At 42.8% G+C, this 57671-nt stretch carries 58 protein-coding genes and 1 riboswitch (1 of these 59 only partly in view); of the genes, 26 read left to right on the forward strand and 32 right to left on the reverse strand.

All coding sequences use genetic code 11. From position 1 onward, the window contains the following. The 5 genes from AB4180_RS06095 to manA form a co-directional block, all read right to left on the reverse strand. The coding region (locus AB4180_RS06095; RefSeq protein ID WP_133151861.1) for an ABC transporter ATP-binding protein at positions 1–747 on the reverse strand (747 nt) is incomplete at its 3' end. Further along, positions 747–1541 carry an ABC transporter permease gene (locus tag AB4180_RS06100; RefSeq protein ID WP_017097365.1) on the reverse strand — a complete coding sequence of 265 codons (795 nt, stop codon included), beginning with the start codon at positions 1539–1541 and terminating at the stop codon, positions 747–749. The genes AB4180_RS06100 and AB4180_RS06095, both read right to left, overlap by 1 nt. Continuing rightward, complete coding sequence (cpsG, locus tag AB4180_RS06105) at positions 1541–2926, reverse strand: phosphomannomutase CpsG (protein WP_017097366.1); 1386 nt, start codon at positions 2924–2926, stop codon at positions 1541–1543. Before cpsG ends, AB4180_RS06100 begins: the two co-directional genes overlap by 1 nt. Further along, positions 2926–4326, reverse strand: a complete 1401-nt coding sequence (locus AB4180_RS06110; protein WP_017097367.1) for a mannose-1-phosphate guanylyltransferase/mannose-6-phosphate isomerase — start codon at positions 4324–4326, stop codon at positions 2926–2928. The genes cpsG and AB4180_RS06110 overlap by 1 nt, the downstream gene beginning before the upstream one ends. Before the next feature lie 123 nt (positions 4327–4449). Further along, positions 4450–5652, reverse strand: a complete 1203-nt coding sequence (gene manA / locus AB4180_RS06115; protein ID WP_102248981.1) for a mannose-6-phosphate isomerase, class I — start codon at positions 5650–5652, stop codon at positions 4450–4452. Positions 5653–5958: 306 nt separating this feature from the next. On the opposite strand from manA, the gene AB4180_RS06120 reads away from it, so the two are divergent. The 5 genes from AB4180_RS06120 to AB4180_RS06140 all read left to right on the forward strand — a co-directional run bounded on the left by AB4180_RS06120 (position 5959) and on the right by AB4180_RS06140 (position 10485). After that, the gene (locus AB4180_RS06120; RefSeq protein ID WP_102248982.1) at positions 5959–6393 is read left to right on the forward strand and encodes a rhodanese-like domain-containing protein; all 435 of its coding nucleotides are present in this window, start codon (positions 5959–5961) and stop codon (positions 6391–6393) included. 99 nt (positions 6394–6492) lie between these two features. Continuing rightward, entirely contained in the window at positions 6493–6960 is a 468-nt protein-coding gene (secB, locus tag AB4180_RS06125) for a protein-export chaperone SecB (RefSeq protein WP_009847959.1), read from the forward strand. Positions 6961–7138: 178 nt separating this feature from the next. Then, a complete protein-coding gene (gene gpsA, locus AB4180_RS06130) occupies positions 7139–8176 on the forward strand; it encodes an NAD(P)H-dependent glycerol-3-phosphate dehydrogenase (protein WP_102248983.1) in 1038 nt (345 codons plus the stop codon). A gap of 262 nt (positions 8177–8438) precedes the next feature. Further along, complete coding sequence (cysE, locus tag AB4180_RS06135) at positions 8439–9260, forward strand: serine O-acetyltransferase (RefSeq protein ID WP_102248984.1); 822 nt, start codon at positions 8439–8441, stop codon at positions 9258–9260. Positions 9261–9333: 73 nt separating this feature from the next. After that, the gene (locus tag AB4180_RS06140; protein WP_277869260.1) at positions 9334–10485 is read left to right on the forward strand and encodes a murein hydrolase activator EnvC; all 1152 of its coding nucleotides are present in this window, start codon (positions 9334–9336) and stop codon (positions 10483–10485) included. Positions 10486–10787: 302 nt separating this feature from the next. On the opposite strand, the gene AB4180_RS06145 is transcribed toward AB4180_RS06140, so the two are convergent. The 5 genes from AB4180_RS06145 to rfbB all read right to left on the reverse strand — a co-directional run bounded on the left by AB4180_RS06145 (position 10788) and on the right by rfbB (position 15162). Beyond that, entirely contained in the window at positions 10788–11426 is a 639-nt protein-coding gene (locus tag AB4180_RS06145) for a TetR/AcrR family transcriptional regulator (protein WP_102249043.1), read from the reverse strand. Between the two features lie 311 nt (positions 11427–11737). Then, positions 11738–12295 (reverse strand): dTDP-4-dehydrorhamnose 3,5-epimerase, encoded by a 558-nt coding sequence (gene rfbC / locus AB4180_RS06150; RefSeq protein WP_102248986.1) that lies wholly within the window; start codon positions 12293–12295, stop codon positions 11738–11740. 4 nt (positions 12296–12299) lie between these two features. Continuing rightward, entirely contained in the window at positions 12300–13181 is an 882-nt protein-coding gene (gene rfbD / locus AB4180_RS06155) for a dTDP-4-dehydrorhamnose reductase (protein WP_102248987.1), read from the reverse strand. Further along, on the reverse strand, positions 13181–14068 hold the full coding sequence (gene rfbA / locus AB4180_RS06160; protein WP_102248988.1) for a glucose-1-phosphate thymidylyltransferase RfbA: 888 nt from the start codon (positions 14066–14068) through the stop codon (positions 13181–13183). Before rfbA ends, rfbD begins: the two co-directional genes overlap by 1 nt. Then, a complete protein-coding gene (gene rfbB / locus AB4180_RS06165) occupies positions 14068–15162 on the reverse strand; it encodes a dTDP-glucose 4,6-dehydratase (RefSeq protein WP_102248989.1) in 1095 nt (364 codons plus the stop codon). Before rfbB ends, rfbA begins: the two co-directional genes overlap by 1 nt. Positions 15163–15505: 343 nt before the next feature. On the opposite strand from rfbB, the gene rfaD reads away from it, so the two are divergent. Continuing rightward, the gene (gene rfaD / locus AB4180_RS06170; protein WP_041472718.1) at positions 15506–16447 is read left to right on the forward strand and encodes an ADP-glyceromanno-heptose 6-epimerase; all 942 of its coding nucleotides are present in this window, start codon (positions 15506–15508) and stop codon (positions 16445–16447) included. A gap of 75 nt (positions 16448–16522) precedes the next feature. Further along, complete coding sequence (lpxM, locus tag AB4180_RS06175) at positions 16523–17476, forward strand: lauroyl-Kdo(2)-lipid IV(A) myristoyltransferase (RefSeq protein WP_012603053.1); 954 nt, start codon at positions 16523–16525, stop codon at positions 17474–17476. 61 nt (positions 17477–17537) lie between these two features. Here the strand turns inward: lpxM and AB4180_RS06180 are convergent, their stop codons facing one another. From AB4180_RS06180 to AB4180_RS06205, 6 genes are read right to left on the reverse strand one after another with little or no spacing between them, the layout of a single operon-like run. Then, on the reverse strand, positions 17538–18212 hold the full coding sequence (locus AB4180_RS06180; protein WP_102248990.1) for a CatB-related O-acetyltransferase: 675 nt from the start codon (positions 18210–18212) through the stop codon (positions 17538–17540). A gap of 7 nt (positions 18213–18219) precedes the next feature. Further along, the gene (locus AB4180_RS06185; RefSeq protein WP_012603051.1) at positions 18220–19107 is read right to left on the reverse strand and encodes a hypothetical protein; all 888 of its coding nucleotides are present in this window, start codon (positions 19105–19107) and stop codon (positions 18220–18222) included. Then, a complete protein-coding gene (locus AB4180_RS06190; RefSeq protein WP_009847968.1) occupies positions 19097–20053 on the reverse strand; it encodes a glycosyltransferase in 957 nt (318 codons plus the stop codon). The genes AB4180_RS06185 and AB4180_RS06190 overlap by 11 nt, the downstream gene beginning before the upstream one ends. 18 nt (positions 20054–20071) lie before the next feature. Further along, complete coding sequence (coaD, locus tag AB4180_RS06195; RefSeq protein ID WP_102248991.1) at positions 20072–20560, reverse strand: pantetheine-phosphate adenylyltransferase; 489 nt, start codon at positions 20558–20560, stop codon at positions 20072–20074. Between the two features lie 9 nt (positions 20561–20569). Next, a complete protein-coding gene (locus AB4180_RS06200; RefSeq protein WP_102248992.1) occupies positions 20570–21634 on the reverse strand; it encodes a glycosyltransferase family 9 protein in 1065 nt (354 codons plus the stop codon). Continuing rightward, positions 21627–22727, reverse strand: a complete 1101-nt coding sequence (locus tag AB4180_RS06205) for a glycosyltransferase family 9 protein (protein ID WP_102248993.1) — start codon at positions 22725–22727, stop codon at positions 21627–21629. Before AB4180_RS06205 ends, AB4180_RS06200 begins: the two co-directional genes overlap by 8 nt. Before the next feature lie 71 nt (positions 22728–22798). On the opposite strand from AB4180_RS06205, the gene AB4180_RS06210 reads away from it, so the two are divergent. Then, positions 22799–23521 carry a 3-deoxy-D-manno-octulosonic acid kinase gene (locus tag AB4180_RS06210; RefSeq protein ID WP_102248994.1) on the forward strand — a complete coding sequence of 241 codons (723 nt, stop codon included), beginning with the start codon at positions 22799–22801 and terminating at the stop codon, positions 23519–23521. A gap of 1 nt (position 23522) precedes the next feature. On the opposite strand, the gene AB4180_RS06215 is transcribed toward AB4180_RS06210, so the two are convergent. The 10 genes from AB4180_RS06215 to radC all read right to left on the reverse strand — a co-directional run bounded on the left by AB4180_RS06215 (position 23523) and on the right by radC (position 31685). Beyond that, complete coding sequence (locus AB4180_RS06215; protein WP_102248995.1) at positions 23523–24416, reverse strand: hypothetical protein; 894 nt, start codon at positions 24414–24416, stop codon at positions 23523–23525. A 3-nt stretch (positions 24417–24419) separates the two neighbouring features. Then, on the reverse strand, positions 24420–25160 hold the full coding sequence (locus AB4180_RS06220; protein ID WP_065678238.1) for a glycosyltransferase family 25 protein: 741 nt from the start codon (positions 25158–25160) through the stop codon (positions 24420–24422). Further along, complete coding sequence (gene waaA, locus AB4180_RS06225; RefSeq protein ID WP_102248996.1) at positions 25157–26476, reverse strand: lipid IV(A) 3-deoxy-D-manno-octulosonic acid transferase; 1320 nt, start codon at positions 26474–26476, stop codon at positions 25157–25159. The genes AB4180_RS06220 and waaA overlap by 4 nt, the downstream gene beginning before the upstream one ends. Positions 26477–26489: 13 nt before the next feature. Further along, on the reverse strand, positions 26490–27545 hold the full coding sequence (gene waaF, locus AB4180_RS06230) for a lipopolysaccharide heptosyltransferase II (protein ID WP_102248997.1): 1056 nt from the start codon (positions 27543–27545) through the stop codon (positions 26490–26492). After that, entirely contained in the window at positions 27542–28492 is a 951-nt protein-coding gene (locus tag AB4180_RS06235; protein ID WP_102248998.1) for a glycosyl transferase family 90, read from the reverse strand. The genes waaF and AB4180_RS06235 overlap by 4 nt, the downstream gene beginning before the upstream one ends. Before the next feature lie 208 nt (positions 28493–28700). After that, on the reverse strand, positions 28701–29510 hold the full coding sequence (mutM, locus tag AB4180_RS06240; protein WP_102248999.1) for a bifunctional DNA-formamidopyrimidine glycosylase/DNA-(apurinic or apyrimidinic site) lyase: 810 nt from the start codon (positions 29508–29510) through the stop codon (positions 28701–28703). Between the two features lie 2 nt (positions 29511–29512). Continuing rightward, complete coding sequence (locus AB4180_RS06245; protein ID WP_102249000.1) at positions 29513–30061, reverse strand: hypothetical protein; 549 nt, start codon at positions 30059–30061, stop codon at positions 29513–29515. A gap of 239 nt (positions 30062–30300) precedes the next feature. Beyond that, positions 30301–30468, reverse strand: coding sequence for a 50S ribosomal protein L33 (rpmG, locus tag AB4180_RS06250; protein ID WP_002535344.1), 168 nt, complete (start codon positions 30466–30468; stop codon positions 30301–30303). 13 nt (positions 30469–30481) lie between these two features. Continuing rightward, a complete protein-coding gene (gene rpmB, locus AB4180_RS06255; RefSeq protein ID WP_004728407.1) occupies positions 30482–30718 on the reverse strand; it encodes a 50S ribosomal protein L28 in 237 nt (78 codons plus the stop codon). Positions 30719–31010: 292 nt separating this feature from the next. Beyond that, on the reverse strand, positions 31011–31685 hold the full coding sequence (radC, locus tag AB4180_RS06260; protein WP_012603038.1) for a DNA repair protein RadC: 675 nt from the start codon (positions 31683–31685) through the stop codon (positions 31011–31013). Between the two features lie 223 nt (positions 31686–31908). Here radC and coaBC point away from each other — a divergent pair, with 223 nt between their 5' ends. The 3 genes from coaBC (at position 31909) to AB4180_RS06275 (ending at position 34884) form a co-directional block, all read left to right on the forward strand. Further along, a complete protein-coding gene (gene coaBC / locus AB4180_RS06265) occupies positions 31909–33150 on the forward strand; it encodes a bifunctional phosphopantothenoylcysteine decarboxylase/phosphopantothenate--cysteine ligase CoaBC (RefSeq protein WP_102249001.1) in 1242 nt (413 codons plus the stop codon). 139 nt (positions 33151–33289) lie between these two features. After that, the gene (slmA, locus tag AB4180_RS06270; protein ID WP_004741428.1) at positions 33290–33880 is read left to right on the forward strand and encodes a nucleoid occlusion factor SlmA; all 591 of its coding nucleotides are present in this window, start codon (positions 33290–33292) and stop codon (positions 33878–33880) included. Positions 33881–33903: 23 nt separating this feature from the next. Further along, positions 33904–34884, forward strand: a complete 981-nt coding sequence (locus tag AB4180_RS06275) for a Kdo(2)-lipid IV(A) acyltransferase (RefSeq protein WP_029223859.1) — start codon at positions 33904–33906, stop codon at positions 34882–34884. A 135-nt stretch (positions 34885–35019) separates the two neighbouring features. Here AB4180_RS06275 and pyrE read toward each other — a convergent pair whose 3' ends face one another. Beyond that, positions 35020–35661: an orotate phosphoribosyltransferase gene (pyrE, locus tag AB4180_RS06280; protein ID WP_004735727.1), complete on the reverse strand. Its 642-nt coding sequence runs from the start codon at positions 35659–35661 to the stop codon at positions 35020–35022. Positions 35662–35765: 104 nt separating this feature from the next. Next, positions 35766–36482, reverse strand: a complete 717-nt coding sequence (gene rph, locus AB4180_RS06285) for a ribonuclease PH (protein WP_017097394.1) — start codon at positions 36480–36482, stop codon at positions 35766–35768. Positions 36483–36764: 282 nt separating this feature from the next. Here rph and AB4180_RS06290 point away from each other — a divergent pair, with 282 nt between their 5' ends. Beyond that, complete coding sequence (locus AB4180_RS06290) at positions 36765–37631, forward strand: YicC/YloC family endoribonuclease (protein ID WP_009847984.1); 867 nt, start codon at positions 36765–36767, stop codon at positions 37629–37631. Positions 37632–37957: 326 nt separating this feature from the next. Here AB4180_RS06290 and AB4180_RS06295 read toward each other — a convergent pair whose 3' ends face one another. Both AB4180_RS06295 and ulaR read right to left on the reverse strand, forming a co-directional pair. Continuing rightward, positions 37958–38170, reverse strand: a complete 213-nt coding sequence (locus tag AB4180_RS06295; protein WP_004735656.1) for a cold-shock protein — start codon at positions 38168–38170, stop codon at positions 37958–37960. A gap of 424 nt (positions 38171–38594) precedes the next feature. After that, complete coding sequence (gene ulaR / locus AB4180_RS06300; protein ID WP_102249002.1) at positions 38595–39371, reverse strand: HTH-type transcriptional regulator UlaR; 777 nt, start codon at positions 39369–39371, stop codon at positions 38595–38597. A 211-nt stretch (positions 39372–39582) separates the two neighbouring features. Here ulaR and AB4180_RS06305 point away from each other — a divergent pair, with 211 nt between their 5' ends. From AB4180_RS06305 to AB4180_RS06350, 10 genes are all read left to right on the forward strand, one after another. Next, a complete protein-coding gene (locus AB4180_RS06305) occupies positions 39583–40425 on the forward strand; it encodes a Cof-type HAD-IIB family hydrolase (protein WP_009847986.1) in 843 nt (280 codons plus the stop codon). Positions 40426–40434: 9 nt separating this feature from the next. After that, positions 40435–41166 (forward strand): ribulose-phosphate 3-epimerase, encoded by a 732-nt coding sequence (locus tag AB4180_RS06310; RefSeq protein ID WP_012603032.1) that lies wholly within the window; start codon positions 40435–40437, stop codon positions 41164–41166. A 115-nt stretch (positions 41167–41281) separates the two neighbouring features. Next, a complete protein-coding gene (locus AB4180_RS06315) occupies positions 41282–42442 on the forward strand; it encodes an iron-containing alcohol dehydrogenase (RefSeq protein WP_102249003.1) in 1161 nt (386 codons plus the stop codon). A 53-nt stretch (positions 42443–42495) separates the two neighbouring features. After that, complete coding sequence (locus AB4180_RS06320; RefSeq protein ID WP_102249004.1) at positions 42496–43239, forward strand: HAD family phosphatase; 744 nt, start codon at positions 42496–42498, stop codon at positions 43237–43239. Then, on the forward strand, positions 43236–44189 hold the full coding sequence (gene tal, locus AB4180_RS06325; RefSeq protein ID WP_017099278.1) for a transaldolase: 954 nt from the start codon (positions 43236–43238) through the stop codon (positions 44187–44189). Before AB4180_RS06320 ends, tal begins: the two co-directional genes overlap by 4 nt. A 10-nt stretch (positions 44190–44199) precedes the next feature. Next, positions 44200–46194: a transketolase gene (tkt, locus tag AB4180_RS06330; RefSeq protein ID WP_102249005.1), complete on the forward strand. Its 1995-nt coding sequence runs from the start codon at positions 44200–44202 to the stop codon at positions 46192–46194. A gap of 1 nt (position 46195) precedes the next feature. After that, the gene (gene rpiA, locus AB4180_RS06335) at positions 46196–46909 is read left to right on the forward strand and encodes a ribose-5-phosphate isomerase RpiA (protein WP_032555301.1); all 714 of its coding nucleotides are present in this window, start codon (positions 46196–46198) and stop codon (positions 46907–46909) included. A gap of 80 nt (positions 46910–46989) precedes the next feature. Next, positions 46990–48420 carry a Sapep family Mn(2+)-dependent dipeptidase gene (locus AB4180_RS06340; RefSeq protein ID WP_102249006.1) on the forward strand — a complete coding sequence of 477 codons (1431 nt, stop codon included), beginning with the start codon at positions 46990–46992 and terminating at the stop codon, positions 48418–48420. Between the two features lie 9 nt (positions 48421–48429). Further along, positions 48430–50013, forward strand: coding sequence for a PTS transporter subunit EIIC (locus tag AB4180_RS06345; RefSeq protein WP_017099274.1), 1584 nt, complete (start codon positions 48430–48432; stop codon positions 50011–50013). 121 nt (positions 50014–50134) lie between these two features. Next, positions 50135–51553: an alginate export family protein gene (locus tag AB4180_RS06350; protein ID WP_102249007.1), complete on the forward strand. Its 1419-nt coding sequence runs from the start codon at positions 50135–50137 to the stop codon at positions 51551–51553. A gap of 89 nt (positions 51554–51642) precedes the next feature. On the opposite strand, the gene AB4180_RS06355 is transcribed toward AB4180_RS06350, so the two are convergent. Both AB4180_RS06355 and AB4180_RS06360 read right to left on the reverse strand, forming a co-directional pair. Continuing rightward, positions 51643–52068: a phosphate-starvation-inducible protein PsiE gene (locus AB4180_RS06355; RefSeq protein WP_009848000.1), complete on the reverse strand. Its 426-nt coding sequence runs from the start codon at positions 52066–52068 to the stop codon at positions 51643–51645. 141 nt (positions 52069–52209) lie between these two features. Beyond that, positions 52210–53580 (reverse strand): NCS2 family permease, encoded by a 1371-nt coding sequence (locus tag AB4180_RS06360; RefSeq protein WP_009848001.1) that lies wholly within the window; start codon positions 53578–53580, stop codon positions 52210–52212. A gap of 58 nt (positions 53581–53638) precedes the next feature. After that, positions 53639–53738, reverse strand: a riboswitch (purine riboswitch). A 324-nt stretch (positions 53739–54062) separates the two neighbouring features. Here AB4180_RS06360 and gmk point away from each other — a divergent pair. From gmk to recG, 4 genes are all read left to right on the forward strand, one after another. After that, entirely contained in the window at positions 54063–54686 is a 624-nt protein-coding gene (gmk, locus tag AB4180_RS06365) for a guanylate kinase (protein ID WP_009848002.1), read from the forward strand. A 119-nt stretch (positions 54687–54805) separates the two neighbouring features. Continuing rightward, the gene (rpoZ, locus tag AB4180_RS06370) at positions 54806–55078 is read left to right on the forward strand and encodes a DNA-directed RNA polymerase subunit omega (RefSeq protein WP_009848003.1); all 273 of its coding nucleotides are present in this window, start codon (positions 54806–54808) and stop codon (positions 55076–55078) included. A gap of 45 nt (positions 55079–55123) precedes the next feature. After that, positions 55124–57250: a bifunctional GTP diphosphokinase/guanosine-3',5'-bis pyrophosphate 3'-pyrophosphohydrolase gene (gene spoT / locus AB4180_RS06375; protein ID WP_102249008.1), complete on the forward strand. Its 2127-nt coding sequence runs from the start codon at positions 55124–55126 to the stop codon at positions 57248–57250. Positions 57251–57422: 172 nt separating this feature from the next. Continuing rightward, positions 57423–57671 carry the 5' end (the start) of an ATP-dependent DNA helicase RecG gene (gene recG / locus AB4180_RS06380; RefSeq protein ID WP_102249009.1) on the forward strand. Its footprint extends 1830 nt past the window's final position, so the window shows 249 of its 2079 coding nt (coding positions 1–249); the start codon lies at positions 57423–57425; the stop codon falls past the right edge of the window.

Below are 57671 nucleotides of genomic sequence, written 5' to 3' on the forward strand. Positions count from 1 at the left end.
ATCTAAACTGTCTATTTCATTATCGGAGTTAAATAGTTCTTTTTCATACTGATCAGCAACACTTTTTGCATCTCCAAAGGCTGCCAATTTCCCGTTGTTTAATAAAAGGCCTTTATCACAAATCCGTTTCATACTTTCAATGTCGTGAGTCACAAAAAGTAAGGTGGTACCTTTATCTTGAAATTCCTCGATTCTACGAAAGCATTTGCGCTGGAAAGAAGCGTCTCCAACGGATAGTGCTTCATCAACAATGAGTATGTCTGGTCTAATTGCAGTTGCAACAGCAAATGCTAATCGAACTTGCATCCCACTTGAATACACCCTAACTGGTTGATCGATATAATCACCAATATCAGCAAAGCTTTCAATATCAGAGAAGCATGAATCAATCTCTTCACTGGTAAGCCCTTGAAGCTGCCCAGCCATATATACATTTTGTCGCCCAGAGAAATCAGGGTGAAAGCCCATGCCAAGTTCAAGTAACGCAGCAATGCGCCCCTCAACCATGATATCTCCGTCAGTAGGTTGAGTTGTTCCCGTTATCATTTTTAGTAGTGTACTTTTACCCGCACCATTAATACCAACTACACCAACGGCTTCTCCGGGTTCAATAGAAAAATTGATATCACTTAAAATCCATTTCAATTTGTGTTTAGTAAATGGCGATATCCATTCAATAAACCGAGCAAACCTTGAGTTGTATAATTTATATGCTTTTCCAACATTGTTAACTGTGATTTTACCCATTACAATTCATCTACCATATCTGAAGAATGTTTACGAAACAAAGTTAGACCGACTAAACAGCAAAATATCGCAAAAATTAATACAGGAAATAAAAGTTGCCAATCTGGCGACTGCTTGTGTACAAATATTTCTTGATAAGATGATACTAGTCTAGCCATTGGGTTTAGCATTATGGCTGAATGTAATTCATCAGATATTATATCAATAGCATAAACAATAGGCGTAGACCAAAATAAGAACTGAAGACACACATCAACAAATTGTCCTACATCTCGAAAGAAAACATTCAAAATACCAACAATAATCCCAATCCCAGAAGCTAGTATAATTTGCAGGGTCAATACAATTAAGAAATCGAAAATAAGACTACCTGGGAATTGACCAATTGATAGCAAGAAAATAATAAATAAGGAGAAAATAATAAAAAAATTAATTGTTGATGAGATAACAACTATTACAGGCAAGCATATTTTCGGAAAAGACATTTTTTTCAGTAGATTAGCATTATCGATAAAAACGCCTTTACTCCTGCCTATTATTTCTGCAAACAGCCCCCACGTTAAAACACCAGCACAAAGGTAAATACTATAAGCATATGGGCCAGTTTCGCCAGGAAGCCTAGCTTTCATTACTTGAGAAAAGACTAATGTATATACAAGTATCATTGCTAAAGGTTGTAATATCAACCAAGCAGCGCCTAACATACTCGTTTGATAGCGAGACTGAAAGTCTCGCTTAACACTAGCAACAATAAAGCCTCTGTAATTATAAATTGCTAATAATAACCCTTTCATTAATGACTGGCCTTTAACAAATCTAGTATTTTTTTAGTTTTTTCTTCCATTAACTCGATATCTGATCGAGATTCAACATTTAACCTCACAACAGGCTCAGTATTTGAAGAACGTAAATTAAAGCGCCAATCAGCGAACTCTAAACTAATTCCATCCGTCTCATCAAAAACTAAGGCATCATACTTGTATGACTCTAAAACCTTAGCAATTGATTCTTGTGGATTATCTAGCTTAGAGTTAATTTCGCCAGATGAAGGGTATGCGCTGATACGCTCTGAAACCGTTTCTGAAAGCTTCATGCTTTTAACTGACAACAGCTCGGTTACTAGCAACCAAGGAATCATACCTGAATCGCAATACGCGAAATCACGGAAATAGTGATGCGCACTCATCTCTCCACCGTAAATGGCGTCCTCTTTACGCATTCGCTCTTTGATAAAGGCATGACCGGTTTTCGACATTACAGGAACACCGCCCGCTTTAGAGACAACGTCAATAGTGTTCCAAGATAAGCGAGGATCATGAATAATTTTCGCGCCTTTCTCTTTTTGTAAGAACGCTTCTGCGAGTAAACCTACAATATAGTACCCTTCGATAAAGTCGCCATTTTCATCAAATAAGAAACAACGGTCAAAATCACCATCAAAGGCGATCCCCATATCAGCCTTATGTTCTTTTACGGCATTTGCTGTATCTGCACGGCATTCTGGCAATAATGGGTTTGGGATACCGTTAGGGAAGTTACCGTTTTCCTCATGGTGAACTTTGATAAGTTCCAGCGGAATATTCAGTGCTTGAAAACGCTCTTCAAGAGCATCAATCACGTGCCCTGCAGCGCCATTACCAGAGTTGATCACCAGTTTCATCGGTTTGATATTAGCTGGCGTAATATATCCCATCAAATGATCGGTGTACTCTTTCAAAACATTAATTTGCTTGTAGGTTCCTTTAACAGCAACGTCAATGAAGTCATTGTTTTCCGCTAACGTTTGAATATCTCGTAACCCGGTATCACCACTAATTGGTCTTGCTCCTTCACGAACAAGCTTCATACCATTGTAATCCATAGGGTTGTGACTAGCTGTAACCTCTACACCACCATCAACACCTAGATGAAAGGTTGCAAAGTAGATTTCTTCCGTACCTGATAAGCCAATATCTAGAACGTGAACACCCGCCTCCATCAAACCGTTAGCTAAAGAGAGTTTCAGTTCTTCACTCGTAAGACGAACATCACCTCCAACAACAATGGTTTTTTCATCTGCACTTTCACTTTTTAAAAACTGACCGTAAGCTCGGCCGATTCGGTACGCGATGTCATTATCGAGTTCTGAGCCTAGCTGACCGCGAATATCATAAGCTTTGAAGCATGTTAACTTTGTCATTATTTACTTTCCTCTAAACGTACTACGTCGTCTTCGTTTAGGTATGAACCTGATTGTATTTCAATAAGCTCGAGTGGTATTTTACCTGGGTTTTCAACCATATGACTTACGCCAACTGGAATGTAGAGTGACTGATTTTCAGAGATAATTTGTTCTTCGCCATTGCTACTTACTTTGGCAGTACCAGAAACAACGACCCAGTGTTCTGCCCGATGATAATGCATCTGGAGTGATTGTTTTTTACCTGGTTGTACGGTAATACGATTCACCTTGTATCGGTCACCACCATCAATTGCATCAGACTTACCCCAAGGGCGGTAAACTTCTCTATGCTCTCTGAATTCAGCTCGGTTTTCGGCCTTCAGATGCTCAACAATTTTCTTCACTTGTTGAACATTGTCTTTGTGAGCGACCAAAACTGCATCTTTGGTCTCCACGACAACGATGTCTTTTACTCCAACAGAAGCTACCAGTTTATTCGGAGCGTAAATGTAACACCCTTCAGTATCCTCTGTTATCGCATCTCCATGAATCACATTTCCAGAGCTATCTTTCTCTGAAACTTCCCATAACGCGGACCATGAACCAACGTCACTCCAGCCGGCATCCATTGGAACGACTACAGCCTTGTCGGTGCGCTCCATTACAGCATAATCAACCGAATCATCCGGGCATTTTAAGAATTCACTCTTATCTACACGAATAAAGTCCATATCTTCTGTCGTGCCATTTGTTGCTTTTAAACAGCACTCATGAATTTCTGGTGAATATTTCTTAAGCTCTTCAAGAAAGATACTTGCTTTGAACATAAAGCATCCGCTATTCCAGTAGTACTCTCCACTTGCAACGTATTGTTCAGCAACTTCTAGTTGAGGTTTTTCAACAAACTTGTCTACAACATAAGCTGCATCACCTTCTTTAGATCCTCGCTTAATATAGCCATACCCCGTTTCAGGTGCAGTTGGTACTATACCGAAGGTTGCTAACTTACCAGCATCTGCAACAACCTGAGCTTTACGAATTGAATCTTGAAACGCTTCCGTATCTTGTACTATGTGGTCAGCGGCTAGAACAAGCATCACAGGATCATCACCATGCGCCATAGCTTGCATTGCAGCCAATGCAATAGCCGGTGCTGTATTTCGCCCTGCAGGTTCCAAGATAATACGAGCTTCCTGCCCAAAAGTACGAAGTTGCTCCGCAACCACAAAACGATGGTCCTCATTAGAAATAATGATCGCTTCAGAAGCCGACATACCACTAATTCGATCTAAGGTGGACTGCAACATCGTTAATGAATTGTGATTATCTAGCGCTAAAAATTGCTTTGGAAACGCTGAACGCGACAGAGGCCATAAACGAGATCCAGAACCCCCAGCCATAATGACAGGTATAAACATAATTTTTCTTCTTTAATTTGTAATCAATACTTTGGCCCCTGCTTCGTTGTCAGAGCAAGGGATAACAATAAATAGCTTAAAAACAGCGCCAAACTACTCAACAGTTGGTTGTCATACGCTGGATTAACAATGAGCTTTAGCTACATTTCCTTTCGAAGATATACGATATTCATCAACATATGCTGGTATGAAAACTGACTTTCCTTTTTTCAACGTCACAACCTCACCAGAGTCATGAGTTAACGTCAGTTCAGCATCCAACGGCAATAAAATCTCGGCACTTTCTGGACAAACAAGCTCATTATTCGGGTTTTCATAAACAGAGAATCTGAAATCAGGAACCGGAACGGGATAAGTGAGAACACCATTCTCAATTATCGGCGCTAACTTTAGCGCATCAAACGGCTTTTCCTCAAAAAGAGTACAACTAGCGAGTTCTTGAACATCAATGTGTTTAGGGGTTAAACCTGCTCTAAGAACATTATCAGAATTAGCCATAACTTCTAATGCCGTCCCTTTTAAATAGGCATGGGGCGTTCTGGCATCTAAATACATCGCCTCTCCAGGTTCCAAAGTAATGACATTGAGCATTAATGGGGTGAACAAGCCGACATCACCAGGATACTGATCTGACAATGTTAAGATTAGTGAAGACAACTCTTGGGTTACATTATCCTCAACTTGGGAAACTAATGAGTCGACGGCTTCGACTTTGTTATCCCCTTCCAGTGAGAGGATACCTACAAAAAACTCACGAAGTCCTTCTGAAGAAGGGTTTGCATTAAAATGTTCAAGCAACTCACTTAACTGTGGAACCCCAACACCTGAAAATAGTGAAATAATCTCAGGGATTGCTCGGAAACCATTCATAGCTTGATAAGAAGTTAAAGCATAAACCAGTTCAGGTTTGTGATTCGAATCCCTATAATTCCTGTGATGAGCTGAAAGAGGAACCTGAGCTTGCTCTTCTTTGTGGAAACCAAGCTCAGCTTCCTCTTTACTCGGATGCACTTGAACAGACAGTGCACTTTCAGCGGCTAGAATTTTAAATAGATACGGTAACTCTCCAAATTTCTCACTTATCTGCTTTGATAGAAACTCATCTTTGTGAACATCAATCAATTGAGACAATAATACTTTTAAGTCGCTACTTTGAACCTTTGAGCACCCATTTGGATGAGCCCCCATCCACATTTCAGCTTGTGGTTCATCGCCAATGTTATCTATATCAAATAACTGATTAAACGAAGACTTACTACCCCAAGCAAAATTTTGAATGACATTATCCATCTCAAAAAATTTTTTTTCTTTTTCAGCTTCAAACATTTATGTAATTCCTGACACCTTAAATTTTAGCCACCTCAAAAAATAGGCATGCTACCGCCCTTTGATAATCAGGCGAAATCACACTACGCATATACAGGAATGGCTTAATACTTATGTTATTATCTCCAATGTCTCAGTAGGAAGCAAAAAAAATTCTATTTCTCCTCTTACCAATCACAGTAATGGCTTTGAGGTCTAAATGGTAAGAACCTAACTATGACTTCGGCTCTATATACACCAAACCCAAAACCTCGCTATACTCCTACCCTATAATTTTTCGCCCAATAACGAATAAGAGTTCAAGATATGCAAGAGTTAGTTCCATTTGTTCAAGAGAATATGATTTTAGCCATCGTATGGATCGGCTTGGTTGTTGCCATCATTGCGAACGTTATCAAGACATCAAACGCAGCTTACAAAGAGATCACGCCAGCGCAAACCACACACATGATTAACCGTGAAAACGGCGTTGTGGTTGATATTCGTACTAAAGATGAGTTCAAAAAGGGCCATATTACTGACGCAGTTCACATTTTGCCGTCAGATATCAAAGCAAATAGCTTTGGTAGCCTTGAAAGCCACAAAGCCGACCCAATCATCGTAGTATGTAAGACAGGTCAAACAGCTCAAGAAAGCGCTAACCTACTGGTTAAAGCTGGTTTCGAAAACGTAAGCGTGCTGAAAAGCGGCTTAGTGGCTTGGAGCGAAGCTAACCTACCTTTGGTGAAAGGTAAAAAGTAGTTAAAGGTAAGCTGACCTAACTAAACGAATATGACTTTAAGGTTTTGTTCAACAGAGATGGCGAACGAAACCTAATTATAAATTTTTAAGGACAAGAAAATGGCTGAAGCAGCACAACAAGACGCACAACAAAACTTCGCAATCCAACGTATCTTCCTAAAAGACGTATCTTTCGAAGCGCCAAACTCTCCAGACATGTTTCAAAAAGAGTGGAACCCAGATGTAAAACTGGACCTAGACACTCAAAGCCGTGAACTTGGCGAAGGCGTGTACGAAGTAATCCTACGTCTAACGGTTACGGTTAAAAACGCAGAAGACACTGCATTCCTTTGTGAAGTTCAACAAGGCGGCATCTTCTCTGCAAGCGAAATGGAAGCTGGCCAACTAGCTCATTGCCTAGGTGCATTCTGCCCGAATATCCTGTTCCCATACGCTCGTGAAACGATTTCTAGCCTAGTGGTTAAAGGTACGTTCCCACAACTGAATCTAGCACCAGTTAACTTTGATGCTTTGTTCATGAACTACCTACAAAACCAAGCTCAACAAGCTGAAGGCGAACAAGCTTAAGTCTCAAATTAGAGCTTAACTCTAACGATTCAAGCGCTAGTTAGCTTTTAAATGCACATCGCAACTTCTGCGATGTGCATTTTTTCTTTACACTGTACTAAAATTGAAAGCTCCTCTGATTTTAGTGGATAGCTTTTCCAAGACTCTTCGATTTCCCTCATTATTTTTAGGTGGAAGCATGACAGAAACAACTCACTCGACAAACGCTTACGGCAAAGAGATCGCCATGGCAGTAATTGGCGCAGGTTCTTACGGAACATCTCTAGCTATCTCTCTAGCGCGTAACGGTGCAAACGTTGTTCTGTGGGGGCATGATCCTGTTCACATGGCTCGTCTCGAATCCGAGCGCGCAAATAATGAATTTCTACCAAATATCGACTTCCCAGAAAGCCTAATCATCGAGTCAGACCTTGGGAAGGCAGTAACAGCAAGTCGTGATCTTCTTGTTGTCGTCCCTAGCCACGTGTTTGGTATCGTTTTAAATAGCCTTAAGCCTCACTTAACAGATTGTTCTCGTATCTGCTGGGCAACTAAAGGTTTAGAGCCGGAAACTGGTCGCCTGCTAAAAGATGTCGCTCACGATGTGCTTGGCGATGGGTACTCGTTAGCAGTTCTATCAGGACCTACCTTCGCCAAAGAGCTAGCGATGGGTATGCCAACGGCAATCTCTGTGGCTTCCCCTGATGCAGAATTCCTTGAGCAACTTCAAGAAAAAATTCACTGTGGCAAAACGTTCCGTGTGTACGCAAATTCAGATTTTATTGGCATGCAACTTGGTGGTGCAGTGAAAAATGTCATCGCCATTGGTGCTGGCATGTCGGATGGTATTGGTTTTGGTGCCAATGCACGTACTGCACTTATCACTCGCGGTCTAGCTGAGATGAGTCGACTAGGCGCAGCTCTTGGTGCGCAACCAGAAACCTTCATGGGCATGGCTGGACTGGGTGACCTAGTGCTAACCTGTACTGATAACCAATCACGTAACCGTCGCTTTGGTTTGGCACTTGGCGCAGGTAAAGATGTAGATACAGCACAAGACGAAATTGGCCAAGTAGTGGAAGGTTATCGCAACACCAAAGAAGTTTGGTTACTATCAGAACGTATGGGCGTTGAAATGCCTATTGTTGAACAGATTTATCAAGTGTTGTATCAAGGGAAAGATGCACACCTAGCAGCGCAAGATCTGCTTGCTAGAGACAAAAAGTCAGAAAGATAGTAAGAGCAGGTACGAAATTAGAGTAAGCGAGATACGAAGAGAGTTAGAGGTACGGGTAATCAAGATGCGAATAGCATAAAGTAAATGACCCGAACAAAGCTCTCCAACTCGCTCGTTCCTCACTCTTGAAGATGACGTTAATATAATGCTCGTCATTGAAGAATGAAGTATCTGGAATCTCATTTACGCTAATTGGCTTTTCTAAGCTCTTCGTATCTCTCATGTCGCTACGCGTATCTGATTTAAAAGAATGGATGGAAAAATGAAACACTGTGAACAGCAAAAAGTTTGGCAATGCATAGTGAAGGAAGCTCGACAGCAGTCAGAGCAAGAACCTATGCTTGCGAGTTTTTATCATGCCACGATCATCAACCATGAAAGTTTAGGTGCAGCCCTTAGCTACATCCTAGCAAACAAATTAAAGACAGCTTCAATGCCAGCAATGGCAGTCCGTGAAGTAGTTGAGCAAGCATTTAAGCAGGATCAATCGATTATTGATGCTGCTGCTTGTGATATTTGCGCAACGGTAAATCGGGATCCTGCGGTCGAGATGTACTCGATGCCTCTGCTGTACCTTAAAGGCTACCATGCACTTCAAGGTTATCGAGTAGCGAATTGGCTATGGAAACAAGGCCGTATTGCGCTTGCCACTTACCTACAAAACCAAATTTCAGTTGCTTGCCAAGTTGATATTCACCCAGCGGCTCGTATCGGTAAAGCTATCATGCTCGACCACGCCACTGGTATCGTGATTGGTGAAACTGCTATCGTCGAAAATGATGTATCGATCCTTCAAGACGTGACCCTTGGTGGTACCGGTAAAGAAGGCGGCGATCGTCACCCTAAGATTCGCGAAGGTGTGATGATTGGGGCTGGTGCTAAAATCCTGGGCAATATTGAAGTTGGTGAAGGCGCGAAGATTGGGTCTTGCTCTGTTGTACTACAAGCCGTACCACCTCATACAACAGTCGCAGGCGTTCCTGCAAAAGTTGTCGGAAAACCGAAAACAGATAAGCCCTCTTTAGATATGGACCAAGGCTTCAATGGCCGCTCGCAAAACTTCATCCATGGTGATGGGATTTAAGAGCTGATTGTAGGTTCGATGAACCGAGATACGAAAAACTTAAGAGCAGATGCTAAGAACTAATAAGAGCAACATGACGATAATGATGAAACCAGTCCAAATAATTAGCACTGTTCTTTTGATATCTGCCAGCCTTTGCGCTGTTTTTTTCTCTGCATCGCCACTTGCCGCATCGAAAGGGGAACTGAAAGGTGTATCGAGTGAGATATCTCGCCAACAAAAAACACTATCCTCACAACAGAAGAAGCTCGACAATTTACAAGCAAACCTCAAGCAGCAAGAGCTCTCTATCTCCTTGCTTGAAAAAGCCATTAAAACAAGTAAAAAACAACTCAATACCGCCAATACTAATGTTGCTAGCTTAGATAATAAGATTAAAGCGCTTACAGCACAGAAAAAAGCCCATACCGATAAGTTAGAGCAGCTGATTCAGACTTACTACATGACCAGCAGAGCTAAAGCCTCTTCTCACATCTTAAATACTGGCGTTGAAGAAGACCGCATTAGTCACTATTACCAACACCTCGCCAAAGCGCGTTCTGCAACAATCAAAACGATCGAACAAACTCAACTTGAATTAGAAGAGAGCCATAAGCAACGCCAGCTTGAGCAAGAACAAATAGCAACGCTGTTAAATCAACAGGTAGCAAAGCGCAACAAACTATCGCAGACCCAAACACAGCGTAAAAAGACCGTCGGCAGTATTAAGAAAAACATCTCTGGCGACAAAAATTACTTAGCCGAACTTCAACGTAATGAAACTCGCCTAAAAGCCGAAATAGCGAAAGCAGAAAAAGCCGCACGAGAGAGACGCAATGCTGTCCCTATGGATGGCTTAGCCAAACGTAAAGGTAAACTGCCTTGGCCAATCAAAGATAAAGTTCTGCATAACTACGGCTCACGCCAAACTGGCCAAGTAAATTGGAAAGGCATGGTGATCAAAGCGAAATACGGTCAGCAGGTAAAATCTGTTTACTCAGGAACCGTCGTATTCGCCGAATATTTGCGTGGTTATGGTTTAGTGGTACTGCTGGACCACGGTAAAGGCGACATGACACTTTATGGCTTTAACCAAGCCCTACTAAAAAAGGAAGGCGATAAAGTTAAAGCTGGTGAGGCTATTGCGCTTGCAGGTGACACTGGTGGTCAAACCCGCCCATCGCTGTACTTCGAAATTCGTAGAAACAGCCAAGCTCAAAACCCGAAAAGATGGTTGGTGAGATAAGAACGGATTCAGTATTCGTGTAACCTAGATGTATGAGGTGAAGAGTGGGCTCTAAGAAAAGAAACATATACCCCCTCAGCCCGGGAACCATCACTTATAAAACTTCGTCATTCCAGAATTGAGGGACTAAATATTTGGAATCTCGCTTGAGATTGCTCCCCTCGAGGATAAAGAGAGATTCCCTATCACGCTCGTTCCTCGCTGTAGGGAATGACGTCACGATTTATATCCCACCACTCGAATCTGCGCTTTCCCGCTCTCGTTACCCGAATCCCGCTTACCGCTTACCCACATCTTCGCTTTTATTTGCTATTCAGCGCTTTTACACCATCTTCTAGCAATGTCAGTTGCTCAAAGCCTTGAGGAGTTGCAATCGGTTTAACCGTGGCGATCATCTGCAGCATTCCTTGGTGCACAACTTGCTCCGTAATTTGAGATTTTGGAGACATCGCCGACTGATACGCCAACCAACCCGATGCAATCAAGTGAAGAGATGTGACCATCGACTTCATTTCTGTATCTGTTGCTTTTAGCAAGTTCAACTCAACAAAGGCTCTCATAATATCCACAAGATTCGTTTGCAGCTTTTCTTGAACGGCCATGTAATCAAGATGCAGTTTTTCATCACGAGACAATATTTCAGGCAGGTTCGCATAGAAGAATCGGTACTTCCACATCAATGTGAAGATTGAATCTAAGTAGCTTTTTAGTAGCGTCAGACTTTCTTGCTGCCCTTGAATCGGAGTAAATCTTTCAAGTAACTCTGTCGAGTAGAGAGTAAAGATATCACGTACAATTTCTTGTTTATTGCGGAAGTGGTAGTAGAGGTTTCCGGGGCTGATTTCGATGTGTTCAGCAATATGATTGGTCGTAATACTACGCTCGCCGTGCTCATTAAAAAGCTCTAGAGCTGCGTAAACAATCTTGTCACGTGTTTTCATTAGCATTAGTATCCCTATCCGTTTAGTGGTTCAGTATATCGCCACTAAACAGATAGATCGACCTGTTCACATCTGGTCGAATTAGCTTTGACGAAAACAGGCTAAGTTCAGCACTTAGCAGACAACCATCTTGAGTGCATCGAATCGGTAACGCCTTCGAACGTTAATAAAACACTACCCTTTCTATAACTAAGGCCTTACAGATTTCTGGTGTATGGGTCTTCTATTACCTGTCGTAAACCCGAACCTCTGTTGATTTAGTTTGTATCCATATATATTTTTCGCTTACCGCAGCAACTATGCGATATAAACTACAGCATCCAATTTAAAGCCTTTTCAAAAGATAATGCATAACGATCTTTCTCTGCTAATTCAACAGGGACATCTTGATTTAAAGGCCATTTTATATCCAACCCCGGATCATTCCACGCGATTGACATTTCCGCACCTGGGTTATAAAAATCCGTACACTTATAAACAAACTCAGCCATTTCACTCGTCACATAAAAACCATGAGCAAAACCTTCGGGCACCCACATTTGACGCTTATTTTCTTCGGAAAGAAGCTCTCCAACCCATTGACCAAAGGTCGCAGAGTCTTTTCGAATGTCAACAGCAACATCAAACACTTCACCCGATACAACTCGGACCAGCTTACCTTGGGTATTTTTAGTTTGATAATGCAAACCGCGCAAGGTTCCCTGCTTAGACTTAGAGTGGTTATCTTGTACAAATTGTGTTGGCTTACCTGTGACTAACTTTTCAAATTGTTTTTGGCTCCAAGTTTCCATAAAAAATCCGCGCTCATCGCCAAACACTTTGGGTTCTATAATTTTCACATCAGGTATGCGGGTATCAATTACTTTCATGCTCTTATCCTGCGTACGCTTTAATATTGCTTAGTGCCGCCTTCCAGTCACTAGGCCCGACCGAGAAAAGGGTCGTGATTTTTTCTGTACTCAATTGAGAGTTGCTTGGACGCGTTGCTGGCGTGGGATATTGGTCGGTAGGAATGCTCGTTAGGTTCGGTTTATTTGCAATAACGCCTTGCTCGACTGCAACATTGAAAATAGCATCAGCAAATTCAAACCAACTCACATGCGGCAGACCCGAATAGTGATAAACACCATATTCCACCACATCACCTTGATTAATGAGGTTAGCGATTTTGATCAAGGTACTTGCGATATCACCTGCATACGTAGGTCCACCAAACTGGTCACCTACGATACTCAATGTGTCTCGATTTTCACCTAAACGAAGCATGGTCTTAACGAAATTATTGCCATTTTCACCAAACACCCAAGCAGTACGAAGGATGATATGTTTATCACACGCTTCGGTAACAGCTATTTCACCGGCTAACTTACTTTCACCGTAAACACCTTGTGGGTTTGTGATATCACTCTCTAGATACTCCCCTACTTTATTGCCTTCAAAGACATAGTCCGTCGAAATATGTAGAATCGCAGCCCCTAGATTTTGCGCAGCTTGTGCTAAGAACTTGGGACCATCACGATTAATCGCATAAGAAAGTTCAACTTCTTCTTCAGCTTTATCAACCGCAGTATGCGCCGCTGCATTGATAATAATCGTGGGTTGAAATTCGGTAACAACTGCATTAACTGACTCTTGGCTCGCAATATCAAGATGCTCTCTATCAAGCGCTAACACCAATGTATTCTCATTATTAGTCAGTTGCTTAGCTAGACAAGAGCCAACTTGACCATTACAGCCAGTAATTAGTACGCGCATTAAGCCTTTGCCTTATGTTGAAGGCCAGTGACTAAACGAGTCAAATACTGACCGTATTCATTTTTCATCATTGGTTTAGCGAGTGTTAACATGTGCTCATCAGTTAACCAACCATTGCGCCAAGCAATCTCTTCTAAACAAGCAACCTTAAGCCCTTGTACATTTTCAATAGTTTGAACAAAAGATGAAGCCTCATGAAGACTTTCATGTGTACCAGTGTCTAACCAGGCAAAACCACGGCCTAATAGTTCCACATTCAAAGAGCCATCATTTAGATACATTTCATTGAGAGTGGTAATTTCCAACTCTCCACGATGAGATGGCTTCACTTGCTTCGCCATTTCAACAACTCGGTTATCATAGAAATATAATCCGGTCACCGCATAGTTAGATTTGGGTATTTCTGGCTTTTCTTCAATCGAAACGGCTTTCATTTTTTCGTCAAATTCAACCACGCCAAAACGCTCGGGATCTTTGACTTGATAACCAAATACGGTAGCACCAGACTCTCTTGAAGCGGCATTTTTTAGAGTTTTAGAAAAAGCCTGACCATAGAAAATATTATCCCCTAACACCAAACAAACACTATCATCACCAATAAACTCTTCACCAATGATAAAAGCTTGCGCTAAACCGTCTGGACTTGGTTGAATTGCGTATTCAAGGTTAACTCCAAAATCAGAGCCATCACCTAGCAAGCGTTGAAAACCAGCATTGTCTTCAGGTGTCGTGATAATCAAGATATCTTTAATACCAGCCAACATTAACGTCGAAATGGGGTAAAACACCATTGGTTTATCATAAATAGGCAATAGCTGCTTAGAAACACCACGAGTCAGAGGATACAAACGTGTACCTGATCCCCCCGCGAGGACAATACCTTTCATTATTTGATTACCTTTTCATTTTCCTGCATTCCAGAAAACGCACCTAAACGTTCGCCGGCATATGAGCCATCTAATACTCGTGACCACCATTGCTTGTTATCTAAGTACCACTCAACCGTCTTACGAATACCTGATTCGAACGTTTCTTCAGGCTTCCAACCCAATTCACGTTCAATCTTTGACGCATCGATTGCATAACGTACATCATGCCCAGGTCTATCAGTGACATAAGTAACTAAGTCAAGGTACTTACCCACACCTTCTGCCTTATTTGGAACCAACTCTTCAAGTAATAAACAGATCGTTTTTACAACATCAATGTTTGCTTTTTCATTATGACCACCAATATTGTAGGTTTCCCCCACTTCGCCTTCAGTTACCACTTTGTACAACGCTCTCGCGTGATCTTCGACAAACAGCCAGTCACGAATTTGCATACCATTGCCATACACAGGCAGAGGCTTCCCGTCTAGAGCATTCAAAATCATTAATGGAATGAGCTTTTCTGGGAAATGATAAGGCCCATAGTTATTTGAGCAATTAGTTACAACGGTTGGTAAACCATAAGTACGTAGCCAAGCTCGGACGAGATGATCAGAAGATGCTTTTGAAGCTGAGTATGGGCTTGATGGCTCATACGATGTTGTCTCGGTAAACAAGTCATCCGTACCTTCTAAGTCGCCATAGACTTCGTCAGTAGAGATATGGTGGAAACGAAAAGCAGCTTTATCACTTTCAGAAAACTCATTCCAATAGGCTCTAGTTGCTTCAAGTAATGTATATGTACCAACAATATTAGTTTCGATAAATGCAGCAGGGCCGTCAATCGAACGGTCAACATGAGATTCAGCCGCCAAGTGCATCACCGCATCGGGTTTATGCTGTTCAAATATACGGTCTAGTTCAGTACGATTACAAATGTCGACCGCTTCAAATGCATAGCGCTCATGGTCTTCAAGCTCAACAAGAGACTCTAAGTTACCTGCATAAGTTAATTTATCGACATTAATAACACTATCAGATGTATCGTTAATAATGTGACGAATGACCGCAGAACCGATAAAACCAGCACCGCCTGTGACTAATATCTTCATAAAAACCCTAAAATATAAAGTGACAAAACTCTTTTCATTGTGTAACTCAGTCGCTCGCTATTCAAGTAGAGTTTGAGCTATTAGCACCAACTCTAAGTTTCATTAACTCAAATAGCTCCGAGTCAATTACTACCGCAATAAATCTCATGCGATGACCTTCGCACAAACTCGTAAAGTAGAGAACTATCATACTAGCCTCCATAAACTCGAGTTTGAGATAAGTAATAATGACTAGATTAACACAATCATATCACACTAGAATTAAAGAATTATTCCGCTAGCTCGCTTCGTTTGTTCCTTGCTATACTCGCGTGAGTTTGTATTCAAAAAAGTAGGAAGAAATATGATTATCGTAACTGGTGGTGCAGGCATGATTGGCAGCAATATTGTTAAGGCACTCAATGAAGCAGGCCACAACGATATTCTAGTTGTCGACAACTTAAAAGATGGCAAAAAATTTAAGAACCTGGTTGACCTAGATATCACCGATTACATGGATCGTGATGACTTTCTAACTCAAGTTATGGCTGGTGATGATTTCGGTCATATTGAAGCAATTTTCCATGAAGGTGCATGTTCTGCGACCACCGAGTGGGATGGCAAATACATGATGCTCAACAACTATGAATACTCGAAAGAGTTGCTGCATTACTGTATCGAGCGCGAGATTCCGTTCTTGTATGCTTCTTCTGCTGCCACTTATGGTGAAACCGATACCTTTATTGAAGAGCCGCAGTACGAAGGCGCGCTAAACGTATACGGCTATTCAAAACAGCAATTTGATAACTATGTGCGTCGCTTAACTGCAGATGCAACCGCACACAACGAAACGCTTTCTCAAATCACTGGGTTTCGATACTTCAATGTCTACGGTCCACGTGAACAGCACAAAGGCAGCATGGCTTCTGTCGCTTTCCACCTAAACAATCAAATGAACGCTGGTGAAAACCCGAAATTATTCGCAGGAAGCGAAACCTTCAAGCGTGATTTTGTGTATGTTGGTGATGTTGCGGCCGTAAACCTGTGGTTCTTAAAAAATGGCGTATCAGGTATCTTCAACCTAGGTACAGGTAATGCCGAATCATTTGAAGAAGTCGCAAAAGCGGTGATTAAACATCACGGTAAGGGAGAGATTGAAACTATCCCATTCCCTGAGCATTTGAAAGGTGCTTACCAAGAGTTTACTCAAGCTGATTTAACTAAGTTGCGTAATGCCGGTTGCGATGTTCAATTTAAATCGGTTGCTGAAGGCGTCAGCGAGTACATGCAGTCAGTTAATCGCTAGATTACACTCTCCCGAAAACAAGCTAACGGTATACTGTTAGCTTGTTCAATATATATCGCCAGTTAAAGGTTTACAGTGACAACTCAACGCGACGACTACGATCCTAAAGCATACAACCCCAAATTCATCAGTGCGTTTTTATCACCAAAACACTGGGGAACTTGGCTCGGGCTATGCCTATGTCTACCCATTTCTTTGCTGCCAAACTCGATTCGAGTAGCCATAGCAAAATTCGTGGCGACAAAAATGGCGAAGAAGCAACGTGGCTCAGTACAAAAGGCACGTATAAACCTCGCGCTTTGTTTTCCAGAAAAGTCTGTTCAAGAGCGTGAAACCATTCTAACCAATTGCCTAACAACTGCTGGCGCCTTTTTACTTGGTTTTCCTGCCATATCATTACGCAGTAAACGTTGGCTTGAAAAACACTCAGAAATCATTGGATTAGAACACTTACAACAGCTACAAAAAGACAATCAAAGTGCTATTTTGCTCGTACCTCACTCTTGGTGCATCGACATTCCGGCTATCCTTTTAGCTTCAAGAGGCTTACCCGTTTCTGCGATGGCAAATAGCCAGAAAAACCCTCTGACCGATTGGCTCATGCACAAGCAAAGAGTTCAGTATGGCGGACGAGTTTATGATCGCAGTGGAGGCATTAAGCCATTTATCAAATCAGTCAAAGATGGCTACTTGGGATATTACCTGCCAGATCAAGACCATGGCCCAGAGCAAAGTGTATTCTCAGATTTCTTTGCGACTGAAAAAGCAACCTTGCCCGGACTTGGAAAACTAGCAAAAGTAAGCCGAGCGAAGATCGTTCCAACCTTTGCCAGCTATAATATTGAGACGGGTAAATACGAAATTGAAATCAAAGCACCCATTGAGTTATCCGGCGATGAACATCAAGACGCTAGGGCAATGAATGAAGTCGTTGAAGGTTTTGTTAATCCGAAACCTGAGCAGTACATGTGGATTTTAAAGTTGTTAAAAACACGTAGGAATGGACAAGACCCATATGTGGGGTATTAACCTACATATGGGTATAAACCTACACGTAGGCATATAGACCCGATTGATTAGTTAGAAGTTTCTAACTAATCAATAACTTAAAATCTTTGATATTAATAAAGGCACCTTGATGCTCTTTGATTTTTTCAAGTGGCCATTCCCACCACTGTTCCATTAAAAGAGCTTCCCTTTCCTCTTCAGTAAAGCGCTTCTTAATTTCCTTCGCTGGAACACCACCCACAATACTAAATGCTTCTACATCTTTGGTCACAATAGAACCTGTTGCAATCACTGCACCATGCCCGATAGCCACTCCTGGGAATATTTTCACGTCTTCACCAATCCAAACATCGGATCCAACAACAACTTGGTAATGCTCTTCAACATACTTAGTATGCGAGTAAATAGTACCTTTGTTAAAATCCAACCCTTGTTTTTGCATCAATCGATGATCTGCTCGATGAAAGCAAGGGTGAGTCGACACATAATCATTGACCGGGTGGTTATTTAGGACAATTTTCACATTATTAGCAATCGAGCAAAAACGACCTATTTTGACATTGTTCATATTACAATGAGTATCAATATAAGTACCGAAGCCAATATATGAAGCATTCACATCACAATCGCTTGCTACAGAGTTACAGCCTTCAAATTGAGTGTCTGTAAAGTTTGATTTTCGAGAAAGGAAATTCTTCTGTTTTTTTTGAGCACGAATGAATATTAGCTTCTTAATCTTGCGTATGATTTTTTTCATAATGAGTCTATTCGCCATTGCCAGATAGGAGTTTGTGATAAAAACCATCAACAGTGTAATCTTCAAGCTTAATCAAAACTGATTCGTCAAAGTCGCTAGAGATAAAGCCTTCAATATTACTAGCAAGTTCATTTAGAGAGTCAAATATAAGAAAGTTATCTTTTGAGTGTAAAGGGTGATTGTAAAGACTCGTATTATTCGTGATTACTTTTTTTCGAGCATATAACGCTTCTTTAACCCTCATAGTATCAGACGTCTGTCCATCAAGAACCATTTCCAATACACATTTGGTATTGAGCATCACAGTTAGGTATTCAACATAGGAATAAGACGGTTTCTTGTCAAAAACAATAAAATTGCACTTAAAACCATCTAATGCACCTTTTATTTTCTGAACCTTTTCTTTCCTTCCTTTATCCACGCCGACAAAAGAAACATCGAAATCAGACGATTTTTCTATCTCATCGATGATTTTTAGTTGAGGCATAGGTAGGTAAATATGCTTAAAGTCATACTTTGCTGCATCACCCTCATCAAAAGTATATGTTTCAAAACCTTTTAGGTGGTGGTTCAGGCTTCCATCTGTGACATTTCTAAAAACAATCACCTTCCTCCCATCAATCTTTGATATCGACTTTATATCTCTCAGAGAATCGGTGGTGAATATGACATCGAAGCCATTTAGTGCCTTTATTTTTCGTCTTATGATCGCTCCATAAGCCTCATGATAGTGTTTTTTACTATAGAAAAATAAAAAGGAAACTAATTTAACTAGCCACTTACTTAGGAAAATATGATGCTTTTCATAATCAGACGATAGGACATCAATTTCTAGTTTTTCATACTGTTGCTTATAGCCTACAAAAACCAGTTTCGGTTTCAATTTATCGTTCATAAGGCAACCTTTTAAAAGACTCGACAATACTTCCTAATGCACTATTGGCTTTATTACCTTCAACTACCTTCTCGTAATAACTAACATACGCTGCAGCCATGACATTGGCATTGAATTGCTCTCTCGCGTATTCATTACAACGAGCAGATTCATAGGTGTCAGAATTTAAGATCCCTTCTACGAGATCTTGTTCACAGCTCGATAAAAGACCTACCTCACTAGAAACTAATTCCGGCAGTGAGCCATAAGGTGTACCAAACACTGGGCAACCAAAATACAAACTCTCTGTAATCGCCAAGCCAAACGGTTCATGCCAAGTCACGGGGAATATCAGACCTTTTGACTGAGTCATGATCTGAGATTTCGTTGTATCGTCCACCATCCCTAAAAAACGAACATGACGATCTAACGTTAACCTGAAACCCATTTTTAGGTTCAATCGATGGCCGCCCAACACATCAAGCTGCTGGCCAGCTTTCTTGGTAATATCAATGGCACCTTGAACATTTTTAACTCGCCACGCCGCTTTCCCAAGAAAATGGAAACGTTCTCGTTTCAAGTTAAAGTTAGGCTTTTGGTAGTTGTCCCAATTCAAGCCATTGTAAACATAAGCTTGTGCACCATGATTTTTTGCATGCTGAGATGAAACAAAGACGGTATTAGGGTCAATAGGGCCGTCTGAATTACCATGCTGCGTTAAAATGTAGGGATAAGAGATAGGCTCAAGATCAGAGTGGAAATGCACAACATCAATATCATTTGGAAGCTGACTTTGCAGTGGTACATTCGGTTGATACTCTATGACTCTCGCCCAATCACACTTTGTTCCTTTACCAGCGAGCAGCGTCACTCGGTGCCCGGCAAGATGCAAAGCATAAACTAAGTCCCAAATGACTCGTTCGGTTCCACCATAATTCACCACAGGTAACGTGGCTCTTGTATACATTAGAATATTCATAATTACTTAATTTTTAAAAGCTTTTACTTTAGCGACAACAGCTTGATGAACAAACTCTGGAACAAATTGCTCTATGTCTCCACCATGAATAGCGACTTCACGAACCAATGTTGATGATAAAAAAGCAAACTCTTCTGAAGGTGTCAAAAACAGGCTCTCTAGTTCTGGTTTTAATCGACGATACATTGTCGTCAAACCAAATTCATACTCAAAGTCCATTGTCGTTCTTAAGCCACGCACCAAAATTGAGGCGTTTTGCTCGGTCGCGAAATCAACCAGTAAACCGCTAAAACCTTCAACGGAAACATTAGGTAATTCATGGCAAGTTTCTCGCAATAAGGCCACACGCTCATCTAAGCTAAATAAGGTGGCTTTACTTGGGCTCTCTGCGACACCAATGACAAGTTTTTCAAACATACATGCGGCACGTTTAATTAAGTCATAATGGCCGTTAGTCACTGGATCAAAAGTACCTGGGTATATTGCTATTTTCATGACATTCCTTTATTCACTGGATGTTTTCTTGTTTTTCAATCGGCCTAATACACGGTCTAGCTGCTCAATCACCGATTCTGTAGAAATAAGAGCCATAAGATCTTTTCCTTTTACTCGGGTTCCCCATGGAAGCTCGTCAACCGCTTTACCGTGTTGCTCTTCGGCAATCTGTTCATAGACAGAAACCACACTGTCTAAACTATGGTAAGGCCCTGTTCGCATTGGGTTACTGTGCGCATACAAACCAATCACGGGGACACCTTGAGTCGTCGCAATGTGTGCAGGCCCTGAATCAGGAGCGATCACTACACTGGATTGACCAATCACTGCGGTAAGCTGCTTTAACGAGGTTGAGCCTACTAAGTTAATACAAGGTGATGTCATGTGCTGAGATATATTGTCGGTTAAATTGCGCTCTCTATCCGTTGGAGCACCACAAAAAACCACTTTGAAGCCTAACTGATAAGCGTGATCGGCGACAGCGGCATAGCGCTCAACTAACCAGTTTCTCTCATCTTTACTCGCGGCAGGACTAATAACAATATACGGCTCATACGCAAGCTCCATCGATAGTCTTTGATCTTCATCAGACAAAGCAAGATCCCATATCGGCACCTGTTTGGAACACCCCAAAAAGTAAGCAAATTCAGAGAAATTATCTAACACATGAGATGCGTCCGTTTTTGGTAGCTTGCGGTTGGTAAAGAGCCACTGCCCCTCTTTGGCACGTGTCCAACTAAAACCAAGTTTTACTTTTGCCTTTATTCCTAACGTTAACAGACTGGCTCTTAATGCAACTTGCATATGCAGTAAATAATCAAACCGAGTTGGACGCAGGGATCCCCATACTTCTTTCATTCCTTTTAGGCCGCGTTTTTTATCAAACACTACAACTTGAATTCCAGGTATATCACCAAGTAATTGAGCTTCGATTTTTCCCATCACCCACGTGATCTGACATTCTGGATAGGTAGCTTGAATAAGTTGCACCACAGAAAGGGCATGACAAACGTCACCAATGGCAGATAAACGCAGAATACAAATAGATTTTGGAGCAGAAAGAGCGTTATTCATTGATCGATTCCAATGGCATCATTTCTAGAACAGCAGAAACAACGTTATCTGGCTTGATATCTTGAAGGCATGGCGAATAGACATCATCGCTAATCTGACATCTGTTTTTATAGCAAGGGACGCAGTTACGTTCAGATTGCACAAGTCTAATATTGGCGACTCTTTGGGAGCTAACACCATTGCTGTATAAATTGTTCGTTACATCAATTGGCTCTTCATATGGCCAAGGTGACCACATGCTTGCTGGCGCCACGCTAATAATAGATACAATTGGGATAGAGTAACCTGATGCGAGGTGACCCGGGCCACTATCAGGTCCAAGAAAACCATCACTGTGTTTTATTAATACCGAAGTTTGAGCTAATGATAATTCCCCTAAAACACTGACCAGTTGGTTCGACTCAGGGACTTGGCTAATGATTTGTTCAACAATGGTCTCGTCTCGTTCTAATTTAGCGCCAGATAAGACAATATTATAACCTGCAGATATCAGACGATTGATGACTTCAACCCAATACGAGACTGGCCACTGCTTAATTTCGTTGGAGGATGGCGCATGTACAACAATGTATTTTGATGGCAATCTCTTTTGAACCGCTGAAGGCAATAACTCTTCGGGAGATACAAGCCGTGCAATACAATTAACATCTATGGTATCCAGCATACGAGCAACGCGACTCATTTTATGCTCAAAGCGATGCTGTTCTTTAATGTAATGAGTATAAATTAACTTTTTAACCCAAGCTCCAGAAAGCGATTCATCAATTGCACCCAGCCTTTTCTTGCCAAAGATAAAACTATAGATAGCGGTTCTATCATTAAGCATTTCATTGACGACTAAATCATATCGACCATGCGTTTTTAAAATCCGGTAATAGTCCTTAACGGATGCTCTTGGCGGAATTTCAACTAAAGAGTCAACGTCTGGATTGGTACCAAAAACCATCTCCCCTCTAGCATTAACTAACACATCTATTGTTGCGGTCGGAAACGCTTTTCTCAGACTATGGGTAAAAGCAGAGATCAACAAACTATCACCAATGCAATGAGTGGCAACAACTAATATTTTTTGGTAACTACATGAATCGTTCATTAATCTGTTCGGCGTTTGATATACTGTTCTACCAAGTATGCCATAAACTCCCCAATACGAGACAGTGATTCATGTTTACAACAAAGCAAATCCATAAAACAACGTACTGGTATAACCCTAAGTTACTCACTGAAGACGTTGAATTGGCTTTTTCTGTGGATTATTGGAAGGCGAATCAAGCAATACTGGGGCACGCTCAAGGTAGAGGAACAACATGGTTTGTTAAGGGAGAAAAAAGCGATTTCGCTCTTCGACATTATCACCGCGGCGGCTTGTTTGGAAAGCTAGTTAGAGACAGCTATTTATTTACTGGATTAGAGAGCTCACGAGCATACCAAGAGTTAATGTTACTTGAGCTTCTAGCTAAACATAACGTTAATGTCCCAAGCCCAGTTGCTGCAAAGGTATCGAGAGAAGGGATCGTTTACAAAGCCGATATTTTAATTGAAAAGATTTCCGACGCCGAAGACTTAGTAAAGATATTGTCGAACAAAAAACTATCCGATACCCATTTCAACGATATTGGCCATCAAATTCGAAAAATGCACGATGCAGGGGTCAATCATACCGACCTCAATATCCATAACATTCTCGTAGATAAAGCAGGTAAGGTTTGGATTATCGATTTTGATAAATGCTTAACGCAGACAGGCAGCAACTGGAAAAAGAGTAATCTAAAGCGACTCGAGCGCTCATTCGAAAAAGAAGTTCGATTAGGAAGGATTGATGCTCAGCACTTTGATTTTTCACAAATTGAACAAGGGTACAAAGTGAGTACCCTTGAGAGTCTATGATTTATTCTTCTTTCAAACCAAATAACTTACGAAGTTTCTTTTTCTTTTTATAGATATGCCCTCGAATCACTTCAGCAAGAGGGCGCTTGAAGGACACTTCTTTAGCTAAGCGTATTTGCTCTTCAAATGGTTTAACTCCATGTTCTTCAAAGAACTGTTCCAACACCGTTCTCGCCCAGTCTTTTCGTCCACTCGTTGAATAATGATTGAGCCAAGCTTTCGCTGGTTCAATATTCACCTGTGTAGAGAGCGCTTCAGATAACGCAAACTGTTCTAGAGTGTGTGCCTCACACCCTTCTTGACGCAACGCTTGAATCAACACATCGGCATAATCAAAAGCTGATGTGTGCTTCCCGGTGATACCGATGACTGCCGATGCCCACATAACTGAGTCTGGATTGGTGCGGTAGATACTGCCATCCATAAGCTTTATATCTCTATCTCTGATATGTGCGTATTCATTAGTGCTTGGCAAAGTATTGATGTTCACTTCTGAGCAAAACAGTAACGCGTTTTTATCCGATATAGAGTCGAAATAGACATTTGTTGGCACGTTAAAGTACGTATCTGTATCTAAAAAAAGCAGTTTATCTTCAGGACTCAACTCTAAATTATCACAAAGATATTTTAAGCCGCGGTTCTTGATTCTAAAGTGATAAGTATTGTCTAGACTCCATTCAGCCTTTTGAGCTGGCGATATCGGAAACACTTTAATTGGCATATTAGCGAAGTGCTCAGGCTCTTCTGCTAGAACAGAAATTTCAGGCCTAGTTCCATTTGCCTCAACCCAATTGGCTAAAAAAGACAAAATGCAAAACCTTGCGCCTTGATAGTAAGTTCTATCATTGCCATAAATGACAAATGTTAAGTGTTTTCTAGCCAATTCTGATTTCATAATTTAGTACTTCGTAATATTTTTAAAAAGTGCTTTGTGCTTGCTGCTGACATGGCTTCGAACATGAGTTCGGTATCCCTCTTTAAACCAACTTCTAACCGTCGCATAAAGCCCTGAGGTTCTACCACTCAACTCACTATCAAATGCACCGGTTTTACTGCCCTGACGAACCAAAGGTGGGTGTGTCCAAAAAATATTGTACTCTAATGTCGTTCGTTCATTACCAATATAACCATCAATAGGTGCGTCGGTTATATTGTTTTCCATATGCTCTACCATTGCGCGAGCAAAACTAAGGTCATAAAGCAAACCACCAGTAAGCTTGTTCGTTTTACACAAGTACAGATGTTGATTTGGTACTCTTACTGATGTGGGTACTAAACTCGACGCCTCTTCAATATTTACAAGATACTTTTCTTCACCAGCAAGTTCGCTTTGGAAAGCTTCTAGTTGCTCAATAAAATCGCTATTTAAAAAAGCATCATCTTCTAACACTAATACTTGTGGAATTTGTTCTTCTACGACTTTTTTCATCACTAAGTAGTGCTTATAAAAGCAAGACTTCTCAGGGAGCCTCAGTGAGTCGTCAAAAAAGCCATTTCTAACGTCATCAGATAGATCATCGATATCACCAGCTAACATATATTCGTAATCAGTGATGCCCACTTCTGGCAGGTGCTTATCTATATGTTTTCTACGTTCTTCGTAGCCTTTGCTTACATGGATAACAAAAGTTTTGATCATGGTGATGTCTCAATATTGGTTGACTGATTATTGGTGGCTGAATGATGTATCAATTGGAGTGTTTGTTGTAACGCACCTTGATTCTGTTGAACTATACCATAGCCTATTCGCCCTTTTTCAATTAACTCTTTAGGCTTGGATAATGCACTGATCATTTGTAAAGCAAGCTCATTCTCATCGGCTACAACAGACAGTGCGCTTGACTCGATCAATTGATTCGCTAGGTCTGAAAAATTGAAGTAGCTCGGCCCTGTTAAGCAGTATTTTTGAAGCAGCGCAGGTTCGATGAAGTTATGCCCTCCTACTTTCTTTCCAAGTAGGCTTCCTCCCATAAAGACAAGATCGCTCGCAGAAAGCATAACCATAAGCTCTCCCATCGTATCCCCTAGGTAGACATCGACATCGAGCGGTAACTCGTCAACAACTTCGGTTCGACGCACTAACAGTAAATCTTGGTTTTTGGCCAATTCTGCAACTGAATTAAACCGTTCAGGGTGACGAGGTACTATCACTAAGAGTAATTTTGGCAGTTCTCTTTTGGCTTGCTGGTAAGCTCTAAATATTTGTTCATCTTCACCCTCATGAGTGCTCGCGGCGACGAAAATCTGCCTACCCTGTCCAAAAATACTTCTAAGATGTTCACCTTGTGCGATTATATTATTATCAATCGACACATCGTACTTGATTGAGCCTGTGACAATGACTTTTTCGCTCGGCGCACCTAGCAACTCAAATCGAGATTTATCATCAGAGTGTACCGTCAATATTAAATTTAACTTAGAGATAGTCGGATAAATTAACGAACTCATTTTTTGATAATTACTGGCTGATTTTTCGGATAATCGTCCATTAACTAATATCATCGGAATATCATTTTTAGCAACGGTGTTAATGGTGTTTGGCCATAATTCCGTTTCAATAATGAGCATGTTATCTGGCTGAACGCGGTTGATAAAACGTTGAACACACCAACTAAAATCAATAGGCATATAACGATGGCTAATCGAACCGCTCATCTTTTCGACCTGCTCAGCGCCTGTACTCGTTGTTGTAGTGATCAGTATTCTTTTATCTGGGTTTTGTATCGCCAGTTGTTCAACTAACTTTTTACTCGCCAGCACTTCCCCTACTGAAACGGCATGAATCCAAATCACACCCGATTGTCTATTCTTAATAGGCGGTGTAAATCCGAAATGCTCTTTCCAGCGATGACCAAAAGGCGGTTTGTTTGCTTTGGAGCGATATAAGCCCCAAAGCAGAATAGGGCTAACAAGGAAAAGTAGCGCGGTATAGGCCCAACGAACGACGATGCTCATATAACGACCTTATTTATATTTTGCCTTGGGAAATAACATCAAACTGCTCAATAGCACTAATGACTCTACTCGGCATTAACTCAGTGAGGCACTTTAGGTGCTGCTTGGGACAAGTTCGTTCAAAGCAAGGTCGGCACTCAATATCGGTATTGATGATCGCCAGTTTGTTCGTTAGCGGAGGCGTATATTTAGGTGAACTAGAGCCGTAAACAGCCACGACATTACAGCCCACCGCGGCGGCCACATGCATCAGCCCAGAATCATTGCTAACGACAGTACGACAAGCCCCGATCAAGTCTACAGCCTGAATTAAGCTCGTATCTCCAGCTAAATTGAAGCAATGCTGCTGCATATTAACAGGGACTTGTTCGATTATCTTTTGGGTTACTTCACGATCTTTAGCCGAGCCAAACAACCACACTTGGTAACCTTGCTTTATCATCGCTGTCGCTGCTGTTGCAAAGTGATTATCAGGCCAACGTTTCGCAGGGCCAAACTCAGCACCAGGACATAAACCAAGGACAGGCCTTTGATTGTTTAAACCAAATTGCTCCATAGCCTCTTGCTGGGTGGAGTCAACAACTTGTAGGCTTGGAAAAGGTAATGATGACAATTCACCTAAACAACCACTACCCGTCATTTCAGCTTTAGGGTGCGCTAACGCTACATATCGCTCTAACATGTATTGAAACGCTTTTTTATTGGTTCTAACGTCATTAAGCAAACCAAAACGCATTTCGCCTTTCCAACCAACTCGTTCAGGAACACGAGCAAACAGGGGAATTAAAGCTGATTTCGCGGAGTTAGGTAATACGTACGCTTTATCGTACTGTACTTCCCTCAACGATTTGCCGATCTTATAACGAGATTTCAGATCAAATTGCCCATGCCCTAGTGGCATTTCAAGAGCTTGATTGACTTGTGGCATTCTTTCCAAAATAGGCTTACACCATGCTGGCGCTAAAACATCAATTTTTGCGTCAGGATACTGTCTTTGTAACTCAATATATAAGCCTTGAGACATCACCATGTCTCCAACCCATGACGGGCCAATAATCAGAATTTTCATTTGTCTTGCTCATTAATAGCGTGTTCGTTAATAGCTTGACCAGATAGTCTAAAATATTCTTGAAGTGTTTTAATGCAAACCAACTTTTCTAGTCGTTCATCTTGGAAAGGAGCAAGGTATTCATGCGCATTTTTGATCATCTGTTCAGACTCTTTAGGGTTGTCTAAATAGTATTTTATTTTTTGCTCAAAATCCGACCAGTCATCCTTCACCTCGACATAATGTATGCCTGGCTGCAAAGTGCCTTCCATAAACCACGTTTCAAATTTCATTTTTGGAGTAACGACAAGTGAGTTTGAAGACATTGCCCATTTCAAGTTTGATGCAACATCGTTCCCTTCAAGGCAAATAATGAATTTGTACTGAAGCTGCTCTTCTACTGTCATAAATGGCTGTTGCCACTCTGGGTGTTGCTCTGAAGTATTCGATTGACCTGCATTCATCAGTGGATGACCATACAGAGTTTTCATAAAACGAATTCTATGTGGTTGAGTCACAGCACCACGGAATACGGCCATATTTTTTTTATCAGAAAAACTTAAGCTATCATCCACGAATCGGAAATGACGACGCTTATCTAATTTAAATAGTACAGAGTTACTATTGTTCCCATCAATCGGACGAGCTTTAAATAACGTTGGAACTGGCTCTATATGCGTTTCATCACCAAAGTAGTAACTGAAACGAAAGTACTTTGGAAAATAATGAAGAAACTCTTTAAGATCAAAGAAATAAGATGTATAGCCTTTTCGAGAATAATTACTAATCTCGCAGCTTAGACTAGCCTTATCAAAGTCGCCGAGCCCTTTTACGTAATAATTTACTCTGCTTTTTATATAGTCAGCTTGATCGGAATATGACTTTTCCAGCTTTTCAAACTGTTTTGAAAAATACAAACGAGGTGCGATAGAGAGCAAGGCATGTTTTAGATAATAAAATATCTTCATAGTTTCTCTTTATATTTTATTTTTGCGTAATGTAACGAAGGCAAAGTCAGCAGCCATAGGTAAGGAATTATCTACAAAGCTCTAGAGTTAGACTCTGCCTTTAGAAATGAAGACGACAAATTCCACAATAATACCCGTAATTTTATCAGATAAAGTGCCCTAGACACAGCTTCAAGTGATATCAACTTCTGTATTGAGAAGGACACATCTATACCTGACAGCTAGAGCAATAAAACGTGTTTCTTTGCCCGATTTTAAATTCCTGAATCAGCTCTTCACAGTTAGGACACTGTTGACCAGCCTTACCATAAACCTGCAGCTCTTGAGCAAAATATCCCGGTTTTCCATCCGCTTGGGCAAAGTCTTTTAGCGTTGTTCCACCCTGTCTGATAGCCGTCGTGAGTACTTGCTTGATCTCTTTAGTTAACAAGAGCCACTCTTGTTTTGTAACCTTACTTGCAGAGCGCAAAGGATTAATACGTGAAGAAAATAGCGCTTCATTGGCGTAGATATTACCCACACCGACCACGACTTTGTTGTCCATAATGAACTGTTTGACGGCGACCTTACGCTTTTCTGCTTTCTCAGCAATGTAATCGGCGTTGAAGTCGTCAGTTAGTGGCTCAGGACCAGAACCAAGTAATACAGTATGTATCTCATCAGGCGCCGACCATAACCACGCACCAAAGCGACGCGGATCGTTATAACGCAAAATCTTGCCATTGGTTAACTTAAGATCCACGTGATCGTGTTTTGCTGGCGGGAAATCGGCATCCAACACGCGCAGTGAACCTGACATACCAAGATGCACAATCGCAGTGCCTGTATCTGTCTCAATCAATAAATACTTTGCACGACGCGAGATAGAGCGAATCACCTGCCCTTCTAATCGCTTAAGTTCTTGAGGGATATCCCAACGCAGTTTGGGGGTACGAAAGGTAAGCGTTTTAATCGTCTCACCGACTAAATGAGGCGAGATCCCCATGCGGCTTACTTCAACTTCGGGTAATTCAGGCATAGTTAGTCGTCCGATAGAGATGGTTCGTCTGATATAGATAGCTTGTCTGATTTGAATGACTGGTATGATTTAAAGGACTGGTCTGAGCCAAAGCTTGGAAACAAGTAGCTTTCTTCAATAGACACCGCTAACCACTGATCATTCCAGTTTTTTAGCAACCAGAACTGAGGCAGCTGATAATAAGTAATACGTTGTGGTTCTTCTTGATCTTGATACCACACCTCAATGGTATGCGGGGTATTCAATTGTGGTGAGAGATCGGTATAAGTTTGAGAGTCAATTTCGGTGCCCACAAGTTCCTGCCACCTCTGTGACAGCTCTTGTGCACTGGTAGTTTGAGGAAGCACTGTGTCTTTAAATTGATAAGCCCAATGATCGTCTTCTACTACAACTGACCAATTAGCAAAATGCAAAGCTTGAAGCTCAGCTGCTGGATTTAAAAGAGAAGGATAAGAACCGCTGATCTTAACTTCAGGTTCGGGCTCGATAAGGTACGCTTTGATCAAAGTTGGAAGGTTTAACACGCCAATAAAAGCGATCACACTGAACATGAGTATGTTGTTCCACCGGCGTCCACGATATCTCATCTGATTCTGCTCATCTAACCTATTGAGTAATCAGTATATCGTGAAAGTGGCAATACTTTCTATGTTGTACGGTTTTCTATCTATCAGACGCTATATCAAACAAGAATAATTGAGTTACTCAAATTCTAGATATAAAAAAACCCAGCTATAAGCTGGGTTTTTAATTTATTCTTCTATAAAAGAAGAGACAAAGGGGCTATCAATTACTTGATTTTAGCTTCTTTGTACATAACGTGCTGGCGAACTACTGGATCAAACTTTTTGATCTCAAATTTGCCTGGCATGTTACGCTTGTTCTTGTCAGTTGTGTAGAAGTGACCAGTTCCAGCAGAAGATACTAGACGGATTTTCTCACGAATGCCTTTAGCCATTGCTTAATTCCTCTTAAACGTTTTCGCCACGTGCACGGATATCAACAAGAACAGCATCGATGCCTTTCTTATCAATAATACGCATGCCTTTAGCAGTTAGACGTAGTTTAACAAAACGTTTTTCGCTCTCTACCCAGAAACGGTGAGTTTGTAGGTTCGGCAGAAAACGACGCTTGGTAGCATTGCGTGCGTGTGAACGGTTGTTACCCGTTACTGGACGCTTACCAGTTACTTGACATACTCGGGACATGAATGTCTCTCCAAATCGTTTCAGCTCGATATCAACCTTGGTGGCCGAACCTCTCTATCAATTCTGAAAATAGAGGTAAAAACCATAATGGAAAATCCATTCAAGGCTATCAAAGGTCGCGTATTATACTAACTTGACATGCATTGCTCAAGACCCGAACAGATCCTTTTTAAGGATTTCGTGATCTTTTTTTGAACAGGGCAGCTATTTGAGTAATCAGAGCTGATTTAAGGTTCTAAAATGTGGGCGGAATGATAGCAGATTTAACGCAACTAACAACCTAAAATGTGATTCAAATCCATCCGCGCTCTGCAAAAGAGATAACTTCGCCATCTCCAACGACAAAATGGTCGAGAATTCGGATGTCCACTAGTGCCAATGCGTCGGTTAATCTACGTGTAATTCGCCTATCTGCTTGGCTTGGCTCTGCGACACCGGAAGGATGGTTGTGCGCTAGGATTAAAGCGGCAGCATTATGATGAAGTGCCCGTTTAACCACTTCTCTCGGGTAAACAGATGCTGCATCGATGGTTCCTTCAAACATCACTTCATCCTTTATTACTCTGTTTTGGTTATCTAGGAACAATATGTAGAAGGCTTCTCGCTGGCGATCACGCAATATACTCGAAAGATACAACTTGGTGTGACTTGGGCTAGTTAGTGCATCCCCTCGAGATAAAGTCTCGGCCAAATAACGTTGCGTCATCTCCAAAACAGCCTGCAACTGGACATATTTCGCCTGCCCCATCCCTTTATGGGCACAAAACTCAGCCTCCGTTGCAGAAAAAAGATGGCGAAGCGAACCAAAATCTTTGATCAACTTGTCTGATAGCTCTAAAACATTCATTCCTTGTGTGCCCGTTCGAAGAAATATAGCTAACAACTCCGCATCACTTAAGGAGTCGGGGCCTCTACTCAGTAACTTTTCTCTTGGCATCGACTCAACAGGCATTTTACTTATAGGCATATAAAGGCTATCTAGGGTGATGAATACGATCCATCAGCCTAATCCGTTTGTCTACGGAGAGCTTCCACAGCTTTATAAAAAAGACTAATGCCTAGCAAAACCGTGTAATTGATAAGTTTGATAACATCAACTTGATGAGTGTCAAACCTGTTCCAATTCTGCTTCTAGGCACTAATCCTTTGTTCTGATATCGTTAGTCCCAGAGAAATTAAGGAACAGAATCATGCAAACATTGGTTAATCAACTGGATAACGCTGACCAACAAGGCCTAGCTGGAAAAAAAATCCTACTTGGCATTAGTGGTGGTATCGCAGCTTATAAATGTGCCGAACTGACTCGACGCTTAATCGAACGTGGTGCGCAGGTACAAGTCGTCATGACTAATGCGGCTAAGGAGTTCATTACTCCTCTCACCATGCAAGCTGTCTCTGGAAGGCCAGTGTCTGATAGTTTGCTTGATCCTGCTGCTGAAGCTTCCATGGGGCACATCGAACTGGCGAAATGGGCTGACCTAGTCTTATTAGCACCCGCAACCGCAGACCTTATTGCGCGTATGACCGCAGGCATGGGTAACGACCTACTGACCACTTTGGTTTTAGCAACCGATGCGCCAGTTGCGGTATCCCCAGCAATGAACCAACAAATGTACAGCCACCCTGCAACTCAAGAGAACATCGCAACGCTAAAACGTCGTGGATGTGAAATCTGGGGTCCGGCAGCTGGTGAACAGGCCTGTGGCGATGTTGGTATGGGGCGTATGTTAGAGCCAATGCAACTGGTCCATCGTTGTGAAGACTTCTTCCAACCTAAACCTCTGACTGGCCGTTCGGTGTTAATTACTGCGGGTCCAACTCGCGAAGCGATCGACCCAGTTCGTTACATTACCAATCATAGCTCGGGCAAGATGGGCTATGCACTGGCTGAAGCGGCCGCGAAACAAGGTGCTACGGTAACTCTAATTAGTGGCCCTGTATCACTCGCGACACCAAATCAGGTTAATCGCATTGATGTAGACAGCGCACAACAGATGTTTGATGCCGTGAATGCCAATGCTGCTCAGCATGATATTTTCATCAGCTGCGCTGCGGTTGCCGATTACCGCCCAGAGACCATTGCAGACCAGAAGCTTAAAAAAGTCGATAGTAAAGATGACATGACCATTCAAATGGTTAAGAACCCAGACATTGTGGCTTCCGTTGCCTCAATGACTGAAGATCGTCCATTTACTGTCGGCTTCGCAGCAGAAACTCAAGATGTCGAGAAGTATGCGCGCGGAAAATTGGAAAGAAAGAACCTCGACATGATTTGCGCCAACGATGTCTCTGTCGAAGGCCAAGGCTTTAATAGTAGTAGTAATGAGTTGCACCTTTATTGGAAAGGTGGCGATAAATCTCTACCTCTAGATAGCAAAGACTCTCTTGGTTTACAGATCCTTAATCAGATCCAACAGCTTATTGACGTATAAACGCACAAATTTTACCCTGACAATACGCTGACACCTCTCGATTCTGTTGACCTAGGTCTTACAAAACTAGGAACAGAATTGAATGGTGTTTATAATCCTTCTTCACTCAATCCTCATCTTTAGGAAAGGAAGTAAATAGATGGCCGGTACTCGAAAATCAAACCGTCGTGAAGAAATCCTGCAAGCTCTAGCACAAATGTTGGAATCGACCGAAGGCGCTTCTCGTATCACAACGGTAAAGTTGGCCAAGCAAGTTGGTGTTTCTGAAGCTGCGTTATACCGCCACTTCCCAAGCAAAGCTCGCATGTTTGAAGGCTTGATCGAGTTCATTGAAGAAGCGTTGATGTCTCGAATCAACCGTATTCTAGATGAAGAGAAAGACACACTAGAGCGCATACGCCTAGTGCTACAACTTATCTTGGTTTTCTCAGAACGTAACCCAGGCCTGACTCGAATTTTATCGGGTCATGCTCTAATGTTTGAAAATGAACGCCTACGCGATCGCATCAATCAGCTTTTCGAACGTATTGAGACACAACTTCGTCAAATTCTACGAGAAAGAAAGCTTCGTGAAGGGAAGTCATTCCCGGTTGATGAAAAAATCTTAGCGGCTCAATTGTTAGGTCAGGTTGAAGGAAGTTTAAATCGATTTGTTCGCTCGGACTTCAAATATCAACCGACAGAAAACTTTGATGCTTATTGGGCTCTACTCAGCGCTCAGATTAAGTAAACTCAATATCTTAAGTGATGGTTATGACGACGAAAAACTCTCCTGCAAGTAGCACGGTACAACACGTTATTAATAAGCCACCTTTTACCCTAGCACTACTGCACCCTAAATATTGGGGAGTTTGGTTTGGCTTTGGGTTACTGGCTTTTATAGTCAACATTCTACCTTACCGAGTATTACTACTATTAGGCCGTTCGTTAGGTGCTCTTGGTGCCCGCTATGGAAAAAAACGCGTAGCGGTAGCGACACGTAACTTGGAATTAGCCTTCCCCGATAAGCCAGCAGATGAAGTCGCGGCAATGGTCAGCGAGAATTTTAAAAATACTGGTATGGCATTGGTTGAAACCGGTATTACGTGGTTTTGGCCAACATGGCGCTTCAAGCGCATCCTAGTTGATAAAGATACCGAAGTTCTTCGTAGTCATCAGGCTAACGGTAAAGGCGTTCTACTATGTTGTGTTCATGCCTTGAATCTAGAGATCACAGCCCGAGCAATGCCGATCTTGGGTATTCCTGGCCTAGGTGTTTATCGCCCGCATAACAACCCAGCTTATGAGTTCATTCAATACCGCGGTCGAACTCAAAACGGCAACCGTCTAGTTCACCGTAAAGACGTAAAACGTATGATCCGAAGACTGCGACAAGGTGAGACCCTTTTCTACCTCCCTGATCATGACTACGGTCGCAATAAATCTGTATTCGTACCTTTCTTTGCAGTAGAGGATGCAAGCACCACCACTGGAACCAGCATTTTGGCTTACACCAGTCGATGCGCGGTCGTTATTGGGTCTGGCTTTAGAAATGCCGACGGTAAATATGAAATCATGGCCGACGAATCAATCGAAGATAACTATCCGCAGAAAGATGAAAAAGCGGCAGCAGCGTATATGAACCGCTATCTTGAGAAGATTATCTTAAGAGCCCCAGAGCAATGGATGTGGCTACACAAGCGCTTCAAAACCATGGAAGATCCAGAAGCGGAAAAAGGCATTCGTTACAAGTAAACGAGCCTTGTTCTGTCCAATAAGATTTTAAGTAAAAAAATGCCCGAAAGAGTTTCATCTCTCGGGCATTTTTCTTTTTTTAAACTCTAAACAGAGGGAACTAAACCATTAGGTTCAACTTCTTCAGTTTACGAATTAGATTCCGTATTGAGCTCGGTACGCTTTTACTGACTCAAGATGTGCTGCGTCTGTGCCTTTCTCTTCAAGAAAAGTCACTAAATCAGTCAGGCTAACGATTGAGATAATCGCACAACCGAAGTCACGCTCTACTTCTTGAATCGCAGACAACTCACCTTTGCCCTTCTCTTGACGGTCGATAGCAACAAGCACACCCGCTAAATCAGCGCCGTTTGCTTGGATGATTTCCATCGACTCACGAATCGCAGTACCAGCAGTGATCACGTCATCAACTAACATGATGCGACCTTCAAGTTCGCTACCCACTAGGTTGCCACCTTCACCGTGGTTTTTCGCTTCTTTACGGTTGAAGCAGTAAGGCGTGTCCACATCATGGTGATCCGCTAGTGCAACCGCTGTTGTTGTTGCGATTGGGATGCCTTTGTATGCAGGGCCAAATAGTACATCGAACTCAATACCTGAATCTGCCAATGCTGCTGCGTAGAAGCGACCTAAACGTGCTAGGTCACGACCTGTATTAAACAATCCAGCATTGAAGAAGTAAGGGCTCTTACGGCCAGACTTTAAAGTAAACTCACCAAACTTAAGTACTTCTTTCTCTAGTGCAAATTCAATAAATTCACGTTGATATGCTTTCATGTTTTTCCTCTACGTTTATTCAATAAAACTTAACTTACGCTCTGCACTACCCTTTCGAGTTTTACAGACAAAAAAATAGCCCCCAAATTGGGAGCTATTAAAAACTATTCTGCTAACGCCGACTTCTGCGCTTCGACGATATCGGTAATGCCCTTATTCGCCAGAGCTAAAAGCTGCATCAGCTCTTCGTGGCTGAACGGTTCGCCTTCTGCGGTGCCTTGAATCTCAATCATCTTACCGTCTTCCGTCATTACAACGTTCATGTCGGTATCGGCTGCTGAGTCTTCAACGTACTCAAGGTCACACAGTGCTTGTGCACCAACGATGCCCACTGAAACTGCCGCTACGTGGCCTTTCATTGGGTTCTTTTTCAGTTTACCGCTTGCTAGTAAGCTGTTGATAGCATCAGCCATTGCAACGCTTGCACCTGAAATAGAAGCAGTACGAGTACCACCGTCTGCTTGGATAACATCACAATCGACAGTGATCATGATTTCACCCATTACTTTCAGGTCAACAACAGCACGTAGGCTACGCGCGATCAGACGTTGGATTTCCATCGTACGACCACCTTGCTTACCGCTCGCCGCTTCACGACGGTTACGAGTGTGCGTCGCACGTGGAAGCATGCCGTATTCAGCCGTTACCCAACCCTTTCCTTGGCCTTTCAACCAACGCGGTACGTTTTCTTCTACCGTCGCATTACATAGAACTTTAGTGTTGCCGAACTCAACTAATACCGAACCTTCAGCATAAGCAGTGTAGTTACGAGTAATTTTAATTGGACGAATTTGATCTACAGCGCGGTCATTTGGACGCATTGGTATCTACCTTATTAACAGTCTGAAGTGATTTACTATCGAAAGAGTGCATCACCTAAGAAAGGGGTGAGACAGTTTTGATTGGGGCAAGATTATATAGCAGTTTATCTTTCAAATCTATTTACCATTCAAAGTGGCCTACTACTTAAGGCGACTTACGACTCAAAGATACTTACCGTGAAGGCTATTTATAACGGAAAATCGACAAGCTTCGGGAGCACACCATATCGTGATACTATGCGTGCGCGTTATTTTCAGAATGATAAAAGACAGGAAAATTCGATGATTTATAGTATGACCGCGTACGCGCGCAAAGAAGTAAAAGGCGATTGGGGTACAGCAGTATGGGAAATCCGTAGTGTAAACCAACGCTACCTAGAAACTTACTTCCGTATGCCTGAACAGTTCCGTGGTTTAGAGCCAATCCTACGCGAGCGTTTCCGTAAGCGTCTAGCTCGCGGCAAGGTTGAATGTAACCTACGTTTTGAAGCAAACCCAGCAGCGAAAGGCGAGCTAAGCATTAACGAAGGTTTGGCTCAGCAAGTAATCAATGCTGCTAACCAAGTAATGACGATGACAGGTGAAGACAGCCGTTTGAACCCATTCCAAATCATGAACTGGCCTGGCGTAATGGAAACGCCAGAGCAAGACATGGATGCCATCAACAAAGACCTACTTGAAGCATTCAACGATGCCATCGCAGAATTCATTGACGCTCGTGCTCGTGAAGGCGAAAACATGAAAGCGCTCATCGTTCAACGTTTAGATGCAATCACTGAAGAAGTCGTTAAAGTTCGTGCACGCATGCCTGAGATCTTAGAGTGGCAACGTGAGCGTCTTCTTACCAAGTTTGAAGATGCGAAAATTGAACTTGAAGGTTCTCGCGTTGAGCAAGAGCTTATCCTACTGGCTCAGAAGTCAGACGTAGCAGAAGAGCTAGACCGTTTAGACTCTCATGTGAAAGAAGCAAATGTAGTACTGAAGAAAGGTGGCGCTTGTGGCCGTAAGCTTGACTTCATGATGCAAGAGTTCAACCGTGAGTCAAACACGCTAGCATCTAAGTCTATCAGCACAGACATCACAGCATCGGGCGTTGAGCTTAAAGTTCTTATCGAACAGATGCGTGAGCAGATCCAGAACATTGAATAATAGTTCGTCAGTAACACACTGTGGATAGCCACTAGCTGAATCAGTGTTGATTAGATCAAGATAAGCTCCTAGTTTTAGGGGCTTTTTTTATGGATACAATAATGACAATCAGGATGACTAAGTGAGCAGATTATCACGCAGGAGATGTACTTAGCACAAAAGATAGATACAGCGATAGATAGAACAGAGCAGGTGTGCAAAAGGATTTTTAATATTTAGAGGAGGTATTGCAAGTGGAGAAGAGTGTTACTGTAAAACTGAGGGAAAACTGGTTTTAGAGAGAAAGTGACGCAAGTTGCTAATGCAACCTGCGTCGACTTAAAATCTTATAGAGCTACAACGTTTGCAGCTTGAAGACCTTTTTGGCCTTGCTCTACTTCGAAAGACACTTGTTGGCCTTCTTTAAGAGTCTTGAAACCTTCAGAAGCGATTGCACGGAAGTGTACGAATACGTCAGCGCCGCCGTTGTCTTGAGTTAGGAAACCGAAGCCTTTCTCTTCGTTAAACCATTTTACTACGCCGTTTGTTTTGTTAGACATGATGTGTCCCTTATATAAAAATAAAAAATTAATCGCCAAAAGTGCGATGCGCTGAAAGCTTGAATTATTTAATGTATCTATGAAGCCAAGGGAAACACTGAGAATAACAATGAAGCAATACTAAGGGTTTTACTTTACAACTGGATGTTTCATTTAATAACCCTGAAAACAGAGCAAGCACATTCTTGGTGATCCTGACCAGGTTGTAAAGCGTTATTTGAATAAAATGACTATTTTTTGTTCAATTAACTTCTATTCAGCCCCACAACATCACTGAACTTCATTTACAAAGCTATGATCTGAAGAAATTTACTCTTCCGCGGTTTGGTTCGGACAACACACACACGGCCAGTAATAATGTTCTACTAGAATCAAGAGTACGACAAAAGCAAAAACAAACGCCGCAACAGCACTCTCCACGTAACTAAACTACCAGTATCTTCACACCAAGTTCTCGTAAAGCATCAAGCACCTTAGGGTCAGCGCCGTCATCTGTAATCAATGTGTCAACCTGAGAAGCGGTAGCGAGTAACTTCCCACCATGCTTACCTACTTTGCTGCTATCTATCAGAGCCACAATACGATCACCATACTCCAGCAGCTTTTTCTCTGCCATATAGACCAATAGATCAGAGGTATGCACACCAGCTGTCGTAACACCCGTACCCGTAAAGAAGACAAAACGACTTTTATGGTCATCTGCTGCTTCTTCATCTGGAGAAATAGTGATCTGACGTTCGGGTAGATATTGGCCACCAAGTATGATGATACTTTGATGATCTTGACTAATCAGCTGATAAGCCAATGGCATAAAATTCGTCACAACTTGCACATCACGATGCGCTAAATGCTCTCCCATCAAAAAAGTCGTATTGCTACCACTCACAATAATACTGTCGTGTTCTTCACACATATCTGCCGCAGCTTTAGCAATTCGCTTTTTCGCTACATAGCTTTCTATATCTGTTTCGCAGGGGATAAAGCTGCTTGGTGCATGAGTTGCGGCTAGGGACGAGTCAAAATTGATTACCTCTGCCCCATTACGGATTTTTTTCAGCCTCCCTTCTTCCGCCAACTTTGTAATGTCCCGACGAGCTGTAGATAAAGAGATATCTAACATCTTCACATAGTCATTTGTCGTTATAAACGTATGACTCGTTAGATGATCTAACAAGCTTCTATGACGCTGAGCTTCATTCATTGTTCATACCATTAAGTTCTTTTGAATTATTTTGACGCATTATGAACTTTTGAGCAATTAGATTCTCAAAATGAACTCTTTTGAATTAACTTGACTCGAAATGTGTGATCGGAACCATTATTTTGTTCACAATAAATCAAAAATGACTTTACGTGACCGCATTTGACCATTTATAGTCGATTTGCGTCATAATAAGTCACTGGAGAGTAAAATGAAATACCAAGCAGTAATGATTGATTTAGATGGAACACTGTTAAGTGATGCTGAGCAGATCTGCGTGACTAACAAACAAGCGATTTGTCTTGCCGTTAATAATGGATATCAGGTGAGCTTGGCGAGTGGTAGACCGCACCAGCTGATGATGCCATATGTTGACCAGCTTCAATTATCGCTACCAATCATCTGCTGCAATGGTGCCTATATTTATGACCCTAAAACACAACGTGTTCAACATCAGCACACAATTAGTCATGAATCACTAACGGGCCTGTTGAGCTTACTGAATGATGGACATTTCGCCTTCACCATCTATTCAAGTAAAGGCATCTTTGCTCAAAAAGAATCAACTCATACAAAGGGTTTAGAAAAAAAGGCTGAGGTTATTAATGCCGCAATGGAGCTGCAGATTATCCCAACGCTGACCGAACTCATCGCTCGCAGTGGCGATGTATACAAAGTATTAGTGTCTAGCCAAGACAAAGAATCTCTAAACCAGTTACGAGATTCCTTAAAAACGCACTTCCAAGCTGACTTATCAACACCGAATAAATTGGACATTACGTCTAAAGCAGCCACCAAAGGTCACGCTCTTCAACAGTGGCTAAATGACCAAAGAATTTCATCTCATAACACCATTGCTTTTGGGGATGGGGACAACGATGCCTCTATGTTCCGACTTGTCGGAGAACCTGTCGCAATGGCTAATGCCAGCCCTGCTTTAAAAGGCATGGCTAATCTAATTGTTACCAATAACAACGGCTGTGGAATTGGCCAGTACCTTCGCTTGATAGTGCAAGAAGGCCAACACACATGCCAAAACACTTTTAGTTACTAAGGATAAATCATGAAAAAAGTAAAAATTGCCGCAGGATTAGCACACGTAGATTACGGCCACATTGCAGACGTAGTGAAAGAAGTATCTGATGCTGGTGCCGATTACATCCACTGTGATGCAGCAGATATGCATGACCTGAAAAACCTGCAATTGATGGGAGGGCATCAAATTGTTGAAGGCATTCGTCCTTACACTGAAAAGCCAATTGAAGTTCACGCTTACTTCAAAGATTGCGACAAATTATTTATCGATAAAATCGCAGCTGCTGGTGCAGACATGCTGATTCTACCAGCTGAGCATTTTATCGGTGCTCCTCTGTGTTACATCATTAAGTACTGTCAAAACCACGGAATGAAATTTGGTTTAACCGTTGGTGCATTAACGCCAGTGTCATTTGTTAAAGAATCTATCTACTACCTAGACCGTTTACACATTGTTATTCACGGCATTACTGATGGCGATGATGAATGGTTATGGCGCAAATCTGCGATTGCAATGATCCGCGAAGCACGTGAACTCATCAACGAACGCAACCCTAACTGTGAGCTATGTGTAGATGGCGGTATCCGTAACCACAACATCGAAGAACTGCTTAATGAAGATATTGATGTGATGGTTGCATCGACAAATATCTTTGGCCACAAAGACGGCATCACAGCAGGCGTTCGTGACTTCCGCGCTGCAATCGACCAACTGGAAGATAAAGCAGCGGCAGACACAAAAGAAGTCGAAACCGTTTAAGTAATTGCCTAGCGCAGTTTCTATCGAATCGATGCGCCACAGCAATCTAGAAATAACGGTGCTAAACCTACCCCCCTCTATGCTCGGGTTTGGCACCACTACCAAGGATTAAACCATGACACAGTTTCAACACTATCAACCGACCAAGCTAACCTTTGGTGCGGGTGAGATTCAGAAAATAGGTCAGCTTATCGCTCAATATGGCACACGTTGCCTAGTAGTATCCGAACCTATTTTTGATGCAGTAAAGCCAGCCTATGACCGCATTTTTACTTTGCTTTCAGAGCAAGGAATTGAAGTGACTCATTTTGATGGTGTCGTACCGAATCCGCCTACAACCGTCGTTGAACTTGGCCGCCAAGTGGCCATCGGAAATAACTGTGATGTGGTTTTGGCCATTGGTGGTGGTTCATCGATTGATACAGCAAAAATCATTTCGGCAACGATCAATGCAGAGTCTCTAGATTGGGCCCATTGGTTTGCCACTTATGATTCACCGTTTGGGGACGTCAACCCACTACCCGCGAAAGTCGTACCTTTGATCGCTGTACCTACAACATCGGGAACTGGCTCTCAAGTGACGCAAGCGGCAGTGATTACCGACCTTGAGCAACATGCAAAGCTAACACTGTTTCACCCTGAATTTTTCCCTTGTGAAGCGTTAATCGATCCAGAGCTCATGCTGACACTGCCTCCACGTATGACAGCTATGACAGGATTTGATGCTTTTTCACATGCGTTTGAATCATTTACGGGTACTCGACCATCTCCATTTGTTGATGGTATGGCGTTAGAAGCAATGAAGCTTGTCATTGATCACCTACCGAGTGTTGTCGACAACGGCGCAGATTTACATGGCCGTTGCCAACTCGCGAAAGCAGACACACTTGGCGGGATCTCGCTAGCTAATGGCGGTGCGGGGGCACCACACCCTTTAGGCGAAATCTTAGGTAGTAGCAAAACAAACCTACCACATGGGTTAACACTCGCAGTGGTTTATCCAGCTTATGTACAACTTCAATGGCGCAAGCAACCTGAGAGATTTGCTCAAGTGGCTGAGTTATTTGGTGCTGTGGGAAGTACCGAAGAAAAAGCTCAATCATTAGCGGCTGCTCTTGTGAAATTCCTTGAACGTATCGGTCTTGAATCGAACTTAACTCAAGTAGGTGTCACCAAAGAAGATGTTCAAAAGTTGGAGCCGGCTTTTTGCTTTGATCTACCACTAACCAGTGGTGAAGAAATGAAAAAAGTATTGCAGGCCAGTTTGGTTGAATAAGCGACAGTCACAAATTCACGTTTGTCATAATTAAAGAAAATGGAGATTGAAACATGGAATGCAAGAACAACACTTTAGGTCATACAGCTTTGAAATTGGAAAGAGAGGAATTCATTGCCAGTAACCTAAAAGCGTTGGTCTTTGACTTCGATGGCCTTCTCGTCGATACCGAAACCTGTATGTTCAAAGCCTGGGAAGCTTTGTTAAAACCATATGGCGTTGAAGTTTCGCCACTCCAGGTTGCTGGCCTAGTTGGGAGCTCAGCGCCAGCAACCTACCTTTATCAACTATTCAACAAAGCGTCGAATCAAAAGCTGTCCGATTCACAAATTCGCGATCGAGTGATCGCTCATGCCTACCAATTAATTGCTTCAATAACAGAACGAGAAGGTGTCCGTCAGTATCTAGACTTTGCTAAATCACACTCATTGAGCATTGCACTGGCCACCAGCTCAGAGGCTGAACATTACATGCCAATTCTGAATCGTTTGAACCTTACACACTATTTCGACTGTTTTATCGGAGCAGAAGACATTGCCTCAGATAGACGGAAACCACATCCCGATGTGTATTCAGCGGCATTAGAACAACTCGGTGTATCTGCCCATCAAGCCATCGCTTTCGAAGATTCCCCTCCTGGAATTATGGCGGCTCGATCGGCAGGAATACCAACAGTTGCGGTAACCAATTTGCTCACTCGTCACCTCGATGTCTCGCTAGCCAACGTGGTGCTGAGTTCGATGAATGATCAAACGCTACTGCAATTGATAAACCAACTTACCGAGAATGAACGATGAATAAATTAGAACAACTGAAAAAGCACACCACTGTCGTTGCCGACACAGGTGATATTGATGCTATTGCTGCATTTCAACCTGAAGACGCCACAACTAACCCATCTCTAGTACTAAAAGCCGCAGAAATGCCGCAATACGATCACTTAATCGCCGATGCGATCACTTGGGCAAAAGCACAAAGCAACGACAAATCACAACAGTTGATCGACGCTGGAGACAAACTGGCGGTCAACATTGGTTTAGAAATTCTAAAAACGGTACCGGGGCGCATCTCAACAGAAGTCGACGCTCGTATGTCATTCGACAGAGTCGCAAGCTTGGCAAAAGCTCGTAAGCTTATCGGCATGTATAACGAAGCTGGCATCAGTAACGACCGAATCCTAATTAAGTTAGCGTCAACTTGGGAAGGCATTCGAGCAGCTCAAGAGCTAGAGAAAGAAGGCATCAACTGCAACCTAACGCTGCTGTTCAACTTTGCACAAGCCAAAGCCTGTGCAGAAGCCGGTGTTTTCTTAATCTCACCTTTTGTCGGTCGTATCCTAGATTGGTACAAAACCAATACCGATAAAAAAGAGTACCTTCCTCATGAAGATCCTGGTGTCGTTTCAGTATCTGAAATTTACAACTACTACAAAGATCATGGCTACAACACGGTTGTGATGGGCGCGAGCTTCCGCAATGCCGATGAAGTCCTAGCATTAGCGGGCTGTGACCGTTTGACCATAGGCCCTGCAATTTTAGACCAACTTGCAGCACAAGAAGGCTCTGTTGAGCGCCTACTCTTTGCCGACCGTGACACCATCAAAGAGACACCAACAGCTATGACTGAAGCACAGTTCCGCTGGGAGATGAACCAAGACCCGATGGCAACAGAAAAGCTAGCCGAAGGCATCCGTAACTTTGCAGTCGATCAAGGCAAGTTAGAAACCATGATCGAAGCACGCCTGTAGGAGAAGCATAATGATTACACGAACTAAATTAGCCGACGCTATTCGCGTTCTAAGCATGGACGCTGTACAAAAAGCAGGCTCGGGCCACCCCGGAGCACCGATGGGCATGGCCGATATCGCTGAAGTTCTATGGCGTGATTTTCTAAAACACAATCCGAGCAACCCTAACTGGGCCGACCGCGACCGTTTTATCTTGTCGAATGGCCATGGCTCAATGCTTATCTATAGCTTGTTACACCTATCTGGTTACGAGCTATCAATGGATGACATCAAATCTTTCCGTCAATTACACAGTAAAACCGCAGGTCACCCTGAATACGGTTACGCTCCAGGTATTGAAACCACTACCGGCCCATTAGGACAAGGCATCACCAACGGTGTCGGCATGGCTTTGGCTGAAAAGGTGCTGGCTGAACAGTTCAACCGTGAAGGCCACGATATTGTTGATCACCACACCTACGTGTTCATGGGCGACGGCTGCATGATGGAAGGTATTTCTCATGAAGCATGTTCACTTGCCGGTACGCTTGGACTAGGGAAACTGGTCGCTTTTTGGGATGACAATGGCATTTCGATTGATGGCGAAGTCGACGGCTGGTTCTCTGATGACACACCAAAACGTTTTGAAGCCTACGGTTGGCATGTTATTGCTGATGTTGATGGTCATAACGCTGATGATATTCACAAAGCAATTACTGAAGCTAAAGCCGTAACAGATAAACCAACCTTAATTTGCTGCAAAACCGTGATTGGTTTTGGCTCACCAAACAAGTCAGCCAGTCATGACTGTCATGGTGCTCCGTTAGGTGCTGATGAAGTCGCATTGGTTCGACTCAACCTCGGCTGGGACCATCCTGAATTTGAAATTCCTCAAGATGTATACCAAGCATGGGATGGGAAAGAGAAAGGACAAAGCAATGAAGATGACTGGCAAACACGTTTCAATGCTTATCAAGAGACGCACCCAGAATTAGCCGCTGAGTTTTTGCGTCGTAGCCAGAACCTATTACCTGAAAATTGGGATCAGCACACTCAAGATCTAATCCAGACTTTGCAAGCGAATCCACAAACCATCGCGACTCGCAAAGCATCACAAAATACTATTGAAGCATTCGGACCATTACTGCCAGAGTTTTTGGGAGGTTCTGCCGATTTAACCCCTTCAAACTTAACTAACTGGTCAGGCTCAAAAGCAATTACCGCTCAAGATGCGTCAGGAAACTACTTGAGTTACGGCGTTCGTGAATTTGCGATGTCTGCAATGATGAATGGCGTGGCGTTGCATGGTGGCTTTATCCCATACGGCGGTACGTTCTTGATGTTCATGGAGTACGCTCGTAACGCGCTTCGTATGGCAGCACTAATGAAGCAACGCAGTATCTTCGTTTATACCCATGACTCTATCGGTTTGGGGGAAGATGGTCCGACACACCAACCGGTTGAACAAATCGCATCGCTTCGACTTACCCCAAACATGAGCACTTGGCGTCCTTGCGACCAAGTAGAAACCGCGGTGGCTTGGAAGTCTGCTATCGAACGTTTTGATGGCCCAACGTCATTGATTTTCTCTCGCCAGAACCTTGTTCAATTCGAACGTGATCAAGACACGCTGTCCAATGTAGCGAAAGGTGGATACATCCTTTCTGACTGTGACGGTGAACCACAGCTGATTCTAATCGCTACGGGCTCTGAAGTGGCACTTGCCATGGAAGCAAAAGCACAACTCAGCCATGTTCGCTGCCGCGTAGTTTCAATGCCGGCCACCGATATTTTTGACGCACAAAGCGCGGAATACAAGGAACAGGTTTTACCAAGCCATGTTACAGCACGAGTTGCCATCGAAGCTGGTATCCGTGACTACTGGTTCAAGTATGTCGGGCTACACGGCGACATTGTGGGAATGACAAGCTTTGGTGAATCAGCACCAGCAGAACAACTCTTCGAAATGTTTGGATTTACGGTTGAAAACATCGTTGAAAAATCCCTAGCGGTTCTGGAGAAGTAATATGAGCATGGCACAACGCTTTATTGAAAACCAAAGCCAAGACTGCCTGCGAACTAAGGCTGCAAAAGTAGCCTTAGAGCAAGTCCTAAAAACGCTAACACCTTCTAGCGTGATTGGTATCGGCACTGGTGCAACAGTTGAAGTCTTCATTCAACTATTGAAAGAAAGTGGCGCTGAGTTTGCTCATTGCGTATCCAGTTCGGTTCGCTCAAGTCGAGCTTTATCCTCTGCAGGCCTGAATGAGATATCCATATCTGAATGTGGCCGTGTTGATTTCTACATTGATGGCATTGATGAAGGTCTTACAACCGGCATGACCGTGAAAGGTGGTGGTGCAGCACTGGCTCGTGAAAAAGTACTCGCGACGCTTGCTCTAAGCTTCATCACCATCGCAGATAGCGGTCGATTGGTCACTCAACTCGGAAAGTTCCCACTCCCTGTAGAGGTTTTACCTGCCGCACAAACCGCTGTGTTTAATGCCTTACAAAGCCTTGGTGGACACCCGACGTTGCGCCAAGACTGCACCACTGATAACGGCAATATCATTCTCGATGTTGCTCATTTGGACATCGCTGAACCAAAGCGATTAGAACTCCAAATTAACGCTATTCCTGGCGTCGTCGAGAACGGTATTTTCGCGCAAAGAACGGCCGATTTCATGGCTTTTTCGAATGCAGAAGGTACGTATTTATTATCAAAGCAACACGTTCAATAACTGGGATTTATAATCAAAATGAGACCTCGCTTGCAAGTCTATTTACAAGCATGTCAGTAAGGATAATTTAGGAATAAAACATGACGGAAAGCAATTTTTCAGCTCAAACACTGCGCTATTTTGATTCAAATATTGAAACGTTTACGCGTGATCTATCTGAGCTAATTGCTATTCCGTCTGTACGAGATATCAGCAGCTGTTCACCCAATGCTCCTTTTGGTTTACCGATTAGAAACGCATTCGACTTTCTAATTAACTGGGCGAAACGAGAAGGGTTTGAAGTTCGTGACCATGATGGTTATGCCTTGGACATCAGCCATGGTGAAGGATCACAAGAAATAGGTATATTGCATCACGTGGATGTAGTTGAAGCTGGTGATTTAAACGCATGGCTGACACCTGCATTTGAGATGCACCAACACGGTGATGACTTATTAGGGCGAGGCGTTACCGACAACAAAGGCCCACTTATGGCCAGCCTATATATCCTCAAGATGTTTAAAGCGCTTGATGTAACACTCGACAAAAAAATAAGAGTGATCATCGGTGGCGCAGAAGAGACAACTTGGGAATGTGTAGAGCATTATTTTAATCATAATCCTCAACCGGATTATGGTTTCTCTCCAGATGGCGACTTCCCAATCGTTAATGGAGAAAAAGGCATCCTATATGCGTCATTACAACGAGAATTCCCAACTCACAATGGCCTAGGAACTTGTCAGATCGTAAGCATTGAAAGTGAGCGTGACAGAACATCCACCTGCTATCAATTATCGATTTATCTGACAGGAGAAAAAGCGGCTGAAGTAGCAGCAATATTTGAAACTTCAGCAACGGTCACTCTTGCCAATGTGGCACAAAGTGACAACCACCAACAAAAGGAGTTGTACTGCGTTGAGTTGTCAACGCCGTGGGAGAAATCTCGCAACCCGCATAAGGTCGATAACTGTATGGATCAGTTTGTTCGTCACATGCGACATGTTGAAGGGTTAGACACTAACTCTCGAAATTTAATTGATTTACTAGACGCGTGTTTTAGTGATTCCAATGATGCTTCGAAATTAGGGCTAGCACACCAAGATAATGAAATGGGGTCGACTACATGCTGTGTCTCCTCCATCAATTTGAATCAACATGGCTACAACTTGGATTTTGATTTTCGGTTTCCTAAAGGACTGACTATCGATCAAGCTCGTACCCAACTCCAGTATGTATCCCAACAATACGGAGTGAGATTGATTGAACACCAGTACTTACCTCTATCTTACCTCTCACCCGAAAGTGAACTTATCCAAGCAATGGGAAAAGCTTATTCCGAAGTTACCAAAATGGACGCTCAGTGCTTTAGTAAAGGTGCGGCTTCTTACGCGCGCGCGCTAAACAATGGTGTGGCATTCGGACCTACTTTTCCTGGTGATGTGACTCGTGTCCATGAGCCTAATGAAAGGCTCAGCCTCGAGTCATTAAAAAGAGCAATAACAATATACGTGAAAGTTCTCATATCACTTTAGGAGTAAATTATGAGAGATAAGGTTCAAGCACTTGCTGGAGGTATGATGGTATCCATCATCGTACTGGTTATCGCAGGTATATTTATTGGTGTAGGCGCTGGTGTTGTAAACCAAATGTCTGCTACCGACTCTGTTATTTGGGCATTCTTTAAGCTGATGTTAGATCTTGGCTTGATGGTCATGCGCAACCTACCGCCTTTCTTTGCGATTGGTCTAGCGTTCGCGCTGGCGAAATCTGAAAAAGGTTGGGCAGCCTTCACTGGCTTTACCATGTTCATGTGTTTCAATGTCGCTATCGGGTCGATCGCTGCATTTCACGGATGGACTCAAGAAACCACAAGCGTTGCGTCATTAATGAATGATGCTGGCTACGACAAAGTAGCAGCGCAAAACTTCAACTCTTTATGGGGTGAGTCTTTAGGTATCTTCGCTTACAACATGGGGATCTTTAGCGGTATTCTTGTTGGTTGTATTACGGCTTGGATCCACAACCGTTACTACAAATTCGAAATGCCTGCACTCTTGAGCTTCTTCTCTGGCCCTCGTGCCGTAGTGATTTTCGCTTACTTCGCTATCATGCCTATCGCGCTGTTTGTTTACTACGCTTGGCCGCCGATCGCAGGGGCACTGCAGTCCATCACTACCTTGATTACTAGCTCAGGTATTTTTGGCTCTTTCCTATTTGGCGTATTTGACAAAGGCTTATTGCCATTTGGCTTACATCACCTTATCGCCTTCCCTATTGAATACACTCGTGTTGGTGGCGTAATGGAGATTGATGGTGTTGTTTACGAAGGTGTTCGTAACATCATGAATGGCCAAATGAGTTCACCAGAGGCAACGAGCTACATTACACATAACTTTACCAGCGGTCGTATTCCAATCCAAATTGGTGGCCTAACGGGTGCTGCTTATGCAATGTACGTAACAGCAAAAACAGCCAATCGAAAGAAGGTAGCCGCTATCATGGTGCCTGCGGTATTTACGGCTGCTGTTATCGGTATTACCGAGCCACTGGAATATACCTTCCTATTCGTCCAACCATTCCTATTCTTTGCAGTGCATGTTCCGCTAAATGGTCTTGCTTATGTGATCACCGAAATGATGGGTGTTTCAATTCACGGTAATCAGCTGCTATTTATGGTGCCTAACCTACTACAACCTGAAAAGGTTCATGCTTGGGCTCTATTGTGGATTATCCCACTATACTTCGCGATTTACTTCTACACATTCAAGTTCTTCATCCTGAAGTTTGATTCAAAAACCCCAGGTCGCGAAGAAGAAGATGGTGATATCGCCCTGTATTCAAAAGAAGACTTTAAAAAGAAAAAGGAGCAGACCTCAAAAGGACTGCCTGTTGAAATCATTGAAGCGCTTGGCGGTGCAGACAACATCGAGAACGTAACAAACTGTGCGACTCGACTGCGTGTTTCGCTGCATGACGAATCACTAACGGCAAGCGATAAAGTTTGGAAACAACAGCTCAACGCAATTGGCGTCGTCAGAATGAATAAAGGCATTCAAGTGATATATGGAGCCAACGTTATTACGATTGCCTCTGGTATCAAAGAAGCCCTTGGTGTCGACTCTTAGCTAAGCGTAACTTCCGTAACCCTACTGTTACGAATCTATAGAAACCAATAACTGACAATTCCTCCTGTGACTACAAGTCACAGGAAGGGATTCGTGCACCTGAAATATGGGAAATATAAAAATGAAAGCAATGACAAAACATGCAGTTACTTTACTTGCTCTTTGTGTTTCTGGCGTCCTACACGCAAACGAAAATACAACATCAAGCTGGTCTGAGCGCAACCCGATCGTCTTCTGGGGAGATAGAGCCAATGAGGACTGGAGCTATGTCGATGGTCTAGACGAAAGTCAAAAAAGCTTTTCAGAAAAACTCAAACGCTTGGATATTGATGACAGTGGTGACTGGAAAGTCTCATTTAGCGGTAATGTAAAAGCCGCAGTCGATAACCGTTGGAATCACATGTACGACGGAGAAAACCGCAAGAAAAATGAACTGCGTACTCGCATGCAATTCTCCACCGATGTGACTTACCAAGACTGGATGCGTGTATTTGGTGAAATTCGAACCAACTACACTAACCTCGATAGTCCGGGTCCAGTTGACGATGCCGGTACTGACTTCCACCAGTTGTTTACCGAATTCAAATTACTCGATGACGGTGAGCAATACCTAAGTACCCGCCTTGGTCGCCAAGAAATATACTTAAATGAATGGCAAATGATGAACCGTGAACCAACGCCAGTTCAATCAAGTTGGAATGCAGCCAGCGCAAAATACAGCGTAGCAGGCATCAATTTTGACGCATACTACGGCGAGGAAGTATTCCCTCTCTACAAAGATGGCAGCTTCGGTGGTAACTGGGATGATAAAACCAATGGCAAAAAATCGACCGGCTTATTCGCTAATTGGAGAACTGACTTCGGGGCAATGCAAGCCTACATAATGAGTAATAAACTCACCAATGAAAGCTTTGTTAATGCACCTGACGGTGACGTCGACATTCAAGTTTTAGGCTTACATGCACATGATTTTGTGAGTGAAGGATTTGGTTACATGCTCGATGGTGTTTACCAATTTGGCGATCATGCAGGTAAAGATATCTCAGCCTACATGGCTTATGCCGATTTGAACTACAACTGGAAAGCAGACTGGAACTATCGCTTAGGTCTGAACCTACATTACGCATCAGGTTCAGATAAAGACAGCGACAAAGTGAACACGTTTAACCCTTTGTGGACAGGTGACCCACTGGGTTTCGCGCATGATGGCGCTTACGGTAACGCAATGCAGGTCGGTTCTTACACTGTGATTGAGTATCAGCCGAAACAATCCATCATCGCTGGCTTTATGTCGACATGGCGTGCCAACACAGATGATGCAATCTACACACTCAACCAAGATGTATTATTTGGTGCAGAGTCTGACGAAAAATACGCTTACACCCAGTTCTATCTGCAATTCCATAATTACATCACAGGCAACTTAAAGTCTGAGTTAAATATGTACTACGCATTAGATAGCGACTACATACGTGACGTAGTCGGCAGTAGCAGTGATGACATTTCCCGTGTTGAAATCGCACTGATCTATAACTTCTAACACTGCTTATCAGGTTAGTATGTTACTAAATGAATTCGCCCAGCAGTGCTGGGCGAATTTTTTAGATCATCATATTTCAGTTAATTGAATTACTCATCCGGCTGCTTGGTTCGAAGATCCACATATGGCCAGTAATGATGCCCGACTCGAATCAAAAGTGTTGCTGCTGCTAAGATAAACGCAGCAACAGACAACCAAACAATGAGCACTGCATCCAACTCTTTCATGCCCAGAGTAATGTAACGAGCAATCGCCATCATCGCGATGTAAATCGGATATCGAACAGGGATCTTACCGTTCATCACAAACTGCTGAACCATCGCCAACACTTCTAAATAGATAAACATCAGTAGAATATCGGTCAATTGCACTCGACGTTCAGCAAAAACATGCATGAACTCTTCGACCATCGCAAACAAGGTCGCGAGCGTGATCGCCACCAGCAATACCGCTTCCATAATGTGAAATACTTTTAAAAACGGCTTACTAAAAGATTTAGGTAAGTGAGAAGGCATAGTCACTCTTCAAAAAATAATTAATCCAGTCTCTACATTAGCATGCGCTCTAGAGAAGCGACGAATACAAAAATGGCCCCACATTCACTGCAGAGCCATTTGTTTGTCTTTTACTTAACGACTTCTAGTGACTAATTAGCCTTACAACAGAATCAGGTACGTTAAGAACACCACACATAGCCCGTAGATCAATGGGTGCACTTCTTTGCGCTTACCTGCAACAACCATTGTGAATGCGTAGCTGATGAAACCCATCGCCATACCGTTCGCTGGTGAGAAGCTCAGTACAGTGAACATGATGGTGAAGAAAGCTGCAATACGTGACTCTTTCTTTTCCCAGTTAATCTGACCAAGACGACCCACCATGTAGATGCCTACCACAACCATCGCAGGCGCGACCATTGCCGCTGAGAAAATAGAGAAGATTGGGTATAGGAATAGAGACACTAGGAATAGGCCAGCCACCATGACTGCCGCTAAACCTGTTTTCGCACCTTGAGAAGAGGCAATACCCGATTCAGAGAAAGCAGTAATCGATGTGGTACCTAGAATTGAACCAATCACAGTACCGCCCGCATCAGCCACTAGCGCCGATTTTGCATTCGGCACTTTACCGTCTTTGTCGATGATACCTGCATCACGGCCAACACCCACAATCGTGCTCAATCCATCGAAGAAATCGACAATCAAGAAGATAAGTACGATGAACAACAAATCGAACATTTTCTCAGGCGTAAAAGCTGAGAAGTCAAAGATAGCGCCAAAACTGCCTGCCATACTTGGTGGCATTGAAACGAATTGGTCAGGGATTGGAGCGTTTGATGTGCCCATGAATACATCAGCAAGAATGGTCAGTACGATAGCTGAAACAAACGAGATAAACGTGGCCAACTTAATATCACGAACCATACAGCCCAATGCGATGAAGATGCTCACATAAGCGATGATCACTTTTGGATCGGAAATGTCACCTAAACCAACCAGTACGAACGGGTTAGAAACGATGATACCCGCATTCTTAAGGCCTAAGAAAGCAATGAACAAGCCGAGAGACACAGTAATCGCCAGCTTCAAATCTTCAGGAATCGATTCAATCATCGACTTACGGATATTAGTCAATGAGAAGGCAAGATAAAGAATACCCGATAGGAAGATGCCAAATAATGCTTCATTCCAAAGTACCGCCACTGAACCACTTAACAATAAACCTTTGAAGAAGCCATTCATGCTCATGCCAGGTGCTAGCATGACTGGATAGTTACCCCAAATGCCCATGATAAGCGTTGCAATAGCAGCAGAAAGAGCGGTCGCCGTAAAGACTGCCCCTTTGTCCATTCCCGGAATGCCACCCAAAATTGCTGGATTAACCGCCAAGATATAACTCATCGCTAAGAAGGTAATAAAACCTGCGTATAGCTCAGTGCTGATCGTGGTCTTTCTCTCTGAGAGTTTGAACATGGTGTCAAGTGAGCCAGATGTCTTCTGGGCTTTCAGGGTGGAGTCGGTATTCACAACAAAACCTATGTATTAAATTAAGAAATTTGAGATTCAAATGCTGTGAGAATAGAGGGATCTCTACACTAAAAACTGTAGTCACCAAGGTAGGCTCGGTAGTAGAAACATTTGATCCATTTCATCAAACATATACAGCATTTAATCGTTTGCGCGGATTGTAAGGGTTGAGATTAAAACTTCAACAAATTTTGTTCAGATCACATAAAAAACTGAACATGATCAGTCATTACATTTATAGGAAGATCAGACAAAGGATCATTTGAGAATAAATAACGATCAAGCCAGTTGTTCTCAATCATCTAAATATGCTACTCTTCGCCTCCATTTTTCTGACCTAATTTTCACCAGTTGTCTCTATTAGTTTTACTTGTTATCCCTTTTTAGATGCAACCATCGGAACAAAAATTAGAGTCAGTGCTATCTTTTATAGTGTCGGTTTATCGCCCTCACTCAATCCAACCAACAGTGGAAATATACAGATGGGCAAAGGTACTCTTTACATCGTATCTGCACCTAGTGGCGCAGGTAAGTCGAGCTTGATCTCAGCAATGCTAGAAACCAATCCAACCTACGCAATGAAGGTATCTGTTTCACACACCACTCGCGGTATGCGCCCTGGTGAAGAAAATGGTGTTCACTACCACTTCGTAGAGAAGCATCATTTTGAAGACCTTATTAATAAAGGTGAATTCCTAGAGTACGCTGAAGTTTTCGGCAACTACTACGGTACTTCACGCGTTTGGATTGAAGAAAACCTAGACCGCGGTATCGATGTATTCCTAGATATCGACTGGCAAGGTGCTCGTCAAATCCGTGAACAAATGCCTCAAGCGAAGAGTGTCTTCATTCTTCCACCATCAAATGGTGAGCTAGAGCGTCGTTTAAATGTTCGCGGCCAAGACAGCGACGAAGTTATTGCAAAACGCATGAGCGAAGCAAAATCAGAAATTTCTCACTATGCAGAATACGATTATGTGATCGTGAATGATGACTTTGATGCAGCCCTAATGGACTTCAGAGCTATCATTCGTGCGGAGCGCTTAAAAGAAGATAAGCAAGCAGCGAAATACAGCGGCATGCTTACTGCTTTATTGGCGGAATAATCTAGATCCCCTAGATTTTCCATTGAGATAAGTATACGGTGAACTAGAAAGTCTCTAGTTAAACTTGTATACTTTCTCGTCATCAAAAATTTATTAGTTAATTACTATTTGGAGTCCTCATGGCACGCGTAACTGTTCAAGACGCTGTTGAAAAAGTTGGCAACCGTTTCGACCTAGTTCTTATTGCGGCTCGCCGCGCACGTCAAATGCAAACTGGCGGCAAAGATTCACTAGTGCCTGAAGAAAACGATAAGCCAACGGTTATCGCTCTTCGCGAAATCGAAGAAGGTCTTATCACTAAAGACGTACTAGATGCTCGTGAGCGTCAAGAGCAACAAGAGCAAGAAGCGGCTGAGCTTGCAGCAGTAAGCAGCATCGCTCACACTCGCTGATAGAATCAACGTCATTCGAACTAATTAACCTTCCGGGCCTTTAATTTGTATCTATTCGATAGCCTCAAAGACGTTGCCCAAGAATACCTAACAGAGCCTCAAGTTGAGGCTCTGCGTCAATCTTATGTGGTAGCGAGAGACGCCCATGAAGGGCAAACCCGTTCAACGGGTGAACCATACATTATTCACCCTGTAGCTGTTTCAAGAATCCTGGCAGAAATGCGTCTGGATATAGAAACTCTGCAAGCAGCCCTACTCCACGATGTAATTGAAGACACTGAAGTTACAAAAGAGGAACTAGAAGCTCAATTCGGCAATACCGTTGCTGAACTGGTTGATGGTGTATCTAAGCTGGATAAGCTTAAATTTCGTGATCGCAAAGAAGCGCAAGCAGAGAACTTCCGTAAGATGGTTCTCGCGATGGTGCAAGACATCCGCGTTATCTTGATCAAATTAGCTGACCGTACTCACAACATGCGTACGCTTGGGGCACTTCGTCCTGATAAGAAGCGTCGTATTGCTCGTGAAACCCTAGAGATTTATTCTCCGCTAGCTCATCGTCTTGGTATTCATAACATCAAGACAGAACTAGAAGAACTGGGCTTCGAAGCCCTTTATCCTAACCGTTATCGCGTCCTGAAAAACGTAGTGAAAGCTGCGCGTGGTAACCGTAAGGAGATGATCCAACGTATCCATAGCGAAATCGAAGGCCGCCTTGAAGAAGTCGGTTTACCTGCTCGCGTACTTGGTCGTGAAAAGAACCTGTTCTCCATCTATAACAAGATGAAAACCAAAGAGCAGCGCTTCCACACCATTATGGACATCTACGCTTTCCGCGTGGTGGTTGATACACCAGATACTTGCTATCGCGTACTTGGTCAGGCCCACAGCCTGTACAAGCCTCGTCCTGGCCGCATGAAAGACTACATTGCAGTACCGAAAGCCAACGGCTACCAATCTCTGCACACGTCAATGATCGGCCCTCACGGGGTGCCAGTTGAGGTCCAGATCCGAACTGAAGATATGGAGCAGATGGCAGATAAAGGTGTCGCGGCGCACTGGTCTTACAAAGGCAATGGCTCACGCAGTAGCAACGGGACAACCGCACAGGTTAAAGCACAACGTTGGATGCAGAGCTTACTTGAGCTGCAACAAAGCGCAGGTAACTCATTCGAATTCATTGAAAATGTTAAATCTGATCTGTTCCCAGATGAGATCTTCGTATTCACGCCGAAAGGTCGCATTGTCGAACTTCCAGCAGGCGCAACAGCAGTCGATTTTGCTTACGCGGTACATACCGACGTCGGCAACATGTGTGTCGGTGCTCGTGTAGACATGAACCCTTACCCACTCAGCAAATCGCTGAAGAATGGCCAAACTATTGAGATCATCAGTGCTCCGGGCGCACGTCCGAACGCAGCATGGCTCAACTATGTAGTGACCTCACGTGCGCGTACGAAGATCCGTCAGGTTCTGAAAACGATGCGTCGTGAAGAGTCGATTACCCTTGGCCGTCGCCTACTGAACCATGCACTTGGTGAACACTCTATTGCCGATGTCGGTCAAGAGAATATCGAACATGTATTGTCTGATCTACGTCTCGATAACATTGAGGACTTGCTAGCATCGATTGGTCTTGGTGAGCTGATGAGTATCGTTATTGCTCGTCGTTTATTGGGCGATGCTGATGAACTAACTGAAGTGGTAAACAACAGCGATACGTCTAGGAAGAAATTACCTATCCGTGGTGCTGAAGGCCTATTACTGACGTTCGCCAACTGTTGTCACCCGATTCCAGATGATCACATTATTGCTCATGTATCTCCAGGTCGTGGTCTTGTGGTGCACCGTGAAACGTGTCCAAACGTTCGTGGTTACCAGAAAGAACCGGATAAATACATGGCGGTTGAATGGTCTGACGATTACAACCAAGAGTTCACAGCAGAACTTCAGGTCGAATTGCAGAACCATCAAGGTGCGCTGGCTGAGCTAACTAACGTTATCTCGAAAACAGGCTCGAACATTCACGGTATCTCAACCGAAGAACGTGACGGACGCTTGTACACAGTGACTATCTTGTTGACCACGAAAGATCGTGTTCATTTAGCGAGCATTATGAAGAAGCTACGTGTGATGCCACACGCGCTCAAAGTAAGACGTCGTAAGAACTAACGTTCGAACTTATTGGCAACTTTGCTAAGAATTGAAATCCCCTTAATGCTTTATCGTTTAAGGGGATTTTTTATAACTGAATCCTCGAATTTATCTGACTCCATTCCTGCCTGTACAAAAATCCAGTAAAATGCTTGAATAGATTATCTCTCTTACGTTTATGAGCCTTGTTATGTCACAGCTTTTATCTGCTATCCCTCTCAACTCTTTATCTGGAGTCGGCGCAAAAGTCGCAGAGAAACTGGAAAAGGTTGGGCTTAACAATGTACAAGACCTGCTATTTCATCTGCCTTTGCGCTATGAAGATAGAACTCGTATCTATCCCATCGTAAAGCTGCATGCCGGACTGTGGGCTGCTGTGCAAGGCAAGGTGATGCATGTTGATACCATTTTCGGTAAACGTAAGATGCTCGCAGTAAAG

It is taken from the genome of Vibrio sp. 10N.286.49.C3 (assembly GCF_041469545.1).
Lineage (GTDB): Bacteria > Pseudomonadota > Gammaproteobacteria > Enterobacterales > Vibrionaceae > Vibrio > Vibrio tasmaniensis_A.

Excerpts from the sequence above, each read along its gene's own strand:
- AB4180_RS06100 (WP_017097365.1), bottom strand. The coding sequence starts at position 1,541 with ATGAAAGGGTTATTATTAGCAATTTATAATTACAGAGGCTTTATTGTT.
- cpsG (WP_017097366.1), bottom strand. The coding sequence starts at position 2,926 with ATGACAAAGTTAACATGCTTCAAAGCTTATGATATTCGCGGTCAGCTA.
- AB4180_RS06110 (WP_017097367.1), bottom strand. The coding sequence starts at position 4,326 with ATGTTTATACCTGTCATTATGGCTGGGGGTTCTGGATCTCGTTTATGG.
- manA (WP_102248981.1), bottom strand. The coding sequence starts at position 5,652 with ATGTTTGAAGCTGAAAAAGAAAAAAAATTTTTTGAGATGGATAATGTC.
- AB4180_RS06120 (WP_102248982.1), top strand. The coding sequence starts at position 5,959 with ATGCAAGAGTTAGTTCCATTTGTTCAAGAGAATATGATTTTAGCCATC.
- secB (WP_009847959.1), top strand. The coding sequence starts at position 6,493 with ATGGCTGAAGCAGCACAACAAGACGCACAACAAAACTTCGCAATCCAA.
- gpsA (WP_102248983.1), top strand. The coding sequence starts at position 7,139 with ATGACAGAAACAACTCACTCGACAAACGCTTACGGCAAAGAGATCGCC.
- cysE (WP_102248984.1), top strand. The coding sequence starts at position 8,439 with ATGAAACACTGTGAACAGCAAAAAGTTTGGCAATGCATAGTGAAGGAA.
- AB4180_RS06140 (WP_277869260.1), top strand. The coding sequence starts at position 9,334 with ATGACGATAATGATGAAACCAGTCCAAATAATTAGCACTGTTCTTTTG.
- AB4180_RS06145 (WP_102249043.1), bottom strand. The coding sequence starts at position 11,426 with ATGAAAACACGTGACAAGATTGTTTACGCAGCTCTAGAGCTTTTTAAT.
- rfbC (WP_102248986.1), bottom strand. The coding sequence starts at position 12,295 with ATGAAAGTAATTGATACCCGCATACCTGATGTGAAAATTATAGAACCC.
- rfbD (WP_102248987.1), bottom strand. The coding sequence starts at position 13,181 with ATGCGCGTACTAATTACTGGCTGTAATGGTCAAGTTGGCTCTTGTCTA.
- rfbA (WP_102248988.1), bottom strand. The coding sequence starts at position 14,068 with ATGAAAGGTATTGTCCTCGCGGGGGGATCAGGTACACGTTTGTATCCT.
- rfbB (WP_102248989.1), bottom strand. The coding sequence starts at position 15,162 with ATGAAGATATTAGTCACAGGCGGTGCTGGTTTTATCGGTTCTGCGGTC.
- rfaD (WP_041472718.1), top strand. The coding sequence starts at position 15,506 with ATGATTATCGTAACTGGTGGTGCAGGCATGATTGGCAGCAATATTGTT.
- AB4180_RS06180 (WP_102248990.1), bottom strand. The coding sequence starts at position 18,212 with ATGAAAAAAATCATACGCAAGATTAAGAAGCTAATATTCATTCGTGCT.
- AB4180_RS06185 (WP_012603051.1), bottom strand. The coding sequence starts at position 19,107 with ATGAACGATAAATTGAAACCGAAACTGGTTTTTGTAGGCTATAAGCAA.
- AB4180_RS06190 (WP_009847968.1), bottom strand. The coding sequence starts at position 20,053 with ATGTATACAAGAGCCACGTTACCTGTGGTGAATTATGGTGGAACCGAA.
- coaD (WP_102248991.1), bottom strand. The coding sequence starts at position 20,560 with ATGAAAATAGCAATATACCCAGGTACTTTTGATCCAGTGACTAACGGC.
- AB4180_RS06200 (WP_102248992.1), bottom strand. The coding sequence starts at position 21,634 with ATGAATAACGCTCTTTCTGCTCCAAAATCTATTTGTATTCTGCGTTTA.
- AB4180_RS06205 (WP_102248993.1), bottom strand. The coding sequence starts at position 22,727 with ATGAACGATTCATGTAGTTACCAAAAAATATTAGTTGTTGCCACTCAT.
- AB4180_RS06210 (WP_102248994.1), top strand. The coding sequence starts at position 22,799 with ATGTTTACAACAAAGCAAATCCATAAAACAACGTACTGGTATAACCCT.
- AB4180_RS06215 (WP_102248995.1), bottom strand. The coding sequence starts at position 24,416 with ATGAAATCAGAATTGGCTAGAAAACACTTAACATTTGTCATTTATGGC.
- AB4180_RS06220 (WP_065678238.1), bottom strand. The coding sequence starts at position 25,160 with ATGATCAAAACTTTTGTTATCCATGTAAGCAAAGGCTACGAAGAACGT.
- waaA (WP_102248996.1), bottom strand. The coding sequence starts at position 26,476 with ATGAGCATCGTCGTTCGTTGGGCCTATACCGCGCTACTTTTCCTTGTT.
- waaF (WP_102248997.1), bottom strand. The coding sequence starts at position 27,545 with ATGAAAATTCTGATTATTGGCCCGTCATGGGTTGGAGACATGGTGATG.
- AB4180_RS06235 (WP_102248998.1), bottom strand. The coding sequence starts at position 28,492 with ATGAAGATATTTTATTATCTAAAACATGCCTTGCTCTCTATCGCACCT.
- mutM (WP_102248999.1), bottom strand. The coding sequence starts at position 29,510 with ATGCCTGAATTACCCGAAGTTGAAGTAAGCCGCATGGGGATCTCGCCT.
- AB4180_RS06245 (WP_102249000.1), bottom strand. The coding sequence starts at position 30,061 with ATGTTCAGTGTGATCGCTTTTATTGGCGTGTTAAACCTTCCAACTTTG.
- rpmG (WP_002535344.1), bottom strand. The coding sequence starts at position 30,468 with ATGGCTAAAGGCATTCGTGAGAAAATCCGTCTAGTATCTTCTGCTGGA.
- rpmB (WP_004728407.1), bottom strand. The coding sequence starts at position 30,718 with ATGTCCCGAGTATGTCAAGTAACTGGTAAGCGTCCAGTAACGGGTAAC.
- radC (WP_012603038.1), bottom strand. The coding sequence starts at position 31,685 with ATGCCTATAAGTAAAATGCCTGTTGAGTCGATGCCAAGAGAAAAGTTA.
- coaBC (WP_102249001.1), top strand. The coding sequence starts at position 31,909 with ATGCAAACATTGGTTAATCAACTGGATAACGCTGACCAACAAGGCCTA.
- slmA (WP_004741428.1), top strand. The coding sequence starts at position 33,290 with ATGGCCGGTACTCGAAAATCAAACCGTCGTGAAGAAATCCTGCAAGCT.
- AB4180_RS06275 (WP_029223859.1), top strand. The coding sequence starts at position 33,904 with ATGACGACGAAAAACTCTCCTGCAAGTAGCACGGTACAACACGTTATT.
- pyrE (WP_004735727.1), bottom strand. The coding sequence starts at position 35,661 with ATGAAAGCATATCAACGTGAATTTATTGAATTTGCACTAGAGAAAGAA.
- rph (WP_017097394.1), bottom strand. The coding sequence starts at position 36,482 with ATGCGTCCAAATGACCGCGCTGTAGATCAAATTCGTCCAATTAAAATT.
- AB4180_RS06290 (WP_009847984.1), top strand. The coding sequence starts at position 36,765 with ATGATTTATAGTATGACCGCGTACGCGCGCAAAGAAGTAAAAGGCGAT.
- AB4180_RS06295 (WP_004735656.1), bottom strand. The coding sequence starts at position 38,170 with ATGTCTAACAAAACAAACGGCGTAGTAAAATGGTTTAACGAAGAGAAA.
- ulaR (WP_102249002.1), bottom strand. The coding sequence starts at position 39,371 with ATGAATGAAGCTCAGCGTCATAGAAGCTTGTTAGATCATCTAACGAGT.
- AB4180_RS06305 (WP_009847986.1), top strand. The coding sequence starts at position 39,583 with ATGAAATACCAAGCAGTAATGATTGATTTAGATGGAACACTGTTAAGT.
- AB4180_RS06310 (WP_012603032.1), top strand. The coding sequence starts at position 40,435 with ATGAAAAAAGTAAAAATTGCCGCAGGATTAGCACACGTAGATTACGGC.
- AB4180_RS06315 (WP_102249003.1), top strand. The coding sequence starts at position 41,282 with ATGACACAGTTTCAACACTATCAACCGACCAAGCTAACCTTTGGTGCG.
- AB4180_RS06320 (WP_102249004.1), top strand. The coding sequence starts at position 42,496 with ATGGAATGCAAGAACAACACTTTAGGTCATACAGCTTTGAAATTGGAA.
- tal (WP_017099278.1), top strand. The coding sequence starts at position 43,236 with ATGAATAAATTAGAACAACTGAAAAAGCACACCACTGTCGTTGCCGAC.
- tkt (WP_102249005.1), top strand. The coding sequence starts at position 44,200 with ATGATTACACGAACTAAATTAGCCGACGCTATTCGCGTTCTAAGCATG.
- rpiA (WP_032555301.1), top strand. The coding sequence starts at position 46,196 with ATGAGCATGGCACAACGCTTTATTGAAAACCAAAGCCAAGACTGCCTG.
- AB4180_RS06340 (WP_102249006.1), top strand. The coding sequence starts at position 46,990 with ATGACGGAAAGCAATTTTTCAGCTCAAACACTGCGCTATTTTGATTCA.
- AB4180_RS06345 (WP_017099274.1), top strand. The coding sequence starts at position 48,430 with ATGAGAGATAAGGTTCAAGCACTTGCTGGAGGTATGATGGTATCCATC.
- AB4180_RS06350 (WP_102249007.1), top strand. The coding sequence starts at position 50,135 with ATGAAAGCAATGACAAAACATGCAGTTACTTTACTTGCTCTTTGTGTT.
- AB4180_RS06355 (WP_009848000.1), bottom strand. The coding sequence starts at position 52,068 with ATGCCTTCTCACTTACCTAAATCTTTTAGTAAGCCGTTTTTAAAAGTA.
- gmk (WP_009848002.1), top strand. The coding sequence starts at position 54,063 with ATGGGCAAAGGTACTCTTTACATCGTATCTGCACCTAGTGGCGCAGGT.
- rpoZ (WP_009848003.1), top strand. The coding sequence starts at position 54,806 with ATGGCACGCGTAACTGTTCAAGACGCTGTTGAAAAAGTTGGCAACCGT.